This is a genomic window from Stenotrophomonas sp. (genome assembly GCF_031995405.1).
Lineage (GTDB): Bacteria > Pseudomonadota > Gammaproteobacteria > Xanthomonadales > Xanthomonadaceae > Stenotrophomonas.
Window position 1 is genome coordinate 1 of record NZ_DAMAGC010000026.1, and the last position, 43,664, is coordinate 43,664.

The 43,664-nt window shown below is 66.8% G+C and carries 46 protein-coding genes and 1 tRNA gene; 18 read left to right on the plus strand and 29 right to left on the minus strand.

The annotated features are described in order from the left end of the window. Window positions 1-387: 387 nt before the first annotated feature. From RTO53_RS06735 to dxs, 4 genes are all read left to right on the plus strand, one after another. A complete protein-coding gene (locus tag RTO53_RS06735; protein ID WP_312237065.1) occupies window positions 388-876 on the plus strand; it encodes an LEA type 2 family protein in 489 nt (162 codons plus the stop codon). Window positions 877-921: 45 nt separating this feature from the next. Beyond that, window positions 922-2,715 (plus strand): acyl-CoA dehydrogenase C-terminal domain-containing protein, encoded by a 1,794-nt coding sequence (locus RTO53_RS06740; RefSeq protein WP_312237066.1) that lies wholly within the window; start codon window positions 922-924, stop codon window positions 2,713-2,715. Window positions 2,716-3,060: 345 nt separating this feature from the next. Further along, window positions 3,061-3,720: an HNH endonuclease gene (locus RTO53_RS06745; RefSeq protein WP_312237067.1), complete on the plus strand. Its 660-nt coding sequence runs from the start codon at window positions 3,061-3,063 to the stop codon at window positions 3,718-3,720. 112 nt (window positions 3,721-3,832) lie between these two features. Next, window positions 3,833-5,743 carry a 1-deoxy-D-xylulose-5-phosphate synthase gene (gene dxs, locus RTO53_RS06750; RefSeq protein ID WP_312237068.1) on the plus strand — a complete coding sequence of 637 codons (1,911 nt, stop codon included), beginning with the start codon at window positions 3,833-3,835 and terminating at the stop codon, window positions 5,741-5,743. A 210-nt stretch (window positions 5,744-5,953) separates the two neighbouring features. Here dxs and RTO53_RS06755 read toward each other — a convergent pair whose 3' ends face one another. The 3 genes from RTO53_RS06755 to RTO53_RS06765 form a co-directional block, all read right to left on the minus strand. After that, window positions 5,954-6,157 (minus strand): hypothetical protein, encoded by a 204-nt coding sequence (locus tag RTO53_RS06755; RefSeq protein WP_256774678.1) that lies wholly within the window; start codon window positions 6,155-6,157, stop codon window positions 5,954-5,956. Between the two features lie 171 nt (window positions 6,158-6,328). Next, window positions 6,329-6,868, minus strand: coding sequence for a DUF3011 domain-containing protein (locus RTO53_RS06760; RefSeq protein WP_312237069.1), 540 nt, complete (start codon window positions 6,866-6,868; stop codon window positions 6,329-6,331). 157 nt (window positions 6,869-7,025) lie between these two features. Beyond that, window positions 7,026-8,165 (minus strand): NAD(P)/FAD-dependent oxidoreductase, encoded by a 1,140-nt coding sequence (locus RTO53_RS06765; RefSeq protein ID WP_312237070.1) that lies wholly within the window; start codon window positions 8,163-8,165, stop codon window positions 7,026-7,028. Between the two features lie 78 nt (window positions 8,166-8,243). Here RTO53_RS06765 and RTO53_RS06770 point away from each other — a divergent pair, with 78 nt between their 5' ends. Next, window positions 8,244-8,681 (plus strand): MarR family transcriptional regulator, encoded by a 438-nt coding sequence (locus RTO53_RS06770; protein ID WP_312237071.1) that lies wholly within the window; start codon window positions 8,244-8,246, stop codon window positions 8,679-8,681. Window positions 8,682-8,693: 12 nt separating this feature from the next. Here the strand turns inward: RTO53_RS06770 and RTO53_RS06775 are convergent, their stop codons facing one another. Next, window positions 8,694-8,900, minus strand: a complete 207-nt coding sequence (locus RTO53_RS06775) for a hypothetical protein (RefSeq protein WP_312237072.1) — start codon at window positions 8,898-8,900, stop codon at window positions 8,694-8,696. A 136-nt stretch (window positions 8,901-9,036) separates the two neighbouring features. Further along, window positions 9,037-10,086: a linear amide C-N hydrolase gene (locus RTO53_RS06780; protein ID WP_312237101.1), complete on the minus strand. Its 1,050-nt coding sequence runs from the start codon at window positions 10,084-10,086 to the stop codon at window positions 9,037-9,039. A 184-nt stretch (window positions 10,087-10,270) separates the two neighbouring features. On the opposite strand from RTO53_RS06780, the gene RTO53_RS06785 reads away from it, so the two are divergent. Next, window positions 10,271-10,513 (plus strand): peptidase, encoded by a 243-nt coding sequence (locus RTO53_RS06785; protein WP_312237073.1) that lies wholly within the window; start codon window positions 10,271-10,273, stop codon window positions 10,511-10,513. Between the two features lie 12 nt (window positions 10,514-10,525). On the opposite strand, the gene RTO53_RS06790 is transcribed toward RTO53_RS06785, so the two are convergent. Together RTO53_RS06790 and RTO53_RS06795 are read right to left on the minus strand one after the other, a co-directional pair. After that, complete coding sequence (locus RTO53_RS06790; RefSeq protein WP_312237074.1) at window positions 10,526-11,881, minus strand: HAMP domain-containing sensor histidine kinase; 1,356 nt, start codon at window positions 11,879-11,881, stop codon at window positions 10,526-10,528. Next, a complete protein-coding gene (locus RTO53_RS06795; RefSeq protein ID WP_312237075.1) occupies window positions 11,878-12,552 on the minus strand; it encodes a response regulator transcription factor in 675 nt (224 codons plus the stop codon). Before RTO53_RS06795 ends, RTO53_RS06790 begins: the two co-directional genes overlap by 4 nt. 118 nt (window positions 12,553-12,670) lie before the next feature. Between RTO53_RS06795 and RTO53_RS06800 the strand changes: the two genes are divergently transcribed. The 6 genes from RTO53_RS06800 to RTO53_RS06825 all read left to right on the plus strand — a co-directional run bounded on the left by RTO53_RS06800 (window position 12,671) and on the right by RTO53_RS06825 (window position 15,755). Continuing rightward, a complete protein-coding gene (locus RTO53_RS06800; RefSeq protein ID WP_312237076.1) occupies window positions 12,671-13,507 on the plus strand; it encodes a MipA/OmpV family protein in 837 nt (278 codons plus the stop codon). Between the two features lie 2 nt (window positions 13,508-13,509). Beyond that, window positions 13,510-13,752, plus strand: coding sequence for a hypothetical protein (locus RTO53_RS06805; protein ID WP_312237077.1), 243 nt, complete (start codon window positions 13,510-13,512; stop codon window positions 13,750-13,752). A gap of 43 nt (window positions 13,753-13,795) precedes the next feature. Then, complete coding sequence (locus RTO53_RS06810) at window positions 13,796-14,221, plus strand: hypothetical protein (RefSeq protein WP_312237078.1); 426 nt, start codon at window positions 13,796-13,798, stop codon at window positions 14,219-14,221. A gap of 75 nt (window positions 14,222-14,296) precedes the next feature. Continuing rightward, on the plus strand, window positions 14,297-15,067 hold the full coding sequence (locus tag RTO53_RS06815; protein ID WP_312237079.1) for a transporter: 771 nt from the start codon (window positions 14,297-14,299) through the stop codon (window positions 15,065-15,067). 107 nt (window positions 15,068-15,174) lie between these two features. Then, complete coding sequence (locus tag RTO53_RS06820) at window positions 15,175-15,354, plus strand: type II toxin-antitoxin system HicA family toxin (protein ID WP_312237081.1); 180 nt, start codon at window positions 15,175-15,177, stop codon at window positions 15,352-15,354. Further along, complete coding sequence (locus RTO53_RS06825) at window positions 15,354-15,755, plus strand: type II toxin-antitoxin system HicB family antitoxin (RefSeq protein ID WP_312237082.1); 402 nt, start codon at window positions 15,354-15,356, stop codon at window positions 15,753-15,755. The genes RTO53_RS06820 and RTO53_RS06825 overlap by 1 nt, the downstream gene beginning before the upstream one ends. An 86-nt stretch (window positions 15,756-15,841) precedes the next feature. Here RTO53_RS06825 and RTO53_RS06830 read toward each other — a convergent pair whose 3' ends face one another. Both RTO53_RS06830 and RTO53_RS06835 read right to left on the minus strand, forming a co-directional pair. Beyond that, window positions 15,842-16,015 carry a DUF1328 domain-containing protein gene (locus RTO53_RS06830; protein ID WP_256774665.1) on the minus strand — a complete coding sequence of 58 codons (174 nt, stop codon included), beginning with the start codon at window positions 16,013-16,015 and terminating at the stop codon, window positions 15,842-15,844. 111 nt (window positions 16,016-16,126) lie between these two features. Next, the gene (locus RTO53_RS06835; RefSeq protein WP_312237083.1) at window positions 16,127-16,570 is read right to left on the minus strand and encodes a GNAT family N-acetyltransferase; all 444 of its coding nucleotides are present in this window, start codon (window positions 16,568-16,570) and stop codon (window positions 16,127-16,129) included. Between the two features lie 129 nt (window positions 16,571-16,699). Here RTO53_RS06835 and RTO53_RS06840 point away from each other — a divergent pair, with 129 nt between their 5' ends. After that, complete coding sequence (locus tag RTO53_RS06840) at window positions 16,700-17,173, plus strand: hypothetical protein (protein ID WP_312237084.1); 474 nt, start codon at window positions 16,700-16,702, stop codon at window positions 17,171-17,173. Window positions 17,174-17,540: 367 nt separating this feature from the next. Here RTO53_RS06840 and panB read toward each other — a convergent pair whose 3' ends face one another. From panB to thrS, 11 genes are all read right to left on the minus strand, one after another. Next, window positions 17,541-18,392 carry a 3-methyl-2-oxobutanoate hydroxymethyltransferase gene (gene panB / locus RTO53_RS06845; RefSeq protein WP_312237085.1) on the minus strand — a complete coding sequence of 284 codons (852 nt, stop codon included), beginning with the start codon at window positions 18,390-18,392 and terminating at the stop codon, window positions 17,541-17,543. 107 nt (window positions 18,393-18,499) lie between these two features. Then, window positions 18,500-18,811, minus strand: coding sequence for a hypothetical protein (locus RTO53_RS06850; protein WP_312237086.1), 312 nt, complete (start codon window positions 18,809-18,811; stop codon window positions 18,500-18,502). A 101-nt stretch (window positions 18,812-18,912) separates the two neighbouring features. Next, a tRNA-Pro gene (locus RTO53_RS06855) sits at window positions 18,913-18,989 on the minus strand. A gap of 67 nt (window positions 18,990-19,056) precedes the next feature. Continuing rightward, window positions 19,057-19,413: a MerR family transcriptional regulator gene (locus RTO53_RS06860; RefSeq protein WP_068853353.1), complete on the minus strand. Its 357-nt coding sequence runs from the start codon at window positions 19,411-19,413 to the stop codon at window positions 19,057-19,059. Further along, window positions 19,394-19,693, minus strand: coding sequence for an integration host factor subunit alpha (locus RTO53_RS06865; RefSeq protein WP_005410432.1), 300 nt, complete (start codon window positions 19,691-19,693; stop codon window positions 19,394-19,396). Before RTO53_RS06865 ends, RTO53_RS06860 begins: the two co-directional genes overlap by 20 nt. 26 nt (window positions 19,694-19,719) lie before the next feature. Beyond that, entirely contained in the window at window positions 19,720-22,101 is a 2,382-nt protein-coding gene (pheT, locus tag RTO53_RS06870; RefSeq protein WP_312237087.1) for a phenylalanine--tRNA ligase subunit beta, read from the minus strand. 93 nt (window positions 22,102-22,194) lie between these two features. Beyond that, entirely contained in the window at window positions 22,195-23,190 is a 996-nt protein-coding gene (gene pheS, locus RTO53_RS06875; RefSeq protein WP_312237088.1) for a phenylalanine--tRNA ligase subunit alpha, read from the minus strand. Window positions 23,191-23,386: 196 nt separating this feature from the next. After that, window positions 23,387-23,746 carry a 50S ribosomal protein L20 gene (gene rplT, locus RTO53_RS06880; RefSeq protein WP_017355264.1) on the minus strand — a complete coding sequence of 120 codons (360 nt, stop codon included), beginning with the start codon at window positions 23,744-23,746 and terminating at the stop codon, window positions 23,387-23,389. Window positions 23,747-23,756: 10 nt separating this feature from the next. Then, the gene (rpmI, locus tag RTO53_RS06885; protein ID WP_017355265.1) at window positions 23,757-23,954 is read right to left on the minus strand and encodes a 50S ribosomal protein L35; all 198 of its coding nucleotides are present in this window, start codon (window positions 23,952-23,954) and stop codon (window positions 23,757-23,759) included. A 430-nt stretch (window positions 23,955-24,384) separates the two neighbouring features. Next, window positions 24,385-24,924 (minus strand): translation initiation factor IF-3, encoded by a 540-nt coding sequence (gene infC / locus RTO53_RS06890; RefSeq protein WP_312237102.1) that lies wholly within the window; start codon window positions 24,922-24,924, stop codon window positions 24,385-24,387. Between the two features lie 48 nt (window positions 24,925-24,972). Beyond that, window positions 24,973-26,877 carry a threonine--tRNA ligase gene (gene thrS, locus RTO53_RS06895; protein WP_312237089.1) on the minus strand — a complete coding sequence of 635 codons (1,905 nt, stop codon included), beginning with the start codon at window positions 26,875-26,877 and terminating at the stop codon, window positions 24,973-24,975. Window positions 26,878-27,243: 366 nt separating this feature from the next. Between thrS and RTO53_RS06900 the strand changes: the two genes are divergently transcribed. From RTO53_RS06900 to RTO53_RS06915, 4 genes are all read left to right on the plus strand, one after another. Beyond that, a complete protein-coding gene (locus RTO53_RS06900) occupies window positions 27,244-27,573 on the plus strand; it encodes a hypothetical protein (protein WP_312237090.1) in 330 nt (109 codons plus the stop codon). Then, complete coding sequence (locus RTO53_RS06905; protein ID WP_312237091.1) at window positions 27,573-27,836, plus strand: hypothetical protein; 264 nt, start codon at window positions 27,573-27,575, stop codon at window positions 27,834-27,836. Before RTO53_RS06900 ends, RTO53_RS06905 begins: the two co-directional genes overlap by 1 nt. 10 nt (window positions 27,837-27,846) lie before the next feature. Further along, window positions 27,847-29,427, plus strand: a complete 1,581-nt coding sequence (locus tag RTO53_RS06910; protein WP_312237092.1) for a PepSY-associated TM helix domain-containing protein — start codon at window positions 27,847-27,849, stop codon at window positions 29,425-29,427. A gap of 135 nt (window positions 29,428-29,562) precedes the next feature. Continuing rightward, entirely contained in the window at window positions 29,563-30,639 is a 1,077-nt protein-coding gene (locus RTO53_RS06915) for a serine hydrolase (RefSeq protein ID WP_312237093.1), read from the plus strand. Here the strand turns inward: RTO53_RS06915 and RTO53_RS06920 are convergent. Beyond that, window positions 30,608-32,179 (minus strand): winged helix-turn-helix domain-containing protein, encoded by a 1,572-nt coding sequence (locus tag RTO53_RS06920; protein ID WP_312237094.1) that lies wholly within the window; start codon window positions 32,177-32,179, stop codon window positions 30,608-30,610. The two genes, RTO53_RS06915 and RTO53_RS06920, sit on opposite strands and share 32 nt — an antisense overlap. Window positions 32,180-32,302: 123 nt before the next feature. Here RTO53_RS06920 and RTO53_RS06925 point away from each other — a divergent pair, with 123 nt between their 5' ends. Then, entirely contained in the window at window positions 32,303-32,686 is a 384-nt protein-coding gene (locus RTO53_RS06925; protein ID WP_312237103.1) for a VOC family protein, read from the plus strand. Here the strand turns inward: RTO53_RS06925 and RTO53_RS06930 are convergent. The 8 genes from RTO53_RS06930 to rimP all read right to left on the minus strand — a co-directional run bounded on the left by RTO53_RS06930 (window position 32,674) and on the right by rimP (window position 43,217). Then, the gene (locus tag RTO53_RS06930) at window positions 32,674-33,858 is read right to left on the minus strand and encodes a glycoside hydrolase family 18 protein (protein WP_312237095.1); all 1,185 of its coding nucleotides are present in this window, start codon (window positions 33,856-33,858) and stop codon (window positions 32,674-32,676) included. The two genes, RTO53_RS06925 and RTO53_RS06930, sit on opposite strands and share 13 nt — an antisense overlap. Window positions 33,859-34,162: 304 nt before the next feature. Beyond that, window positions 34,163-36,274 (minus strand): polyribonucleotide nucleotidyltransferase, encoded by a 2,112-nt coding sequence (pnp, locus tag RTO53_RS06935; RefSeq protein ID WP_312237096.1) that lies wholly within the window; start codon window positions 36,272-36,274, stop codon window positions 34,163-34,165. A gap of 150 nt (window positions 36,275-36,424) precedes the next feature. Further along, complete coding sequence (rpsO, locus tag RTO53_RS06940) at window positions 36,425-36,685, minus strand: 30S ribosomal protein S15 (protein WP_128097467.1); 261 nt, start codon at window positions 36,683-36,685, stop codon at window positions 36,425-36,427. 162 nt (window positions 36,686-36,847) lie between these two features. Next, the gene (gene truB / locus RTO53_RS06945; RefSeq protein ID WP_312237097.1) at window positions 36,848-37,759 is read right to left on the minus strand and encodes a tRNA pseudouridine(55) synthase TruB; all 912 of its coding nucleotides are present in this window, start codon (window positions 37,757-37,759) and stop codon (window positions 36,848-36,850) included. Window positions 37,760-37,878: 119 nt separating this feature from the next. Beyond that, window positions 37,879-38,298: a 30S ribosome-binding factor RbfA gene (rbfA, locus tag RTO53_RS06950; RefSeq protein ID WP_312237104.1), complete on the minus strand. Its 420-nt coding sequence runs from the start codon at window positions 38,296-38,298 to the stop codon at window positions 37,879-37,881. 77 nt (window positions 38,299-38,375) lie between these two features. Beyond that, complete coding sequence (gene infB / locus RTO53_RS06955; protein ID WP_312237098.1) at window positions 38,376-41,015, minus strand: translation initiation factor IF-2; 2,640 nt, start codon at window positions 41,013-41,015, stop codon at window positions 38,376-38,378. A 95-nt stretch (window positions 41,016-41,110) separates the two neighbouring features. Next, on the minus strand, window positions 41,111-42,622 hold the full coding sequence (gene nusA, locus RTO53_RS06960) for a transcription termination factor NusA (RefSeq protein ID WP_312237099.1): 1,512 nt from the start codon (window positions 42,620-42,622) through the stop codon (window positions 41,111-41,113). 4 nt (window positions 42,623-42,626) lie between these two features. After that, on the minus strand, window positions 42,627-43,217 hold the full coding sequence (gene rimP, locus RTO53_RS06965; RefSeq protein ID WP_312237100.1) for a ribosome maturation factor RimP: 591 nt from the start codon (window positions 43,215-43,217) through the stop codon (window positions 42,627-42,629). Window positions 43,218-43,664: the final 447 nt, after the last annotated feature.

Consider the following 43,664-nt stretch of genomic DNA (forward strand, 5'->3'; position numbering starts at 1 on the left):
TCCCCCGCTCCATCGCCGTTGCCCTCCCAAACGCACCCGTAACGTCTGCGGGGTGGGGCTGGGTGGGTTGGCGGGACCGTCAGGCGCCATGGATGGCGCCTGCGAGCCCCCACGGACGGGTTCACGGCGTGTCCCGCCAACCCACCCGGCCCCGCCCACCCCCACCGACCCGGAAGCCGCCCTGGCTTCACGCCCTGGCTTCACGCCCTGGCTTCACGCCCTGGCTTCACGCCCTGGCTTGACGCTCCGGCTTCACGCTCCGGCTTCGAAAAAAACCAAACCCACCCCACACCCACTACCCTTCACACCACCACCCCAAAGCCCGCACAACCACCATACGCCGTAGTATGCTTTGGCCCACGCAGCACCCGTCCAAGGATTGCGCCCATGCACCACCGCCTCCGTACCGCCCTCACCGTCTCCCTGCTCGCCGCCACCGCCCTGGCCCTGACCGCCTGCAACAGCGGCGTCGTCAAACGCGTCTCGCCCCCGGCCGCCAGCGTCCAGCAGCTCACCGTGCGCGCCGACGGCGGTTGGGATGTCGCCCTGCGGCTGCAGAACTTCAGCTCCATGCCCATGACCTTCGACAGCGTCAGCCTGACCCTCAGCGTCGGCGACGAAGCGGCCGGCATCCTCACTGCCCGCCCCGCCCTGTCCATCGGTGGCGTCTCCGCCGACGTCGTCAACGTGCAGCTGCAGCCCAGCTCCAACGCCCGCCTGGTCGTCGCCGATGCCCTCGCCGGCAATCGCACCCTCGCCTACGCGCTCAAGGGCACGGTCAGCGCCACCCCGCAGGAAAAGAAACAACGCAGCTTCGACGTCGACAACCACAGCACCCTCAACCAGGCCCCCGGCCTGCCCGGCGTGCTGCGCTGACCGGCGCACTTCCCGTATCCCTTTGCACCTGATCGAGACCTGACGATGAGCAGCTACACCGCACCGCTTTCCGATATCCGTTTCGCCCTGCATGACGTGCTCAAGGTCGAACCGCTGTTCGCCCGCCTCGGCTTTGCCGATGCCACCACCGACGTGGTCGACGCCGTGCTCGAAGAAGCCGGCCGCTTCAGCACCACCGTGCTGGCACCGCTGAACAGCGTCGGTGACGAAATCGGCTGCGTGCTCGACCAGGCCACCGGCGAAGTGACCACCCCGCCGGGCTTCAAGCAGGCCTACGCGCAGTTCGTCGAGGGCGGCTGGACCGGCCTCACCGCCGCGCCGGAACTCGGCGGCCAGGGCCTGCCGCACACCCTCGGCGTGCCGCTCAACGAAATGATCAACGCCGCCAACCTGGCGTGGGGCAACTTCCCGCTGCTCTCCCACGGCGCCATCGAAGCGCTCAAGCAGCACGGCGAAGCCTGGCAGCAGGAGGCTTTCCTCAAGCCGCTGATCGAGGGCCGCTGGACCGGCACCATGTGCCTGACCGAACCGCATTGCGGCACCGACCTGGGCCTGCTCAAAACCAAGGCCGAGCCCAACGCCGATGGCAGCTACGCCATCACCGGCACCAAGATCTTCATCACTGCCGGCGAGCACGACCTCACCGACAACATCGTCCACCTGGTGCTGGCCAAGCTGCCCGACGCCCCTGCGGGCGCCAAGGGCATCTCGCTGTTCGTCACCCCCAAGTTCAAGGTCGATCGCGACGGCAAGGTCGGCGAGCGCAATGCGCTGCGCTGCGGCTCGATCGAGCACAAGATGGGCATCAAGGGCTCGGTTACCTGCGTGATGAACTTTGATGGCGCCGAAGGCTACCTCGTCGGGCAGCCGCACAAGGGCCTGCAGGCAATGTTCACCATGATGAACACCGCCCGCCTCGGCGTCGGCCTGCAGGGCATCGGTCTGTCCGAGCGCGCCTACCAGAACGCGCTCAAGTACGCCCGCGAGCGCCTGCAGTCGCGCTCGCTGAGCGGCCCGAAAAACCCGGACAAGCCGGCCGACCCGATCCTGGTCCACCCGGACGTGCGCCGCATGCTGCTGACCATCAAGTCGCTGGTCGAAGGCAGCCGCCTGTTGGCCTTGCATGCGGCCACCCTGGTCGACGTCGCCCACCACGCCGAGGATGCGGGCGAGCGCGAGCGCGCCGATACCCTGGTGAGCTTCCTGACCCCCATCTCCAAGGCCTGCCAGACCGAATGGGGCATCGAGAATACCTACAACGCCCTGCAGTGCTTCGGCGGCCATGGCTACATCCGTGAACACGGCATGGAGCAGCTGGCCCGCGATGCGCGCATCACTACCCTCTACGAAGGCACCACCGGCATCCAGGCGCTGGACCTGATCGGGCGCAAGACCGCTTCCAGCCAGGGCGCCGGGCTGAAGCTGATGCTCGCCGAGATCGAGGCCTTCGCCAAGGCCAACGAGGGCAATGAAGCGCTGGCCGAATTCATCGCCCCGCTGCGCGCCAAGGCCGACGAATGGGGCGCGCTGACCCTGGCCACCCTGCAACGCGCGGCCGGCAACCCCGAGGAACTGGGCGCGGCCAGCTTCGACTACCTGTTCTATTCGGGCTACGTGGTACTGGCCTACTGGTGGGCGCGCAGCGTCGCCGCCGCCGACGCGTCCGCGCAGAGCGATGCGTTCAAGCAGGCCAAGCGCGAAACCGCCCGCTTCTATTTCGCCCGCGTACTGCCACGCACCCTCAGCCACGCCGCGGCCATCCAGTCCGGCGCCGCCCCGCTAATGGCCATGGAAGACGCGCATTTCGGCGAGGCCTGAGCACGCCTGGTGGCCCACCGACCAACGGTCGGTGGCTACCAGACGACCCGATTCACCGACCACGCCGGTGGATCCGCTCGCCGTTTTCCATCCGGCAGACGCCGACCGCCGGTCGGCACTACCGACACCCCATCTTGAGAAAAGCCCCCTTTTGTTAAAGGGGGGAGCGCCAAAGGCGCGGGGAATAGATGGAATGCGCGGAACGCGGTCGCCACCGGCGGCCGCGTGGGGCGCGCCAACGGCGCGGGGTTTAGGTGGAATGCCGAACCAAATCGTTGCATTTTATGTACGGGCGCAAGCGCCTATACACAAAATGCAACGTTTCGGGTATAAGCTGTTTTCCCGATGGAGACAGACACTACACGCCTAGGTCTGATCGATACCGGAGCCTCGTCCGCCCCGGTCGACGAAGTGTCGCCCATCGCCACGCTGCATCGGCCTGGCAGCGTCCGCCTGCTTTCGCTGGATGCCCACGGCAGAGTGCTCGACTGGATCAACTGGCAGGATGCGGCCTGCCTCTACGCCCGTGACGCCGTCGCCTGGACCCTGGGCGACCCGTGCCTGCACATCCATGGCGGCATCAGTCGCCTGACCGGTGCGCGCAGTGGCATGGACCTGCACCCGATCATCGCCGCGCGCGGCCACGCCCGCTCGCGCTCGCTCGACCCCACCCCCAACCTGTCCAACCAGGCGCTGTTCGCCCGCGATGCGCACCTGTGCCTGTACTGCGGCCAACAGTTCCACCGCCCTCAGCTGACCCGCGACCATGTCATGCCGATCTCCAAGGGCGGCCTGGATGTCTGGGAGAACGTGGTCAGCGCCTGCTTCCACTGCAACTCGCGCAAGAGCGACCGCACCCCGCAGCAGGCCGGCATGCCGCTGTTGGCGGTGCCCTACCGGCCGAGCTGGATTGAACACATGATCCTGTCCAACCGCAACATCCTGGCCGACCAGATGGCGTTCCTGCGGGCACAGCTGCCCAAACGCTCCAAACTGGCCGCATAGCCTGCGACCAACTGACGCAGGCACCGTCACCGTTTACTCACTGAAAAGGCGGTTTGCTTGCCCCACCCGTATTTGGGGGGGAAAATAGGCGCTCAGAAGAAGCGCGATAAACATGATCGATTCCGCACGCTATCCCCGCCTGTCGCGCATCCAGTCACCGGATGACCTGCGCAGGTTCGACGAGTCCGAACTCCCCGCCATCGCGGATGAACTGCGTGCCTACCTGATCGAATCGGTCGGCAAGAGTGGCGGCCATTTCGGCGCCGGGCTGGGCGTGATCGAGCTGACCGTCGCGCTGCACTATCTGTACCAGACCCCGGTCGACCAGCTGGTCTGGGACGTGGGCCACCAGACGTACCCGCACAAGATCCTCACCGGCCGCCGCGACGCCATCCATACCGTCAAGCAGAAGGACGGCGTGGCGCCATTCCCCAAGCGCGAGGAAAGCGAATTCGACACCTTCGGCGTCGGCCATTCCTCGACCTCGATCTCCGCCGCGCTCGGCATGGCCATCGCGCGCCAGCAGCAGGGCGATGATCGCAAGGTGGTGGCGGTGATCGGCGACGGCGCGATGACCGCCGGCATGGCCTACGAGGCGCTCAACCATGCCGGCGGCATGGACAGCGAACCGAACCTGCTGGTGATCCTCAACGACAACAACATGTCCATCTCCGAGGCCGTCGGCGGGCTGACCAAGATGCTCGGCCGCGCCACTGGCAGCCGCACGCTCAACGCGCTGCGCGAAGGCGGCAAGAAGATCCTCGGCGACAAGAAGAACAACCCCACCGCGCGCTTCGTCAAGCGCTGGGAAGAACACTGGAAGGGCATGTTCGTGCCGTCCACGTTCTTCGAGGAAATGGGCTTCCACTACACCGGCCCGATCGACGGCCACGATGTCCCGGCGCTGGTAGCCACGCTGAAAACGCTCAAGGGCCTCAAGGGCCTCAAGCTGCTGCACGTGATGACCACCAAGGGCAAGGGCTACGAGCGCGCCGAAGGCGACCAGATCGGTTACCACGCCGTCGGCCCGTTCGATCCGGACAAGGGGCTGGTCTCCAAGGGCGGCGCGAAGAAGCCCACTTACACCGATGTATTCAGCGACTGGCTGTGCGATGCCGCCGCCGCCGAACCCAGGCTGATGGGCATCACCCCGGCGATGCGCGAAGGCTCGGGCCTGGTGCGTTTCAGCAAGGAATACCCGGAGCGCTATTTCGACGTGGCCATCGCCGAGCAGCACGCGGTGACTCTGGCGGCCGGCATGGCCACCCAGGGCGCCAAGCCGGTGGTGGCGATCTACTCCACCTTCCTGCAGCGCGCCTATGACCAGCTGGTGCATGACGTGGCGGTGCAGGAGCTGGACGTGCTGTTCGCCATCGATCGCGCGGGCGTGGTCGGCCCCGATGGCGCCACCCACGCCGGCAACCTCGACTTGAGCTTCCTGCGCTGCGTCCCGCACATGGTGGTGATGGCCCCGGCCGATGAAGCCGAATGCCGGCAGATGCTGACCACCGGCCTGCGTCATCCCGGTCCGGCCGCGGTGCGCTATCCGCGCGGCAGCGGCACCGGCGTGGCCGCCGGCACCGACCTGTCCACGCTGGAGATCGGCAAGGCCGACCTGCGTGTGCAGGGCAGCCGCGTGGCCCTGCTCGCCTTCGGCAGCACCGTGCCGGCCGCCGAAGTGGTCGGTCGCGAGCTGGGCCTGAGCGTGGTCAACATGCGCTTCATCAAGCCGCTCGACCGCAGCCTGCTGCTCGAACTGGCGCGCTCCCACGATGGCTTTGTCACCATCGAGGACAACGTGGTGGCCGGCGGCGCCGGCTCCGGCGTGGCCGAGCTGTTCAATGCCGAGGACGTGCTCAAGTCGATCCTGCACCTGGGCCTGCCCGACAGCTTCCAGCACCACGCCAGCCGTGAAGACCTGCTGGCCGAAGCCGGTATCGATGCGGCCGGGATCCGGGCGGCGGTGCTCAAGCGCTGGCCGGCGCTGGCTGGGCAGACCCGTCCGCTCAGCGCTGCGGGCTGAGCGAGGGCAGCCGACCATGGGTCGGCTCTACCTGGTATCAAACAGCCGACCATGGGTCGGCTCTACCTGGTATCAAACAGCCGACCATGGGTCGGCTCTATCTGGAAGGCAGGCACGCGGCCTACGTTCGGCGCGGTGCCCAATGCCCGAAGGCCGCGTTACGTCGACGCGGCCTTCGGGTGTTACGGTCTGCCCTGCGCCGTGCCGGCCTCAGCCGTAGCGCACCGCCTCCACGTAGGCCCCGCTCGCCTCCACCCGCACCGAGCTGCGGTGGCCGGTCTCGGCATGGTGCAGGCGCGCCAGCGCATCGGCGAAATCGAAGGCCTTGGCGCTGTCGTTGAAGCGGAACGACTCCAGCTTGTCCGGGTGCAGCACCCGCCAGAGGCGGTGCTCCAGTTGCAGGCGGATCAACATGCGGTGCTCTCTCCATGAGGCGGCATATCGGGCGAGGCCAGACCCGCCGTTGCGGCGGGTGCTGCCCCTGTCATTGGTGAAGCCGGGGCTTCCCGCTCCGGACGATAACCAATCGAAAGTGTGATCTGTATCAGATTTTTCTGATTTAGAGCATCACTTGAAGCAGAGGTATCAATTGACCTCGAACTGGCCGCGGCAGCCACCGTCCACCCAGACGCCGGTCCGGTCCCAGCCCCAGGTACTCCCCTCGATGCAGGCGGTGCGTGAGGTCTGGCGCACCAGACGCGCCTCCCGACGGACGTTGGCGACGCAACGCTGACGGCGATGGTCATTCGAATCGCAGGTCAGAATCTGGCCACGCCCGCCGCCGTTGTTGCCCCAGCCGCCGCCACCACCGCCATTCCAGTGACCGCCCCGCCCGCCCTCGGCGATGAACTCCGCGCGACAGCCCTGGGTGACCCAGACGCCGCCACGGGCCTGGCCCCAGGTCTGGCCTTCCACGCAGGGCGTCCCGGAAATCTGCCGGACCAGGCGTGCACGCCCGTCCAGCGGACACTGCTGGGTGCGGCCCTTGTTCGACTCACAGCGCACCGGCCCGCTGTTGTACCCGTCATCGCGATAGCGGTCGTACTGCTGCGCCTGCGCGGTGGCGCCCAGCAGCAGCATCGAGGGCAGCAGCGCCCACAGCCAGGTGTGCTTTCCGTGCCCCATTGCCTTGCTCCTCATGCCTGCCTCATAACCGTGTGTGGTGGTGGCGCACAGGATGTGGCAAAGCGGCGATGTGCGACATAGGCCGAAAGTCGCTGATTTCATGCCCTATTTAGGTAACCGACGCTTACCTGACTGGAGAGGCGGGTGGCGCGTCACATCAGGGTCGGCCATCGACCAGGCGCGCATCCGGTGAGGCAACCGACGCCGAATCACCGCCCATTTCTTCCAGCATCTGCGCTACCGAGCCGGCCAGCAGCATCCGCTGTGCCGCTGCCGCACTCTCCGCCGCACGCGCGAACATCACCTGCTCATGGCCCCGCAGCGCCGCGCGCCAGTCCGGGCTGCACAGCGCATCGGCCAGATCGGCGGCGTCACGCAACGCCAGGTTGGCCCCCTCGCCGGCCGGGGGCATCACGTGCGCCGCATCGCCGATCAGGGTCACCGCGCCGCAATGGTCCCACCGATGACCGACCGGCAGCATGTGGATCGGCCACGGCCGCACCGCATCGTCTGCCGCAGCGATCAGACCACGCAGGTCCGGGGCCCAGTCGGCGAAGTGCTCGAGCAGACTGCTGCGGGTTTCCTGCGGTGCCGGTTCACCGTCGTCGAGCACCTGCGGCAACGACGCGTAGACCCGCACATGCGCATCGGCGTTGCGCTGGGCGAACAGCGTCCGCGCCCCGCCCTTGGCCACCAGCGTGCCCCGCCCGACCAGCGCCGCCAGCTGCGGATGGTCCACATCGACGTTGCGCAGCGACAGTTCGTACAGGCTGATGCCGGCGTGCCGTGGGCGCACGTCGGTGAGCAGCGGACGCAGCCGGGACCAGGCACCGTCGGCGCCCACGGCCAGATCGAAACGCTCAATCACCCCGTTGCCGAACTGCAGCACGACCTCCTGGCCGTCAACCGCCGCCTGCCGCAGTGCGTGGCCCCAGCGCACACAGTCGACCGGCAGCGCGCCCAGCAGCAGGTCGCGCAGGTGGCCACGGTCGACCTCCGGCCGGTCGCCGCCCAGTCCGTCGTCGTCCAGCAGCAGCCGGCCCTGCGCGTCGAACATGCGCAGGCCCTGGTCCTCATAGCGGGCCACCTGCTGGAAGCGCTCGAACAGCCCGGCGCTGCGCAGCGCCGCCTGCCCGGTGTCGGCGTGCAGATCGAGCATGCCGCCCTGCGCGCGGGCGCCGGGCCCGGCATCGGTTTCAAACAGCTGGAACGGGATGCCGGCCTGGTGCAGGCGGCAGGCCAGCAGCAGCCCGGCAGGACCGGCGCCGACGACAGCGATACGGGGTGGAAGGGACACGGTGAATCTCCGGGGCTCTGACATAGGCCCCTATGATTGTTACCATAGGCCCCTATGTCAAGCAGCCGGAGTGAACGCATGGACCGCCCCGACCCGAGGAATGTGCCGTCTTTCCTGATCAAACGGGTGGCGCGCGAACTGACCCGGATGGCCGAAACCGAGCTGCGTCCGCTCGGGCTGGGCATGGCCAGCCTGCCCGTGCTCGAAGCGCTGCGCCAGGGCAAGGCGGCCACCCAGGCCGAACTGGCGCGGCTGCTGCGCGTCGAACAGCCGTCGATGGCGCAGACCCTGGCACGGCTGGAGCGCGATCAGCTGATCCGCCGCTCCCCGGATCCGCACCGCCCCCGCGCCCAGCGCATCGAACTCACCCCGCTTGCGCTGCAGCGCCTGCCGCAGGCACGCGAAATCCTCAATGAAGGCAACACCCGGATGCTGGCCGGCTTCAACGTCGATGAGACCATGCTGCTGGCGACGTTCCTGCAGCGGCTCAGCGCCAACCTGGATCGCGATGGGTGACGCGCAGGCGCGTCATCCGCCGTAGCGGACCGCGTCGAGAAAGCTCTCCAGCGCCTCCACGCGCACCGCACTGACCAGGCCCGTTTCGGCGTGGTGCTCACGCGCCAGCGCGTCGGCAAAATCGAACGCCGTCGCGCCGCTCGCGAATGCGATCGGGTCCGGACGGGTCGGGTGAATCACCTGCCAGCGGCGGTCCTGGCACTGCACCTTGATCAACATGCTGATGGCTCCTGCAACGGCATCGGGCGTTCCATCCCTTGATCAGCACCATACGTCCGGCCGCAGCGCCGGGATATCGGATTTGTCTGAAATCCGGACGCTTCTGACCGGCTGCAGCGGCATCCCCTGATGGCAGTCAGCCGCCAGTGCCCAGGAACGCAAACGGTGCCGAGGGCTGGAACTGCCCCAGCGCATCACCGGAGAACACGTTGCGCTGGTCCGCGCCCAGGTCGAGCTTGAGCACCCGCGCACCCTTGGCGAAATCGGCCTTGTTGAGATCCACCCAGAACGTATTGGGCGTCAGCGCGGACTCGAAGAAGTACAGCCTGCGCTTGTGGTCGGCCACGGTGCGCCACCGCGTGGAGGAGATATTGGGCTCATCCGGCGTGGTGATCCCAAAGGGCACCGACACATTGCGGATCACGCTGAACACGCTGGCCAGCGCCACCACCGGGTCCTCGGCCTTGGGAATGGCGTTGATGTAGAACCGGGCACGCGCGAAACGATCGGCCGAGCGGTTGGTCCCTGGCAGCATCACCGTGCCGCCGATCTGCTGCCAGTACGCGTCGAGCGCCAGTTGCTTGTCGAACACCGGCGAGTTGGTCATCACCTGGTAGCCGCGATCATGGTGGATCACCTGCCGGCCATCCACGTACTCCACGATCGCGCTGTCGCCGCTGGCATCGGACAGGGACAGGTGCAGCGTCGCCAGCCGCGATTCGCCCGGCAGTTTGTCGGTGACCAGCGCATAGGGCTCGCGCTGCAGGGCGGCCACCGCTTCGGCAACCGTGGCGAAATTGTCCAGCATGTACTGCGCCCACAACGAGATCGCCAGACCGGGCTTGCGGCCGCGCTGCGCCGGATATTCCGACTCGGCCAGCCACAGCAGATTGGCCGACAGGCCGGCTTCGTTGAGGCCATCGGTGGTGGAAATGTCGTAGCCGGTGGCGACCACGCTGCCGTACCTGGCCGTCCAGCGGATCGACTGCGGGCCGGCCTGACCGGTGCGCGCGATGCCGCGCGGCAGCACCCACAGGTTGGTGGCGACATCACTCTTCCAGTCCATCGACCGCGCCGTGATCACGTCCTGGTTGTCGCCCAGATAGACCACCCGCGTACATGCATCCACCGGCGGCGCGGCGAAGGCCCACGCCAGGGCAAGCAGGGATATGCGCAAACGTGCGATAGACGTCATGGTCGTCTCCTGACAGGTCGATGGGCCGCCATGCCGATCCCCTCCCGATCCGGCGGATGGACCGGATCACACCGGAGCCCCGGTGATGGAGGGGTGAATCCGCCGTGCGGCACCCGCTCACCCGCCCTTGCCTGCATCGGGTTACGCTGCATGCACGCCCCCCGCGAGCGCCGCCATGAAACGACTGGTTATTGCCTGCCTGATCCTGGTCCTGTCCGCCTGCAGCAGCCCTGCCCCGGTTCGCACCGCGATGCCTGGCGCCGATCGCGACCCGCATGGCTGCATCGGTTCGGCCGGATACCGCTGGTGCACGCGCACCCAGCAGTGCGAACGGCCGTGGGAACTGGCCAAGGCCCAGCAACTGGACAGCAGTGTGGGGGCCTTCGATGCCTACTGCGAAGCCGCACCCGCCCACTGACGCGGCAACGGCTCAGCCCGTCGCGGCACCGTCGCGATCCACCGGCAACGCCACCACGAAACGCGCCCCCCCGCCATGCGCGCTTTCGGCCGCAATGCTGCCGCCGTGGCGCAGCATGATCTCGCGCGCCAGATACAGCCCCAGCCCGCTGCCGCTGCCACTGGGTCGCAGACGGTGGAACGGTTCGAAGATCGCCTGACGCTCCTGTTCGGGCACGCCGGAGCCTTCGTCGGTCACCGCCAGCACGCCGTCGGCCTGCAATGTCATCGCGATCATGCCGTGGTCGCCGCCGTGGGCGATTGCGTTCTGCAGCAGACTGGCCACGACACGGTGCAGGGCGTGCGGATCACCCTGCACCCAGACCGGCGCGTCGGGGGCGTCGACCGAGAACGCATAACCGGCATCCACCACCAGCGGCGCCACGTCGGCGGCCACCTCACGGGTGAGCGCGGCCAGGTCGATGCGCTGGGACTGGCTGCGGTGGTGATCCAGCCGCTGCAGGTCCAGCAACTGCTCGGCGATGTTGCCGAGCCGGCTCAGATCGCGCTGCAGGCGCGAGCGTGCCGGACCGATCGGCAGGTCGTCAATGCGCGTGGCCAGGATCGCGATCGGCATGCGCAGCTCATGCGCCGCACCGACCAGGAAACGGTCCTGCGCGTCGTAGCTTTCACCGATACGCCGTACCGCGGCATTGAAGGCATCCACCAGCGGGAAGATTTCCGCCGGCACCGCGTGCGTATCCAGGCCACCGCCACGTTCGTTGATCTGGATCGCGGCCGCCTGCGCGGCCACCCGGTTGACCCCGCGCAGCGAGCGATGGATCGCCCACGGTGCCACCACCAGGGTGATCACGATCAGCGGCACGGTGATCCAGCCGCCGAGGTAACCGATCACCACCAGCATCTGCCGCCACAACCCGCGATGCGGCATGCCGCCGATCATCACGTGCACGCGTCCCTCCGGCGTGTCGTTGACCCAGATCCGCATCGCCAGTTCGGCCGCGCGCGTGCGCGTACGGATGTCGGTGGGCTCCAGGTACTGCAACTGCGCCACCAGCGGGCGGAAGACCTCCGGCACGGTGCCGTGGGTGAGCTGGCGGCCATCCTCATCGGTGGCGGCGAACCAGAACGTGGCCGGACGGTCCTGCGCGGCGCGGTCCAATGCCGCCCAGTCCACACGCAGCGCATCGCCCTGGATGTGGATCGACTTGGCGATCGATTCGCTCATCTTCCAGTCGATGTAGCCGGCACCACTGTCGCCATACATCAGCACCATGCCCATCAGCCCGACGGCCACCATGGTGATCTGGATCAGGATGATCTTCCAGGCAAGGCTGAAGGACAGCGAGCCGGGCTTGAGGAATTTCATGCGATGTCCTTCAACAGGTAGCCGATGCCGCGCATGACGTGGATTTCCACCTGCGCATCCGCTTCGGCCAACGCCTTGCGCAGCTTGGAGACATGCGCGTCCAGCGCGTTGGACTGGATTGCGTCGTCGAAGCCGTACACCGCCTCCAGCAGCGCTGCGCGCGCGACGGTACGACCCTGGCGCACCGCCAGCGCTTCAAGCACCAGCAACTGCCGCCGCGGCAACGCCAGCAGCGCGCCACCGACAGTCGCCTCGCGCGCCACGAAATCAAACTGCAGCCGCCCCAGCGACAGCACTGGCAACGCAATCTGCGACGGGCGCCGCGAGATCGCGCGGATCCGCGCCAGCAGTTCTTCCACCGCGAAGGGTTTGGTCAGGTAGTCGTCGGCGCCCACGTCCAGCCCCACCACCCGGTCGGCCACCGAGTCGCGCGCGGTGAGCATGATCACCGGCAGGTTCGGCACCAGGCTGCGCGCCACGCGCACGAAGGTGGCGCCATCGCCATCGGGCAGCTGCCGGTCCAGCAGCAGGATCTGGTGCACGCCGGCTTTGAGCGCTTCGCCGGCCTGGGCCATGCTGGCCACTACGTCCACCACCATCCCATGCCGGCCCAGGCTGGCCTGGATGGCATTGGCCAGTTCCGGATCGTCTTCGAGCAGCAGGATGCGCATGGGCGTAAGGACAGGGGCGACGGCTGCCGATGGTACCGCGCGGCCCGACGCAACGTTCCGACAATGTAGCGCGGGCACCATGCCCCCTTGGCATTCCCAGTGTGGCAGGTACAGGCACGTGCGTTGCAAGGAAGATTCCCCCCGGGCAGGCTGCTGCCCCACCGTCGCCAATGAAGGCGCCCAGCGGGCCATCGGCCCCTATCTCCTGGCCGTGGCCCTGGCCACCGTTGCGTGGCTGGCCACCGGCAGCGCCCTGGCGCAGGCGCCTGGCGAAAAGCCGCGCAGCAGCCTCGGCGTTGCAGTGGTGGCGCTCAAATCGCCCTACACCGGCTACAAGACCGACACCGTCGGTGCCCCGGTCATCAGCTACGAAGGCCGGCGGTTCCATTTCCGTGGCGGCAGCTTCGGCTACACCCTGTTCGACAACGACAGCACGGAACTGTCGGTGCTGGCCGCGCCGTACATGATGCGCTTCAAGCACAAGGACAGCGACGATGTGCGCCTGCGCCAGCTGTCCAACCGCGGCTTCTCGGCGATGGCCGGCGTGGCCGTGCGGCACACCGCGCCGTGGGGCCTGGTACAGGCCAATGTGCAGGCCGAAGTGAGTGGCCATGGTGGCGGCATCGCCGCCGACGCCAAGTACGCCTACCCGCTGCCCACCGGTCGCGTCACGCTGGTGCCCGGGGTCGGCCTGAACTACGCCGGCAGTGCCCTCAACGACTATTACTTCGGCGTCAGCGAAGCCGAAGCGCGGCGCAGCGGCCTGGCCCGCTATCGCGCCGGCAGCGGCGTATCGCCCTACATGGACCTGACCGCGGTGATGCCGCTCGGTGCGCACTGGACCGCGACCGCATCGGTGCGCCGCTCCATCCTCTCCGATGCCGTCGAAGACAGCCCGATGACCAGCGGAAAGCACATGGACTCGGCCGCCCTCTCACTCAGCTACGGATTCTGAGCATGCGCCAGGGAATCGTTCGTCGTGTCGCCGACCTTGCCCTGCGCATCGAACCGGACCGCAGGGCCGTGCTCGAGTGGATCCTGCATGCCCCGCTGCCGGCATTGGGCGGGCAGACCACCTTCGAGCTGGCCTGCAATGGCGAAGGCGAGCGGGTGATCGCACTGTTGAATGACCTCCTGCTGCAGCCGCCGGCCGATACCGGCCCACGGCTGCCGCAGGCCCCGACGCAGGCGATGCACTGAACTGCCCACCGCCCGACCGCTGGCCTTGCCAACCGGAGCCCACATGAGCCGCCCTTTCCCCATGATGCGCACCCCCGACGCCAACGATGCGCCCCAACTGGCCCAGGCACTGGTCGACTTCGACCATGCCGTGCAGGCACTGATCGCTGCCGACCCGATCGCGCACGGACGTTTTTCGCGCGCCTATGTCACCGCGGTCTTCCGTGCCTGCCTGACCCCGGAGGGTCCCGGCCCCGGCGCGCCACGCGGCCGCCCCGACCCGGAGATCGCCCAGGCGCTCAAGCAGTGGATACAGGGCCGCCTGCTGCTGCACCCCGGCGAAGCCAGGGACCATCGGCTCACCGCCGCACGACGCGCCGCACACGGCTTCTGGCTGCAGTCGCTGGCCGACCCGATCGACGTCGACGGACGTCCGCGCGCCAACCGCCTGCTCGATGGCCTGCTGGCACTGACCCACCCCGAGGCCTGAGCCGCACCCGGCGATGTCCTCACGGATTCTTGCCGCACACTCTCCGAAGCTGCGCCGCTCACCGGAGATTGCACCATGCGTTTGCCTGTCGCCCTTGCCCTGCTGTTGATCGCCTCGCCTGCCCTTGCCCAGGACGACACTGCCGAACCACCGGCCTTCGACCGTCCCGGGATCGGCTTTGCGCCGTCCACGCTGCCAAGTGGCAGCGTCGCCGTGGAATGGGGCCTGCCCAGCCTGGAGCGCGACCGCGACGACGACGGCACCCGTTCCACCCAGTACAGCAGCGACCTCAACCTGCGCATCGGCCTGGCCGAGCACCTGGAGCTGCAGGTCTTCAGCACGCCCTGGAACCACCTGCAGCTGAAGCCGCGCGGTGCGCCGTCCAGCAGCGCCAACGGCGCCGGCGACAGCGGCCTGGCGCTGAAGGTCGCGCTGCCGCTGGCATCGGACAAACATGCCCTCGCGTTGCTGGCCAGCAGCAGCTTTGCCACCGGCACGCGCGACTTCAGCGAAGGGGGCACCCAGTACGCGCTTGGCGCCAGCTACGAATACACCTTCAACGACCGCTGGAGCGGCGCGCTGTACGCCAATGCCACCCGCGGTGCAGGCGAGGACAGCTTCACCTGGTCGCCAAGCCTGAGCGTGGCGCTGACCGACGACGTCAGCAGCTACATCGAAGCGGGCTTCACCCACACCAATGGCGAACCCTCCACCGCGGTCGCCGGCGCCGGCGTGACCTGGAGGGTGGCCCGCAACGTGCAGCTGGATGCGTCCTTCGACGTGGGCCTGGACGACGACAGCCCTGACGTGCAGGCCGGGCTGGGCGTGTCGTTCTTGTTCTACTAGCATTCGACGCACGAGCACACCACACCATTGTTGACATGTATCGCGCCGGCAATATCGTTGCGTAGTATTGTGTAGACACCGAGATCACGGCGTGCGTTCCTGTCGCCATGGACAGTCGTGAACTCGTGCGTCGCCTGCTTGCAGATGGTTTCGTCATCGTCGGCGTGCGTGGCAGCGACCACAAACTGCGCAAAGGCGAACGCTGCGTGATCCTGCCGCATCCCAAAAAGGATCTGCCACGCGGCACCGTCAACAGCATTCTCCGGCAAGCCGGATGGAGGACGTGATGCTCTACCCTGTCTTTGTCCATCAGGAAAACAACAGTGCCTATGGCGCCATCCTCCCGGACCTCCCCGGCGTCCACTCTGCTGCCGATGATCCCGAAGCGCTTCCGTGCCTGATCCAGGAGGCGGTGGAGTTGATGTACGACGGCGAGTCCGGCATGCCGCCGCGCCCCTCTCCGGTAAGCGCCCATCGAAGTGATCCGCAGTACACCGATGGGTTCTGGATGCTGGTCGACATCGATCTGGCCAAGATCAACACGCGCGCGGTGCGCTTGAACATCAGCCTGCCCGAACACCTTGTAGGCAAGATCGACCACGCTGCTGCTGCGCGACGGATGTCGCGGTCGGCGTTCCTGGCGATGGCCGCCGAGCACGAATTGAGCACGGCATCCCCGGCCACGTGAGCCGATGACACCAGGGAACTGAAAAGCAGAAGGCCTGCGCATTGCTGCGCAGGCCTCTTCGTATCACCGCTGCGTTGCCGCTGCGGTCAAGTGACCTTCTTGGCGATGGTCATGCCCAGCAGGAACAGCACCACGGCGATGATGATGCCAGCCCAGAACAGGAACTTGGCGATGCCGATGGATGCACCGGCGAGCCCGCCGAAGCCCAGTGCACCGGCAATGAGGCCGATGATGGCGAAGATGATGGCCCACTTGATCATGTTGATCCTTACCCGCAACCGGGATGACTGACAGGCATTCAACATAGTCGCGCGGCTGTCCCGCGCTCGTGAACGGTGCGCGCGAACCACGTGAAGTCAGGCGGCGGTGAATCACTGGGTGCCGGTGATCCGGGACCGCTCCATGGGCTGGTAAACCAGCCCGGCCGACTCGGCCACCTCGCCCATGCTCCGGAATCCGCTGCGCGCATAAAAGCCCACCGACGGCAGCGAGGCGCTCACCGTCAGCCGCGCGGTGTGGGCCTGTTCGACCATGGCCGCCAACAACGCCTCACCAATGCCCTGGCGTTGGCAACCGGGGTCGACAAACAGCATCGCCACATGGCGGCGCTGCTTCAGCTCGGCCACGCCTTTGATCCGCCCCGCATCCTCGTAGACGAGCTGCAGGTTGTCCTGCGCCCTGCGCTGTGCGAAACCGTCGGGCGCTGCAATCAGGCGGAAGGTCTCCACGCCGAACGCTGACAGCGATGGCGCCACCGCCGCCAGGAACGCGCGCATGCAGATCGCGCTGGCGGCGTTCCGGTCGCTGTCGCGCATTGCCCTGATCATCCCTGTCTCCTGATGCCGCTACCCACGTGGCCTCACTCTAAGCCACGCGCGCACGACGGTCGCGACAAATCCGATGGAATCTGCTGAGATTGCCCGCCGCGCCGCGCAGCCACCGCCATGTCGCTCTCCCCTGCCCTACCCGCATCCAACGTCGCGCAAGGTGTGGTCCGCGCCGGTATCGATCTCGTCGTGCTGTTCGCCACGTCGCTTGTCTTCGCGTGTGTGCTGACCGCCCAGCTCGAGACCGGGCAGCTCGGATGGAGGTGGCCGTCGATTCCTTACGATTACGAGCGCGGCGACGTGCTGATGCACGCGTTGCTGGCGAGCCTGGTGGTGATGCCCGCGGTGCTGCTGATCGGCCGACTGGCATGCGTGCGCCGCGCACCGCGCTGGCAGGACCTGGCCTTCGCCGTGGCGACACTGCTGGTCATCCGGCTCGGGCCGCCGGATGCGCAGGTGTTCGGCAACACCTGGAGTCAGTGGGAGATCACGGCGGGGCTGTTCCTGCTGCAATGGCCGATTGTGATCCCGCTGACCCTGGCGGCCGTCGTGCTGCGGCGTCTGATACGGCGGGTGCTGGGCCCGGCCTGAGCGCACCGGCATCGGCTGCCAAGGGCAAAACGGCCTGCCAGGGCCTCCATCGCCCCGTCGATGGGCGTCGGCGTTAGTTGGATTTGTGAATAAAAATCAGCCACTTGGAATACATTTGAGGATGCAGCGTCATCGTCCATCACCTCGCTAAGTGCATTTAATTTGTGATCATTGCCACAAATTCACGCCTCCGTCACAATCGAGGCGTCCACCCATTCTGCCCACGCCCATGCGCGCGCTTATCACCAAGCAACACCCGGCCTTGCTGAAGTTCTACTTCGTGGCCTGCTACGTGGTTCTGATTGAAGAAGTGCTGCGCGCCATCGGCTAGGACGGCCAACGACGCGCCCATCCCCTCCCAGGCCGGTTACGACTGGAACGCGTGTTCCGGCCCGGGGAATACACCCGCCTCGACCTCCGCGGCGAAGTCGCGCGCGGCCTTCTGCAGCAGCCCGTGCATGTCCGCGTACTGCTTGACGAAGCGCGGCAGCTGCCCGGTGCGCAGCCCGGCCATGTCCTGCCAGACCAGCACCTGCGCATCGCAGTCGCTGCCCGCGCCGATGCCCACCGTCGGCACCGACACCGCAGCGGTAATCTGTGCGGCGACGTCGGCCGGCACCATTTCGATCAGCACCGCAAACGCACCGGCCGCTTCCAGTGCGCGCGCGGCTTCCACCAGCACCGGGCCGCTGTCGCCACGGCCCTGGACGCGGAAGCCGCCCAACTGGTGCTCCGATTGCGGCGTGAAGCCGATATGCGCCATCACCGGGATACCCGAACTCACCAGCTTGCGCACCTGCGGCACCATCTCGATGCCGCCTTCCAGCTTGACCGCATGCGCGCCGCCTTCCTTCATGAAACGCACCGCCGTATGGAAGCACTGCTCCGGCGAGGCCTGGTAGGACCCGAACGGCAGATCGGCGATCACCAGCGGACGGCGCGTGCAACGGCTCACCGCACGCACCAGCGGCATCAGCTCATCCACGGTGACCGGCAACAGGCTGTCGTTGCCGAATACGTTGTTGGACGCCGAATCGCCGATCAGCAGCACCGGAATGCCCGCGTCCTCGAAGATCGCCGCGGTGTACATGTCGTACGCGGTGAGCATCGCCCACTTCTCGCCGCGCTCCTTCATCTGCTGCAGGTGCGGAATGCGCACGCGCTTGGCCTGGGCCAGCGGGCTCTGCGGATTGGCGTACGGCGGGGGTTGTTCGTTCATGGCAATGCCCTTGGATGTAGCGCCGACGGTGGGTCGGCTGCGTTACGAAAAATGTCATGGCATCCGCAACACCGCGCGATCGCGCGGCGGGTCCGGCAGTCCGGTGGTCAGCGTTGGCTGGACAGCGTCTGCGCAACGTCCTTGATCAGCCCGGTGATCTCATTGGCCAGGCGGCGGCCGTCGGCGATGGAGCCGAAGAAGCGGATCGTCCTTCCATCGATCTCCACGCCGGCAAGGCCGAGCGCGCCTTTGAGCGCATCGACATGGGCATGGAAAACCTCGAGCCACGCAGCCGAAGGCTCCACATCGAGCATGGCCACGATGGCCTCGTCCTCGGCCTGATCAACGCGGGTGTGCAGGTCGGGCACGTCGAAGCCAAGCAGCCGGGGAGCGCCTGGGTCGGGGGAGTGAGTGTTCATGGGCCCATGGTAGCGCCTATGTCACAGCGGAAGCAGTTCCGAACGCCAAAGAAAAAAGGCCTGCGCATCGCTGCACAAGCCTTTGATCGAATCACCAACATTGGTCGGGACGGCCGGATTTGAACCGACGACCCTCTGCCCCCCAGGCAGATGCGCTACCAGGCTGCGCTACGCCCCGATGATGCTGGCAATGTCCCCGCCTCTCAGCGGGCCGACGAGTATAACGGTTTTATCCGCGTATTTGTTCAGCGACGCAGCAATTGAAGCACTTCTTCCAGCTCCATCCGCGTCTGCTTGATGATCTGGTTGCTCAGGGCCGATTCGTCGCGGGCGCCGGCACCTTCCAGACGCAGCCGCGCGCCGCCGATGGTGTAGCCCTGCTCGTAGAGCAGGCCACGGATCTGGCGCACCATCAGCACGTCATGGCGCTGGTAGTAGCGTCGGTTGCCGCGGCGCTTGGCCGGCTCCAGGCTGGGGAACTCGGTCTCCCAGTAGCGCAGCACGTGCGGTTTGACGTCGCACAGCTCGCTGACTTCACCAATGGTGAAGTAGCGCTTGGCCGGTATCGGCGGAAGTTCGCGGTTACTGCCCGGATCCAGCATATGCCTCTACCCTTTCCTTGAGCTTCTGGCCCGGACGGAAGGTGACCACCGTACGGGCGGAAATCGGAATTTCCTCACCGGTCTTCGGGTTGCGGCCCGGGCGCTGGTTCTTGCGCCGCAGGTCGAAATTGCCGAAGCCGGACAGCTTCACCTGACGTCCCTGTTCCAATGCCTCTCGCAACACATCGAAGAACGCGTCGACAAATTCCTTGGCTTCGCGCTTGTTCAGACCCACTTCGTCGAACAGCTTCTCGGCCATCTCAGCCTTGGTCAATGCCATTGCCTGCTACCCCCCATGCTGCCCGCTCAACCGCGGATCCGGGCGTGGTGTTCACGCTCCATGGCAGAGACTGCCTCGGCCACCACGGACTCCACGTCGCGGTCCGTCAGAGTGCGCGACTTGTCCTGCAAAATCAAGCCCATAGCGAGACTCTTGAAGCCCGGCTCGACCCCCTGGCCGACATAGCGGTCGAACAGGGTGACCTGGCGCAGCAGCGGACCGACGGCGCGGCGCAGGGTGGCTTCCAGGTCGGCCCAGGCAGCGGCCTCGGGGACCAGGAAGGCCAGGTCGCGGCGAACCGACGGGAACCGGGACAGCTCGGCGGCACGCGGCAGCTGGCGGGCAGCCAGCGGGGCCAGGTCCAGCTCGAAGGCGAACACGTCCACGTCGATGTCCATGGCCTTGGCCAGGCGCGGGTGGATCTGGCCGATCCAGCCCAGGCTGACGCCGTCGCGCAGGACCTCGGCCGAACGCGCCGGGTGCCCGTACGGGCGCTGCGACGGCTGGAACGCCAGCACCGCGCCGGTGGCGGCGGCCAGCGACTCCAGGTCGCCCTTGAGGTCGTGGAAATCGACCTTGCGGGTGGCCAGGCCCCACTGCTGCGGGTCAGCATCGCCGCATACGGCGGCGGCCACACGCTGGGTTTCCAGCGGCGCCGGGGTGCCCTCGCCCGCCTGCGGGTGGAAGCTGCGGCCCAGTTCGAACAGGCGCACGCGGCCCAGCTGGCGCGCGGCATTGCGGCCCAGCGTGGCGACCAGCCCCGGCAGCAGCGACGGGCGCATCACCGCCAGTTCGGCCGACAGCGGATTGGCCAGCGCCACCACGTCCTGGTGCAACTGCCAGTGGCCCAGCAGGCCGGCGTCGACGAAGGCGTAGTTGATGGTTTCCTGCAGATCGCGGGCGACCAGCTGGCGGCGCACGCTGAGCTCGTCCAGGCGGGTTTCACTGGGCATGGCGATGCGCGAGGCACCGCCCGGCAGCGTGGTCGGAATCTGCTCGTAACCGTGGATGCGGGCCAGCTCTTCGATCAGGTCTTCTTCGATGGCGATGTCGAAGCGGCGGCTCGGCGCGGTCACCTGCCAGCCCTCGGCGAGGTCGGCCACCTCCATGCCCAGCGCGCGCAGGATGCGCGCGACGTCGGCATCGGCGATCTGGATGCCGAGCACGCGGGCGATGCGCGCGCGGCGCAGGACGATCGTGGCGGTGGCCGGCAGGTCGGCCTCGCGCACGGCCTCGGTAACCGGCGACGGGGTGCCGCCGGCCAGGTCCAGGACCAGCCGGGTGGCGTACTCGATCGCGGTCCGCGGCAGCGCCGGGTCGACGCCACGCTCGAAGCGGTGGCCGGCGTCGGTGTGCAGGCCGAGCTTGCGGCCACGGCCCATGATCGCGGCGGGCGCGAAGTGGGCCGCTTCCAGGAACACGGCGGTGGTGTCGTCGGTGACGCGGGTGTCGAAGCCGCCCATCAGGCCGGCCAGTGCGATCGGCCGATCGGCGTCGGTGACGAGCAGGAAGCTGTCGTCCAGCGCCGCGTCGCGGCCGTCCAGCAGTTTCAGCGCTTCACCGGCGCGCGAGCGACGCACGCCGATGCTGCCCTGCAGGGTGTTCAGGTCGAAGGCGTGCATCGGCTGGCCCAGTTCCAGCATCACGTACTGGGTGATGTCCACCAGCAGCGACACCGGGCGCACGCCACTGCGGCGCAGGCGCTCGGCCATCCACAACGGGGTGGCGGCGCGCGCGTTGATGCCCTCGATGACGCGGCCGACATAGCGCGGCGCTTCGGCACCGGCGTCCAGTGCGACGCTCAGTTCGCGCGTGCCCACCGGCGCCACTGGCGCCGCCTCGAACGGCACCACTTCACTGGCGCACGCGGCGGCCACGTCGAAGGCGATGCCGCGGATGCTGAAGCAGTCGGCGCGGTTGGGGGTCAGCTTGATCTCGATGCTGGCATCGGGCAGGCCCAGGTACTCCACCAGCGACTGGCCGACCGGCGCATCGTCGGGCAGTTCGAACAGGCCCGAGGCATCGCTGTCCAGGCCCAGTTCCTTGGCCGAGCACAGCATGCCGTTGGAGTCCACGCCACGCAGCTTGGCCGGCTTGATCGCCAGCGCGCCGATCTGCGCGCCCACCATCGCCAGCGGCGCGACCAGGCCCGGGCGCGCGTTGGGTGCGCCGCAGACGATCTGCAGGTGCTCGCCCTGTCCCGCGTCGACCTGGCAGATCTGCAGGCGGTCGGCTTCGGGGTGGCGCTCGGCCGAGACGATCCGCGCCACCACGACGTGGTCCAGGCCCGCGCCGAGCGCGGTGACTTCTTCCACTTCCAGGCCGATGGCGGTCAGCACCGCGCCGAGTTCATCGCGCGAGACCGAGGTGGGAACGTGGCTGCGCAGCCAGTTTTCAGAGAATTTCATGGTGTCACCCTGGTGGGCCCGGCGCATGCGCCTGGGCCGTGATGGTCTTGGATCCGATCCGGCCGGGCATGGCCCGGCGTTACGCTGACGCGCTTACGCGAACTGCTTCAGGAACCGCACGTCGTTCTCGAAGAACGCGCGCAGGTCGTGGACGCCATACCGCAGCATCGCAAAGCGCTCCACGCCCATGCCGAAGGCGAAGCCGGTGTAGCGCTCCGGATCGATGCCGACGCTGCGCAGCACGTTGGGGTGGACCATGCCGCAGCCGAGCACTTCCAGCCAGCGGGTGCTGCCGTCGGGCTGCTGCCAGGCGATGTCCACTTCCGCGCCGGGTTCGACGAAGGGGAAGTAGCTGGGGCGGAAACGCATCTCGAAATCGCGCTCGAAGAACGCACGCACGAACTCGGACAACGTGCCCTTGAGGTCGGCGAAGGTCGAATGCTCGTCCACCAGCAGGCCTTCGACCTGATGGAACATCGGCGAGTGGGTCTGGTCGCTGTCGCTGCGATAGACCTTGCCGGCGGCGATCATGCGCAGCGGCGGCGCGTGCTCGCCCATGTAGCGCACCTGCACCCCGGAGGTATGCGTGCGCAGCAGGCGGCCGTCGCCGAAATAGAAGGTGTCGTGCATCGCACGCGCCGGATGGTGCGGCGGGAAGTTCAGCGCTTCGAAGTTATGCCAGTCGTCTTCGATCTCCGGGCCCTCGGACAACTCGTACCCGAGCCGACCGAAGATCTCGGTGATGCGCTCCAGGGTCCGGGTGACCGGATGCAGGCCAGCGCGATCGGCGCGGCGTCCCGGCAGGGTGATGTCGATGGCTTCTGCGGCCAGGCGCACGTCCAGCGCCGCGTCGTCCAGCACCGCCTTGCGTTCGGCCAGCGCGGTGGTCAGCGCATCGCGCGAACGGTTGATGGCTTCGCCGGCGGCCTTGCGCGCATCGGCCGGCAACGCGCCAAGCTGCTTGAGCTGGGCGGTGATGCTGCCGTTCTTGCCCAGCAGAGCAACGCGCAGGGCTTCCAGCGCATCGGGGCTGCTGGCGGCGGCCACGTCGGCCAGCGCCTGGGTGGTCAGGGATTGGATGTCACTCATGGATAGCCGGGACCTCGCGTCGGTATGCCTTCGCGATACACGCCGGGCCGACACCCGTCGCCACCGCTGTCGGGTCGATGGCTCGCTGCCGGCCACCGCCACCACAAAAAAGAATGGGGAAGGACTTGCGCCCTTCCCCATGCATTTGCCTTACCCACCGCCGCTGCGCGAAAACGGCAACGGCAGGGGAATGGACTTATGCCGCCAGCGCGCCCTTGGCCTTTTCGGCCAGTGCAGCAAAACCGGCTGCGTCGTGCACGGCGATGTCAGCCAGAACCTTGCGGTCCAGGGTGATGCCGGACTTGAGCAGGCCATTCATGAAACGGCTGTAGCTCAGGCCGTTGATGCGGGCAGCCGCGTTGATGCGGGTGATCCACAGCGAACGGAAATTGCGCTTCTTCTGCTTACGACCGATGTAGGCGTACTGCTGTGCCTTGATCACGGCCTGCTTGGCAACGCGGAAGACCTTGCGGCGAGCGTTGTAGTAACCCTTCGCCAGGGTCAGAATTTTCTTGTGGCGGCGACGCGCCTGTACGCCACGCTTTACTCGTGCCATGGGTCAGTCCTCAGAGGTAGGGAAGCATACGGTTCAAACGGCCTGCGTCTTCTGCACGAACATGGTTCGTCTGACGCAGATTGCGCTTCCGCTTGGTCGACTTCTTCGTGAGGATGTGGCTACGGTTGGCATGGCCAGCCTTGAACTTGCCGGAGGCGGTCTTGCGGAAACGCTTGGCCGCCGCCCGGTTGGTTTTGATCTTGGGCATTGCAATGTCCTTGATGATGTTTTGTCACTGACCAGGGCGGTGGCTTGCGCCACACTTTCCGTCCGTGCCCTTGCCTGCTTGTAAGCCCGGGATCCCCGATGGGAACCAGGCCGGTCCTGTTGCCGTTGAAACAGCGTGTAACCGTTCAAAACAGCGCCCCGAAAAACGGGGCCGCCCATTATGCCCGTGTAAACGGGAGGTTGCAAACCTTTGATCGGGCGGATGTTTACCGAAGGCGCCCGAACCTGAACGGAGCGGCCGGTGGGCCAACGCCACGCCGGGCCGCGCACGCGGGAAACAGCAGAAGGCGCCGATCGACGCCTGCTGTGGGGTGCGCGAAGCGGGAAGCGGGACGCCGAGCAACGCCCGGCTCCACCTCGCCCCTCGAGTGTGCAGCCGAGCAACGCTCGGCTCTACGCCCGATGGCCAGTTACTTCTTCTTCGGCGCGATCATCATCACCATCTGCCGGCCTTCAAGGCGCGGACGGGACTCGATCACGATGTCCTCACCCAGATCGGCTTCGATCCGGTTGGCCATTTCGCGACCCAGTTCCTGATGGCTCATTTCGCGACCACGGAAGCGGATGTTGACCTTGATCTTGTCGCCCTCTTCCAGGAAACCGCGCATCTTGCGCAGCTTGATCTGGTAGTCGCCTTCATCGGTGACCGGACGGAACTTCACTTCCTTGATCTCGACCTGCTTGGTCTTCTTCTTGGCCTCGTTGGCCTTCTTCTGCGCTTCGAACTTGAACTTGCCGAAGTCCATGATCTTGCACACCGGCGGATCCGCCTGCGGCTGGATCTCGACCAGGTCCAGACCTTCGTCTTCGGCCTTCGACAGCGCTTCGTCACGCGTCAACACACCAATCATTTCTCCGTCGCTGCCGATCACGCGGACGCGCGGCACCCGGATTTCCTGATTCTTGCGGTTCTGTTTGTTGTCAGGGGTACTGATATTGCAATCTCCCAGAGGAATCAAACCGGCCCTCAGCGGAGGATCCGCAGGGCCGGGACTTTCTTACACGGACTGTTCTGCCTGCAACCGCTCGATGAAGGCCTGGACGGACATGCTGCCCAGATCTTCGCCAGAGCGCGTACGCACGGCCACGGCGCCATTTTCCTTCTCACGGTCGCCGACCACCAGCAGGTACGGAACCCGCTGCAGCGTATGCTCGCGAATCTTATATCCGATCTTCTCGTTGCGCAAATCGGCGTTTACCCGGAAGCCTTGATCTGCAAGGGTTTTCCTGACCTGGCTTACGTATTCAGCCTGGGCATCGGTGATATTGGCCACCACCACCTGGGTCGGGGCCAGCCAGGACGGGAAGGACCCGGCGTGGTGCTCGATCAGGATGCCGATGAACCGCTCCATCGAGCCCACGATGGCCCGGTGCAGCATGACCGGGTGCTTCTTCTGGCTGTTCTCGTCCACGTACTCGGCGCCGAGGCGGCCGGGCATCATGAAATCGACCTGCATGGTGCCCAGCTGCCAGGTGCGGCCGATGGCGTCCTTGAGGTGGTACTCGATCTTCGGGCCGTAGAAGGCGCCCTCGCCCGGCAGCTCCTGCCATTCCACGCCACAGCTGCCCAGCGCCGAGCGCAGCGCGCCCTCGGCCTTGTCCCAGGTGGCGTCATCGCCGAGGCGCTTTTCCGGGCGCAGCGCGATCTTGATCTGGATGTCCTCGAAGCCGAAGGTCGTGTAGACCGCCAGCGCCTGCTGGTGGAAGGCGGTCACTTCCGCCTCGATCTGCGACTCGGTGCAGAACACGTGGCCGTCGTCTTGGGTGAAACCGCGCACGCGCAGGATGCCGTGCAGCGCGCCGGACGGCTCGTTGCGGTGGCACGAACCGAACTCACCGTAGCGGATCGGCAGGTCGCGGTAGCTGTGCAGGCCCTGGTTGAAGACCTGGATGTGGCCCGGGCAGTTCATCGGCTTGACCGCGTAGGTGCGCTTCTCCGACTCGGTGAAGAACATGTTCTCCTGATAGTTGTCCCAGTGGCCGGACTTCTGCCACAGCGACACGTCCAGGATCTGCGGGCAGCGCACTTCGCCGTAGCCGCTGTCACGGTAGACGCGGCGCATGTGCTGCTCGACCACCTGCCACAGCGCCCAGCCCTTGGGGTGCCAGAACACCAGGCCCGGGGCTTCTTCCTGCAGGTGGAACAGCTCCTGCTGCTTGCCGATGCGGCGGTGGTCGCGCATTTCGGCTTCTTCGATGCGCTTGATGTAGGACTCCAGCTGCTTCTTGTCGGCCCACGCGGTGCCGTAGATGCGCTGCAGCTGCTCGTTCTTGGCATCGCCGCGCCAGTAGGCACCGGAAATGCGGGTCAGCTTGAACGCCTTCAGGAAGCGCGTGTTGGGCACGTGCGGGCCGCGGCACATGTCCACGTATTCCTGGTGGTAGTACATGCCCATGGCCTGGATGTCCGGCGACATGTCCTCGATCAGGCGCAGCTTGTAGTCTTCGCCACGCGCCTTGAAGATCTCGATCACCTCCGCGCGCGGAGTGACCTTCTTGATGACGTCGTAGTCCTGGGCGATCAGCTCGCCCATGCGCTTCTCGATGGCGGCCATGTCCTCGGGCGTGAACGGGCGCTCGGAGTAGATGTCGTAGTAGAAGCCTTCGGCGATGACCGGGCCGATCACCATCTTGACGTCCGGGTACAGCTGCTTGACCGCATGGCCGACCAAGTGGGCGGCGGAGTGGCGGATGATCTCCACGCCTTCCTCGTCCTTGGCGGTGATGATGCGCAGGGTCGCATCGCGATCGATCACGTCGCTGGCGTCGACCAGCACGCCATCGACGGAACCGGCGATGGTGGCCTTGGCCAGGCCGGCGCCGATCGACTGGGCGACGTCCATGACACTGACGGGGTTTTCGAACTCACGGCGGCTGCCGTCGGGGAGCGTGATCGCGATCATGACTGGGCTTTTTCTGGTGGGCCTGCAACGCAGGCCGGGGAGACGAATTCGGGAAGGTAGGCAACGGGGCCTGGCCGGTCGGCCATAAAAAAAGCGCCACGAAGGCGCCTGCAAGGGGCCGTCGGGAGCATTCAGCGGTGGGCGATGGTAGTGCTCATGTCGCACGCTGGACCGGCGCTGGGCGCGGGCCACCTTGTTGCCTTGATGTGGATGTCGGTGATCTTAAACCAAACCTCACGCTTTTGCGCCAGGCACGGCCGCCGGGCCGCCTGAACACCCGCCTGTGGCGCACCAAAACCGCAATGATTACCATCTGCGCACTGCCGCGTTACCCCGGCAATGCACTCTCCCCCAAGGATCTGCCATGTGTTCCGCCGTCCGTTCGATGGGCTCCCCGTGCTGAGCGGCAACGCCCTGACCCTGCTTTACTGCGGCGTGGCCACGGCCGCATCGGCCTTCTCGGCACTGGCCTTCTATGCGGCCTCGCCGCACTGCCGCTGGCCGCGACTACGTCGCGCCGGGCGCCTGGGCCGGCAGATCGGGTTGATTGCGTCAGCCACCTCGCTATGGCTGTGGATGGGGCAGCTGGGCTTGGCGACCGGGCTGTGCGTGACCCTGGCCGGGTGGATGCTCACCGCGCTGGTGCTGCCCTATCTGGCCGCGTGGACACGCCCGGAACGTGAGGCGCGGCGCTGATGTGGGCACGTGCGCTGGCCGGGCTGGTGGCCGGCTTCTTCGTGGCTGCCGCCGCGGCCGGACTGGTGGCGTGGCTGCCGTCGGGGCCGTGGCAGGCGGCGATCGTGCCCAGCCTGATCGCCTTCATTCCGTTCTGGATGCTGGCGGCGCTGTGGGCGTTTGCGTTCCGTACCGGTCTGCGCGCCTGGGGCTGGCTGGGTGCCACCGCGCTGGCCGGCTTCGCGCTGCTGTGGCTGCTGCGCGTCAATCACTGGGTGGTGTGAGGGTGTCCCGATGAAATTCAGCTCGCTCACCCTGCGCACGTTCACCACGGTGCATACCTGGGTCGGCCTGGTCGCCGGCTTCGCCCTGTTCGTGGCGTTCTATGCCGGTGCGATCACCGTGTTCCACCATGACCTGCCGCTGTGGCAATCGCCGCATGCCATGGAGCAGCCGGCGCAGACGCTGGACGACGCCCAGCGCCTGCTGGACGGCGTGCTGGCCCGGCACCCGGAGGCGCGCAGGCACATCGGGATGACCTTCCCCGGTGCCGAGACGCCGCAGTCGGTGGCGTACTGGCAGGACGCCAAGGGCACCTGGCTGTTCGCCTGGGCCGACCAGTACGACGGCAGCCCGACCCCACCGCAGGCCGGGTTGGCCGAGCTCATCAACGAACTGCACTACACGCTGGGCCTGCCGGTGGCCGGCATCTATGTGATGGGGGTGGTCAGCCTGCTGTACGGGCTGGCGCTGCTGTCCGGACTGGTGATCCACCTGCCCAGGCTGGTCGGCGATCTGTTCGCGCTGCGCCCGGGCCGCAACCTCAAGCAGATGTGGCAGGACGCGCACAACGTGATCGGGGTGCTGAGCCTGCCCTTCCACCTGCTGTTCGCCGTGACCGGTGCGCTGCTGTGCCTGGTGTTCCTGCAGATGGCCGCGCTCAACCCGCTGGTCTACGACGGCAAGCTGATGGCCGCCTTGCCGGCGGCGATGGATACCGCGCCGATCCGCGCCCCGGCCGGCGAGACGGTGCGCCCCGGCAGCCTGGGCATGCTGCACGCACGCGCGATCGCGGTGGCCCGTGACCAGGGCCAGAAGCGCTTCGAGCCGGCCTATCTGAAGCTGGCCAACGCCGGCGATGCCAACGCGGTGATCGAGATCACCGGCGACGGCGGAGTGTCGCTGGGGCCGCTGGGCGCGGTGGCGCTGGATGCCAACACCGGTGAGGTGCTGCATACGCAGCTGCCGGGCAGGCGCGATGCCAACCACGCCACCCTGGCGGCCGCCTATGCGCTGCATTTCGGCGAGTACGGCAACGCGCTGGTGCCGTGGCTGTACTTCGCGTTGGGGCTCGGCGGTGCGTTCCTGTTCTATTCCGGCAACCTGTTGTGGATCGAGTCGCGCCGCAAACGCCGCCAGCAGGTGCAGGGGCGTGCGCAGATCAACATGGCGCGGGCCACGGTCGGGGTGTGCATCGGTCTGTGCGTGGCGGTATCGGCCGCGTTCGTCAGCGTGCAGCTGCTGGAGTATCTGGCCCCTGCCCACGCCGACGTCGGCATGCGCTGGACCTGCTTCCTGGTCTGGGGCGGCTGCGCGTTGTGGGCCGCCGTGCGCGCGCCGTGGCAGGCCGCACGCGAGCTGCTGTGGGCCGCTGCGATCACCACCGCGCTGATTCCGCTTGTGCATGGCGCGATGAGCGGGCTGTGGTTGTGGACCAGCGCGCAGCGCGGCTACGGGCCGTTGTTCTGGGTGGATGGGGTGGCACTGGCGATGGCGCTCGGGTTCGCGGCCATGGCCCGGGCGAGCAGCCGACGGGCGATCCACGGCGAACCCAACAGCGTGTGGTCGCGCAGGACGGAGCAGGCGGCGCCCTGATCGGGCGCACGCGGGGAGTCGCGCGGCTGGCGGGGGCCCTTGGCGCATCACGCCTTCAGAATTCTTCAGCCACCTTTCCAGCACTTCAGACGCTGCCCGGGCCTAGTGGGTTCCTCATCCCGAGGAACCCAGCCCATGCACCGCACCCCACCCCGTTTGGCCACCCTGATCCTGTCGCTGGCCACCGCCCTGCCCGTCGCGGCGCTGGCGGCGTCGCCAGCGTTGGACGCGTCCCGGATCGCCGCCCTCGAGTCGGCCATCGCCAGTGACGACATCAAGCAGGTCACCAGCGTGCTGCTGATGGTGGACGGCACGATCGTCTACGAGGGCTATTTCAATGGCGGCAGCGTCGAGATGCTCAATGACGTGCGCTCGGCCAGCAAGAGCGTCACCGCCCTGCTGGTCGGCGCGGCGATTGGCGACGGCAGCCTGCCCGGCGTAAAGGCCAGGGTCTACGACTACTTCCCCGAGTTCACCGCGCGGCATCCGGTCGATCCGCGCCTGCGCGCCACCACCGTCGAAGACCTGCTGACCATGAGCAGCCTGTGGGAGTGCGACGATCAGAACGCGTTCTCCGCCGGCAACGAGGAGCGCATGTACGTCACCGAGAAGTGGCTGGACTTCGCCCTGTCGCTGCCGGTCAAGGGCTTCGCACCGTGGATGACCCGGCCGCAGGACAGCCCGCACGGCCGCGCGCATGCCTACTGCACGGCCAATTCGTTCGTGCTTGGTGCGGTGCTTGAGCGCGCCACGAAGCTGCCACTGGCCGACTACGCGGCCAAGGCACTGGAACGTCCGCTCGGCATTTCAGCCAGCCAGTGGAACCGTTCGCCCGAGGGCATCGGCATGGGCGGCGGCGGCACCCGTTACCGCAGCCGCGATCTGGCGCGGCTGGGCGAACTGGTCCGCGCTGGTGGCCGCTGGCAGGGCCGCCAGCTGGTCCCGGCCAACTACGTGCAGGCGATGGTCAGCGCGCAGGCGCGCACCGACGATGGCAGCGATTACGGCTACCAGTGGTGGGGCCTCAACCTGCCGGTCGACGGTCGCGAACAGACCGTGTGGACGATGTCCGGCAATGGCGGCAACTACGTGTTCGTGCTGCCGGAGAAGAAGCTGGTGGCGGTGATCACCAGCCGCGCCTACAACCGCAGCTACGCCCATCCGCAGTCGCGGCGCATCCTCACCGGGTTCCTGCTGCCCGCGCTGCACTGACACCGGCCAGCTCCTCGGGACGCCACGGGGCCGCCAACACCTGCGCACGCTGTGCGGCCACGTCGGCATCGATCCTGGCCAGCAGCCGCGGCCAGTCCGCGGCATCGTGCAGCGGCGCGAACAGCGGCGTGGCACGCAGCCAGGCGACATCGCGGAAGCCGGCGTCCACGGCGCGATGCAGGTCGCCCAGGGCGGCGACCGCGTCGCCCTGGGCCTGGTGCAAAAGCGCACGTTCCAGCGCGGTGTCGGACCAGCCGTCGTCGGCCTGCCCGTCCAGTGCCCGCAGGCGCGCGGCGATCCAGTCCGGCGTGGCCGGTTCGACGCCGTGCAGCCCGGCCAGCGTCTGTCCCATCGACTGCTGTGGACGCAGTTGGCGGCTGCGCTCGAAGGCCTGCCCGGCGCCCGCGCGATCACCCTGCATCAACCGCATTTCACCCTGCAGCCGCAGCAGTGCCGGATGCGGGGTGCCGCGTGCCAGGGCCTGCTCCAGCGCCGCGTCCGCCCTGCCCTGCTCGCCCAGGGCCAGCAGCGTGCGGGGCCAGGCGATGTTGGCGAAGACGTTGTCCGGATACAGCTGGAAATTGCGCTCGTGGCGGCGTGCGGCCGCCTCTGTGAAGCCAAGCAGTTCCAGTTCGCGCGCCACCTGCACATCGAGGAAGCGGATCCGCTCGGGCGCGCGCAGCGCGAGGTTGTTCTGCAGCGCCAGCGCGAGGTGTCCCTGTTCCTGATGCAGATAGGCCAGCGAGGCGCGGGTGCGCTCATCGTCCGGGTCGCGTTGCAGCGCCTGCCGGTAATCGGCGATGGCCTGCGGCATTGCCCCGAGGCAGTCGTGCGCATACCCGCGTGCGGCGTAGGCGGCGGCATCGTCGGGTGTGGCGCGCAGTACCTGCCCGGCCAGCTGCAACGCTTCCTGCGCACGCTCGCGGGCGCCATTGAACAGGCAGGCATCGGCGGCAAGCGCGCGGGCCAGGCCGCGACGGGCGACCCGCGAATCCGGGTCGATCTGCAACGCCTGCCGATACAGCGCAATGGCCCGCGTATTGTTGCTGGCCTGGCCGATACCGGCGTAATAGTCCGCACGCTCCAGCACCGGCCCGGCGGGCGAGGTCGGTACACGCGTTGGCCATGCCACGGTGATCACGCCCGCTGCGACGACGGCGGTCATCGCTGCGATGGGCCCGATCCAGCGGCGCGTCCGCGATGTTCCCATGGCGCTGGCCTGCGGCGGTACCGGCTGCAATGGCGCGCACAGCTGGTAACCGCGCCCGCGCACCGAGCGCACGTAGCGTGGCTGCCGGCCGTCATCGCCCAGCGCCTGCCGCAACAGCTTCACCCGTTGACTGATCGCATCCTCGCCGACCACCGCCGGCGCCCAGACCTGCGCGGCCAGCGTGTCGAAGTCCACCACCGCATCACCGTGGGCGAGCAGGCAGTCCAGCAGGCGCCAACTGAGCCCGGTGACTGGCAGGACCACGCCATCGCGTCGCACCTGCTGCAGGGTGCGGTCGATATCCAGGTCCAGCAGGCGCACAGTCTCCATGCCGGCAAGCATAGGCCACCGCGAACCGTGCCGGATGTGGCCGATGGCGCCGCATCACCGCCCAATCGCAACGGGGCAGCTACAGTGCGCCCAAGCCCCCACGCCCGCACCGCCATGACCGACCTGCATATCGACCGCCTCGACCACCTTGTCCTGACCGTGGCCGACATCGCCACCACCTGCGACTTCTACCAGCGCGTACTGGGCATGGAGGTCATCGATTTCGGCACAGGCCGCAAGGCCCTGCGGTTCGGGATGCAGAAGATCAACCTGCATGCGCACGGCAAGGAGTTCGAACCCAAGGCCGATCGCCCCACGCCAGGCGCGGCGGACCTGTGCCTGATCACCTACGCAACGACGGAGGAGATCCTCGCGCACCTGGAGGCGCAGGGCGTGGTGGTGGAAGAAGGGCCGGTGCAGCGCACCGGCGCGACCGGCCCGATCCTGTCGGTGTATTTCCGCGACCCCGATGCCAACCTGATCGAGGTCGCGCGTTACCTCGACTGAGGCAGGAACGGCGCGGACATGGCCTGCAACAGGCTGCCCTGCGCGTCATCGCCGGTCAGTTCCCAGGTGAACACGCCGCGCAGCTGCGCCTGCTTCGCATACGCCGCGCGCGCACCGATCGAGGTCGGGTCTTCGTAGCTGATGAAGATGCGTTCGGCCGGGTTGTACAGCCATGGCGTCTGCGCCACCGGATGCCAATGCCGCTGCCAGCCGGGCTGGTCGAGGAAGTCGCTGCGGATGCGCCGCCAGTCGCCGGCATCGAACGGCGCGCTGTAGGGCTGGTACAGCCCCTCACCCGCGTCGGTGGTGACACGGAAACCGCGCCCGTAGAACGGCACGCCCAGCACCAGCTTGTCGGCCGGTACGCCGTGCTGCTGGTAGTACTGCACCGCGCCTTCAACGGTGTTCCAGCGTCGCAGCACCGGGTCCAGCGGATCGGTCGGCACCTGTCGCAGGGGCGCGTTGAAGGTGGACACCTTGGAGAAACCGGTGCCCATGTCGTAGCTCATCAGGTTGATGAAATCGAGCGCGCGCCCGAGTTCCTTCAACTCGTAGCTGAGCGCCGGATCGTAAGGGCCGTCGGTCTGCACGCGACCGGCCGGCAGCGCCGCCGTGAGCAGCAGGTGTTGCGCGCGCGGCTTGCCCACCGCATCGAGCTGACGGCGGAATTCCTGCACCAGCAAGGTCATGTTGCGGCGGTCTTGCGGGCGGCGGGCGATGTCGGTGGGACCGCCAGACACCGGAAATTCCCAGTCGATATCCACGCCATCGAAACTGCCGCGATGCCGCTCGAAGAACAACGCCACGCAGGAGGCCACGAAGCGCGCGCGGCTGTCGGCAGTGAGTGCGGCATCGGAGAAGCCGCCCGCGTTCCAGCCGCCGATGGAGATCAACGTGTGCAGCCCGGGATGCGCACGCTTGAGCGTGGCCAGTGCCTTGAAATGTGCATCGGCCTGCGCGCCGACCACGCACTGCCCCTGCTCGATGGTGGCGAACGCGTAGAACAGGTGGGTCAGCGTGTCGGCGGGGATGCTCGCGACCGGATAGCGCTCGGCCGAACCGCCGGGGTAGTAAGCGCCGATCACCTTGGGTGCCGATTCCGCAGCAGATGCCGCGTGCGGTAGAAGGCTGGCGATCAGCACGGCGAGTACGGCCACGGAATGACGGAACATGCGAACTCCCGGTTGAAGGCGAGGCCACGTTAGCAGACCGGCAGGGGGCGGGAATGGGTTTGCATGGCAAGTCCTGCAAAGCTGTCCTGCAGACAGCATGGCGCCTGCTGCAGGAGTCCTGCCGGACAGCACGCAAGGTAAGACGCGGTCAGCCGCGGGGCATGCAGCCCCGTCCGGGTGATCCGGCGAGTCCACCGATGGCGTGCGGCCGCAGGCAAAGAAAAAGCGGGCCGAAGCCCGCTTTTCCTTTTCGAAAGCGTGAGAACCAACGGTCCTCAGCTACCGGGCGATCGGCGTGCGCCGATTACTCGGCGGCGACGGCGCCTTCGCCTTCTTCGACGGCCTTCATCGACAGGCGGATACGGCCCTGCTTGTCCACTTCCAGCACCTTGACCTTGACCACATCGCCTTCCTTCAGCACGTCGCCGACCTTCTCGACGCGGTCGCTGGAGATCTGCGACACGTGCACCAGGCCATCCTTGCCCGGCAGGATGGTGACGAACGCACCGAAGTCCATGATCTTGGCGACCTTGCCTTCGTAGATGCGGCCCGGCTCGACGTCCGAGGTGATCTGCTCGATGCGGGCCTTGGCGGCCTGCGCAGCGATGGCATTGACCGAGGCGATGACGATGGTGCCGTCATCCTGGATGTCGATCTGGGTGCCGGTTTCCTTGGTGATGGCCTGGATGGTGGAACCACCCTTGCCGATCACTTCGCGGATCTTGTCCGGGTGGATCTTGATGGTCAGCAGGCGCGGCGCGTAGTCCGACAGCTCCTGACGCGGCGCGGTCAGGCCATGGGCCATCTCGCCCAGGATGTGCAGACGGCCAGCCTTGGCCTGCTGCAGTGCCTGCTTCATGATCTCTTCGGTGATGCCTTCGATCTTGATGTCCATCTGCAGGGCGGAGATGCCCTCAGCGGTACCGGCGACCTTGAAGTCCATGTCGCCCAGGTGATCTTCGTCACCCAGGATGTCGGACAGGACGACGAAGCGCTCGCCTTCCTTGACCAGACCCATGGCGATACCGGCCACCGGCGACTTGACCGGCACGCCGGCGTCCATCAGGGCCAGCGAGGAACCGCAGACCGAGGCCATCGACGAGGAGCCGTTGGATTCGGTGATTTCCGACACCACGCGGATGGTGTACGGGAAGGATTCCAGCGACGGCATCACTGCCAGCACGCCGCGCTTGGCGAGGCGGCCGTGGCCGATTTCGCGACGCTTCGGGCCCATCATGCGGCCGGTCTCACCCACCGAGTAGGGGGGGAAGTTGTAATGGAAGAGGAAGTTGTCCTTGTACTCACCGGACACGGCGTCGATGACCTGGCCATCACGGGCGGTGCCCAGGGTGATGGTCACGATGGCCTGCGTTTCACCGCGGGTGAACAGCGCCGAACCGTGGGTACGCGGCAGGATGCCGGTCTTCACGGCGATCGGGCGGACGGTGTCCAGCGCACGGCCGTCGATGCGGACCTTGGTGTCCAGCACCGAGTTGCGCATGGTGCTGTATTCCAGCTCGCCGAATTCCTTCGACAGCTCGGCCGGGTTCCAGCCTTCGGCGGCCACGCGGCCGGCCAGCGACTCGACCACGTCCTTCTTGATCGCCGAGATGGCGTCACGGCGCTGCAGCTTGTCGCGCACCTGGAAGGCTTCGCCCAGACGCGGGCCGATGGCTTCCTGCAGGGCGCTGATCAGCACGTCGTTCTTGGCCGGGGCTTCCCAGGTCGACGGCTTGGTGCCGGCTTCCACGACCAGTTCGTTGATCGCGTGGATGACCTTCTGCATTTCGCGGTGACCGAAGGTCACAGCGCCCAGCATCACGTCTTCGGACAGCAGCGCGGCTTCGGATTCCACCATCAGCACGGCGTTGGCGGTACCGGCCACAACCAGTTCCAGCTCCGAATCCTTCAGTTCGGTCACGGTCGGGTTGAGGATGTACTCACCGTTCTTGTAACCCACCTTGGCGGCGGCGATCGGACCCTTGAACGGGGTACCGGCCAGCGACAGCGCGGCCGAGGCACCGATCAGCGCGGCGATGTCGCCGTCGATGTCCGGGTTCAGCGACATCACCGTGGCGATGATCTGCACTTCGTTCTTGTAGTCTTCCGGGAACAGCGGACGGATCGGGCGATCGATCAGGCGCGAAATCAGCGTCTCTTTTTCGGTCGCGCGGCCTTCGCGCTTGAAGAAACCACCCGGGATACGGCCACCGGCGTAGAACTTCTCCTGGTAGTCACAGGTCAGGGGGAAGAAGTCCTGGCCCTCACGCGCGCTCTTGGCAGCCACGGCGGAGACCAGCAGCACGGTGTCGTCGAACTTGACGATGACGGCACCGCCGGCCTGACGGGCGATTTCGCCGGTTTCAAGCGTGACGGTATGTTTGCCGTACTGGAAGGTTTTGGTGATTTTTGCCACGGGGGATTTCCTTGGGATGATGCTTTCTTCGAATGGACCGTGGGCGACCCTTGCCGCCGACGGGTGACCGGTTGTCCGGTCCAGGCGTTTGATGCGGTACTGCCAAAACAAAACCGCGGCGCATTCCTGCGCCGCGGTGGGGATTCGTGCTTAGCGACGCAGGCCGAGCTTTTCGATCAGGGCCTTGTAACGCGGAGCGTCTTTCTTCTTCAGGTAGTCGAGCAGGCTGCGGCGGCGGTTGACCATCTGCAGCAGACCGCGGCGGCTGTGGTGATCCTTCTTGTGGGTCTTGAAGTGGCCGGTCAGCAGTTCGATGCGGGCGGTCAGCAGGGCGACCTGGACTTCCGGGGAGCCGGTGTCGGTGGCGCTGCGCTTGTTGTCTTCAATGACTTTCTGGGTGTCGATCGACATTTTATTTTCTCTTGGATGCGTGGCCCGCAGAAACGTCCCATTGACGTACCGCGTGACTCGCCGTGAACGAAAGGATGACCCCGCAGAACGCGGGAAGCCTGAAAAGGCCGCGAAATTGTAACGGGCGCAGCCGTCCGGGACAAGGACCGGCTGCCCGGCCGGTCAGAGGTTGAAGCGCCGTTGCGGGGCCAGCAGCCCGGTCTCATCGACCTGGCCCAGGCCCTGGATCTGCGCGTCCGGGCCATAAACAGCCACCAGCCCCGGGGCCCAGTCAGGATTGCGCAGGCGCTGGCCCACGCAGAAACGGGGCGTCTGTTCAGCATCCAGGGTCACCCGGGGATACTGCGCCAAACCGGCGGACAGCGGCAGCAGCAGCGCTTCCATGGCGGCCTCCCCGCCCTGCTCGGCCAACGCGGCCAGGGTTTCCAGCGTCACCATCGGCGCGTCGCGGAACGGGTCCACCCACAGCCGGCGCAGGCCGGCGATATGCGCCCCACAGCCCAGCGTCTCGCCGAGGTCGCGGGCCAGGCTGCGGATGTAGGTGCCTGAACCGCAGGTCACGCGCAGCGACAGCCGGGTCGGCTGCTGCGCCAGCACCTCGATGGCGTGCACCTCGACCTCGCGCTCGGGCGCCTCGATGGCCTCGCCCCGGCGCGCCTTCAGGTACAAGGGCTCCCCGCCCTGCTTGAGCGCCGAATAGATCGGGGCACGCTGCAGGATGCGCCCCTGCAGCGGCGCCAATGCGGCAGCCAGGGTCTCGGCGCTGATCGCCGACACCGGCCGTTCGCGCAGCACCGCACCATCGGCATCGTCGGTGTCGGTGGTCTGGCCCAGCACGATGTCGGCGTCGTAGGCCTTGGCCGAGCCCAGCAACAGGCCGGCGATCTTGGTCGCTTCGCCGAAGCACAGCGGCAACAGCCCGGTCGCCAGCGGGTCCAGGCTGCCGGTGTGGCCGCCCTTCTCGGCACGGTACAGGCGGCGCGCCACCTGCAGCGCGGCGTTGGAGCTCATGCCGGTGGGCTTGTCGAGCAGCAGGATGCCGTCCAGGCGACGGAAGAGGATTCGAGGTGCCATGCGGTGGTTTCGATCGGCGCCATGCGGCGCAGCCGGCGATGCCGGCGTTTGGCGGTACGGTCGCTTGCCGACCCGGGCACCGCCCCATAAGACAACAGCCCTTGCGGGCTGTAGGTCCATCACTCGGGTTTCTTTTCGCTTTCGTCCGCGTCGTCGTCGCCGTCCACGGAGGTGCGGCTCTTTTCAGCCGCCAGCGTATCGGGCAGGTCGCGCAGGATGTTGTCGATGCGCTCGCCACGGTCGACCGAATCGTCGTAGTGGAAGTGCAGCTCCGGCACGTGACGCAGCTTCATCGCCCGCGCCAGTTCCATGCGCAGGCCCCAGGCCAGTTCCTTCAGGCCCTTCATGGCCTCTTCCGAACGTTCGGGCATCAACGCGGTGACGAAGATCTTGGCATGCGCCATGTCACGGGTGATTTCCACGTCGGAGACGCTCACCGAAGGCAAGCCGTGTTCACGCACCGCGTTGTGCACGAGCGTTCCCAGTTCACGGCGGATCTGGGCGGAAACACGGTCGGTTCGATGGAAGGTCTTTGGCACGGTAGGCAGGCTCGTCTTGAAAGTGATGCGGAAAAGCGGAAAGAGCCGGACCGCGCGTGGCGGTCCGGCCTGGAACATTACAGCGTGCGCGGCACTTCGATACGCTCGAAGCACTCGATCTGGTCGCCCGGCTTGACGTCGTTGTAAGCCTTCACGCCGATACCGCATTCGGTACCGTTGCGGACTTCCTCGACGTTCTCCTTGAAGCGACGCAGCGATTCCAGCTCGCCTTCGAAGACCACGACGCTGTCGCGCAGGACGCGGATCGGCTTGCTGCGCTTCACGGTGCCTTCGATGATCATGCAGCCTGCGACCGCACCGAACTTCGAGCTGCGGAACACGTCGCGGACCTGGGCGATACCGATGATCTCTTCGCGGATTTCCACGCCGAGCAGACCGGACGCCACCTGCTTCACCTGATCGATCACGTCATAGATGATCGAGAAGTAACGCAGGTCCACGCCATTGGATTCAATGATGCGACGCGCGGAAGCGTCGGCACGCACGTTGAAGCCGATGACGGTGGCCTTGGAGGCAACCGCGGAGTTGGCGTCCGACTCGGTGATGCCGCCCACGCCGGAGTGGATCACGTTGATGCGGATGTCGTCGTTGGACAGCGCGACCAGTGCCTGGCTCAGTGCCTGCACCGAACCCTGCACGTCGGCCTTGATCACCAGGTTCAGCACCTGCTGGCCATCGCCCTTGCCCAGGGTCGCCATGATGTCTTCCATGCGGCTGCCGGCAGACTGCACCAGGCGCGATTCACGGCGCTTGATTTCGCGCTGCTGCGCCACGTCCTTGGCCAGACGCTCGTCTTCGACGACCACGAAGTCATCGCCGGCATCCGGCACGCCGGACAGACCCAGCACCTGCACCGGAATCGACGGACCGGCCTGGTCGGGCTGTGCGCCGGTTTCGTCGAACAGGGCGCGCACGCGGCCGTACTGGATACCGCAGACCAGGTAATCGCCCTTCTTCAGCGAACCCTGCTGCACCAGCACGGTGGCGATCGGGCCACGGCCCTTGTCCAGCGAGGACTCGATGACCACGCCGCTGGCGCGGCCGTCGGCCACGGCCTTCAGTTCCAGCAGTTCGGCCTGGACCGAGATCGCCTCGAGCAGGTCGTCGATACCCAGGCCAGCCTTGGCCGAGATCTCGACCATCTGGGTGTCGCCACCGAAGTCTTCGGACACGACCTGCTCGGTGAGCAGTTCGTTCTTGACCCGCATCGGGTCGGCGCCGGCCTTGTCGATCTTGTTGATCGCCACGATCAGCGGCACACCCGCCGAACGGGCGTGCTGGATGGCTTCCTTGGTCTGCGGCATGACGCCGTCGTCGGCCGCCACCACCAGCACCACGATGTCGGTCAGCTTGGCACCGCGGGCACGCATGGACGTAAACGCCGCGTGGCCCGGAGTATCCAGGAAGCTGATGACGCCCTTGGGCGTTTCAACGTGGTACGCACCGATGTGCTGGGTGATGCCACCGGCTTCGCCCGTGGCGACCTTGGTGCGGCGGATGTAATCCAGCAGCGAGGTCTTGCCGTGGTCGACGTGGCCCATGATCGTGACCACCGGCGGACGTGCGACCGGCTCGCCATGGTTGCCCGCGGACTGCGCCAGCAGCGCGTCTTCGGCATCGTTGGTGTTGGCACGGATCACGTTGTGGCCGAGTTCTTCGGTCACCAGCGCGGCGGTGTCGTGGTCGATGGTCTGGGTGATGGTCGCCATGACGCCCATCTTGAACAGCGCCTTGACCACATCGCCGCCCTTCAGGGCCAGCTTCTGGGCCAGATCGGCCACGGTGACGGTATCGCCGATGGTCACATCACGCACGATCGGGGCGACCGGACGCTCGAAACCATGGGCACCACCGCCGCTGCGCGACTGGTTGCTGTCACGGCGACCGCCGTGCTGCACGCGCCCGGTCGGACGACCGCGCGAGTTGCTGTTGTTGCCACGACGGGCGCGATCGGCGGCCGACAGATGCAGCTGACCGGCGAAGCGGTTGCCACCATCGTCGTCGCGCTTGGCGCCCGGGCGGTTGTTGTTGTTCGAATTGCGGTCGTCCGCGCGCGGCGCCGGACGTGCAGCCGACGGTGCCGACGGACGCGGATTGCGTGCCGGGGCATCGGCAGCGGCGGGCTTGGCCGCAACCGGGGCCGGGGCCGGCGGTGCGTTCCTGGCCGCTTCGGCAGCGGCTTCGGCCGCCTTGCGCTCGGCTTCGGCACGCTCCTTGGCGTCGATTTCTTCCTGACGCTTGCGGGCGATTTCTTCGTCGCGCGCACGGTCCTTCTCGGCCAGTGCGCGCTGCTCGTCCAGATTGCGCTGGCGGGATTCCTCCAGCTTGCGCAGGATGTCGGCGCGCTCCTCATCCGCGGTCATCGGCTTGCCGCTGGCGTCCTTCATGTAGGTGCGCTTCTGGCGCACTTCGACGTTGACGGTGGTCTTGCTGCGGCCGGCGCTGACGGTCACTTCCTGCAACTTGCGACGGTTGAGGGTGATCTTCTTGGCGGCCTCGTCAGTGCTCTCGACGGGCTGCTCGGTCTTGCCGTGCGAACGACGAAGGAAGCCCAGGAGCTTCACCTTCTCGGTGCTGGTCACGACCTGGTCGGGACCGCTGAACTTCATGCCGGCTTCGGCAAGCTGTACAAGCAGTTTATCGACCGGGGTGTTGACCAGTTCGGCAAGCTTGCGGATGGTGGTTTGCTGCGACATTCGGATCCTATGATCTGGTTGGCGCTCCCTCGAAACGTGCGAAGGCAGCGCGGAGTCTAAGCCCTGATCGGGTCAGGGCACTGTTCATCGCTGGCTCATTCGCCGCGCTCCAGGCGGGCGATCTCCTCGGCTCGGGCGGCAAGGATCAGGGCGGCGGCGCGCTCCTGGTCCATGTCCTCGATACCGAACTCGAGGATCTCGTCGGCGGCCAGGTCCGACAGGTCCTCACTGGTACGCACGCCATGGCCGGCCAGGGCGTAGGCAGTTGCCTCGTCCATGCCTTCCAGGGCGAGCAGGTCTTCCGACGGCGAGCCGTCCTCCAGACCTTCTTCCACCGCCAGCGCTTCGTTGAGCAGCGCATCGCGGGCACGGGCACGCAGCTCTTCGACGATGTCTTCGTCGAAGCCTTCCACGGCCAGCAGTTCGCCAACCGGGACGTAGGCGATTTCTTCCACGGTGTTGAAGCCTTCGGTCACCAGGATGGCGGCGATTTCTTCATCCACTTCCAGCTTGTCCATGAACAGCTGACGGGCAACGCCCTGCTCTGCCTCGGACTTGGCGGTCACCTGGTCCTGGGTCATCACATTGAGCTGCCAACCGGTCAGGCGGCTGGCCAGGCGCACATTCTGGCCGCCCTTGCCGATCGCCTGGGCCAGACGCTCTTCAGCGACCGCCAGGTCCATCGAATGCTTTTCTTCGTCGACGATGATCGACTGCACTTCGGCCGGCGCCATCGCGTTGATGACGAAGTTGGCCGGGTTCTCGTTCCACAGCACGATATCCACGCGCTCACCGTTGAGCTCGTTGGACACGGCCTGGACGCGCGAACCGCGCATGCCGATGCAGGCACCGATCGGATCGGTACGGGCGTCGTGGGCGAGCACGGCGATCTTGGCGCGGTCGCCCGGATCGCGTGCGCAGGCCTTGATCTCGACCAGGCCCTGGCCGACTTCCGGCACTTCGAGCTTGAACAGTTCGATCATGAATTCCGGCGCGGCGCGGCTGATGAACAGCTGCGGGCCACGCGGCTCCGAACGCACTTCGGCCAGGTAACCGCGGACGCGGTCGCCGGCACGCAGGACGTCGCGCGGAATGCCCTTGTCCTTGGGGATGAAGGCTTCGGCATTGCCACCGAGGTCGACGTAGATGTTGCCACGCTCGGCGCGCTTGACCACACCGGTGACCAGTTCGCCGACACGATCCTTCCACGCATCGACCACCTGCTGGCGCTCGGCTTCGCGCACGCGCTGGACGATCACCTGCTTGGCGGCCTGTGCGGCGATACGGCCGAAGTCCGGGTTTTCGATCTGTTCTTCGATGTAATCGCCGACTTCCACGCCTTCGGCTTCGTCGATGGCATCCATCAGACGAATCTGGCGATCGGGCGATTCCATCACCACGTCATCGGCCACCACTTCCCAGCGGCGGAAGGTTTCGTAGTTGCCGTCCTTGTGGTCGATCGACACACGGGCCAGCACTTCTTCATCGGGGTAGCGCTTCTTCGCCGCCGACGCCAATGCTGCCTCGATGGCATCGAAGATCACTTCACGCGGAACGCCCTTTTCATTGGCGACCGCATCCACTACCAGCAAAAGTTCCTTGCTCATTGGCTCACTCCGCGCGCGGCTTTTTGGCCGCCGGCTCGTTGGATGGTTTCTTGTTCGCCTTGCCACCCTGCTTGGGTGCCGGGCCAGTCGGTTTGGTCGGAGCGAGGCCGAGGGCGGCCCAGTCCGGCATGATGCGTGCCTTGTCGATATTCTCGACATCGGCGGTGAACGGGGAATTGTCGACCTTGAAGGTGACGGTGCCCTGTTCGATGTCCACAGCAAGGATTTCGCCCTGCAGTCGGCGACGGCCGTCCTGCGGGAGCTTGAGGGTAACCTTGGCCGATTCGCCGATGGCACGCTGGAACTGCTCGCCGGTGAACAGCGGGCGGTCGACGCCGGGCGAGGACACTTCCAGGGTGTAATTGGCGGTGATGGGGTCTTCGACGTCCAGCTGTGCGGAGACTTCGCGGCTGACGCGTTCGCAGTCGTCGATGTTGACGATGCGCTCGGGCTGTTCGGCCAGCGGCACGTCGATATAGAGGCGCAGCGTCGCACCACCCGGGGCAGTGAGATATTCCACGCCCAGCAGCTCGAGACCCAGCGACTGAACGGTGGGGGCGAGCAGATTCGCGATTTCAGTTGCCTTGTCGCTCACAGTCTGCCTTGTTCGTTGAAAGAGATACGGGCCTGGTCCGGCGAACGGACCACCTTCCGGAAACAACAAAGGGCCCGCTGGGCCCCTTGTCCGGTACAACTCCGGTCATGCTGGATTCCGGTAGCGGGAACACACGCGGTGTGCGTTCCTGCGAGCCCAGCGTTCCGGGGGGTCACGGCGGCCTGGGTACAGGTTGCCGTTCCTGGAAGCCGGTTGCGGGACCCTTCTCATCCGTTGACGGGATGGGAGTGGTCAATCCGCTAAGCCACTGATCATAGCCGTTGCACCGCGCTGGTGCAATGCTTTGGGATGTTTCCGGGTTGCCTATTGTAAAAGCTGAACAGCGGGCGCTTGCGGACGCGGGCCTGGTGCCGGGGGCTGCGTTAGGGCTGCGGCAGCTTGCGTCTGCGGCGACGTGGCGCGGCATACGGGCCTCGCAGCTCGGCG

Coding starts and splice junctions, on each gene's coding strand:
- RTO53_RS06820 (WP_312237081.1), top strand. CDS start 15,175: ATGGACAGTCGTGAACTCGTGCGTCGCCTGCTTGCAGATGGTTTCGTC.
- RTO53_RS06840 (WP_312237084.1), top strand. CDS start 16,700: ATGTCGCTCTCCCCTGCCCTACCCGCATCCAACGTCGCGCAAGGTGTG.
- RTO53_RS06760 (WP_312237069.1), bottom strand. CDS start 6,868: ATGGGGCACGGAAAGCACACCTGGCTGTGGGCGCTGCTGCCCTCGATG.
- RTO53_RS06810 (WP_312237078.1), top strand. CDS start 13,796: ATGAGCCGCCCTTTCCCCATGATGCGCACCCCCGACGCCAACGATGCG.
- RTO53_RS06835 (WP_312237083.1), bottom strand. CDS start 16,570: ATGCGCGACAGCGACCGGAACGCCGCCAGCGCGATCTGCATGCGCGCG.
- RTO53_RS06740 (WP_312237066.1), top strand. CDS start 922: ATGAGCAGCTACACCGCACCGCTTTCCGATATCCGTTTCGCCCTGCAT.
- RTO53_RS06905 (WP_312237091.1), top strand. CDS start 27,573: ATGTGGGCACGTGCGCTGGCCGGGCTGGTGGCCGGCTTCTTCGTGGCT.
- RTO53_RS06920 (WP_312237094.1), bottom strand. CDS start 32,179: ATGGAGACTGTGCGCCTGCTGGACCTGGATATCGACCGCACCCTGCAG.
- RTO53_RS06815 (WP_312237079.1), top strand. CDS start 14,297: ATGCGTTTGCCTGTCGCCCTTGCCCTGCTGTTGATCGCCTCGCCTGCC.
- pheT (WP_312237087.1), bottom strand. CDS start 22,101: ATGAAATTCTCTGAAAACTGGCTGCGCAGCCACGTTCCCACCTCGGTC.
- pheS (WP_312237088.1), bottom strand. CDS start 23,190: ATGAGTGACATCCAATCCCTGACCACCCAGGCGCTGGCCGACGTGGCC.
- truB (WP_312237097.1), bottom strand. CDS start 37,759: ATGGCACCTCGAATCCTCTTCCGTCGCCTGGACGGCATCCTGCTGCTC.
- RTO53_RS06785 (WP_312237073.1), top strand. CDS start 10,271: ATGAAACGACTGGTTATTGCCTGCCTGATCCTGGTCCTGTCCGCCTGC.
- thrS (WP_312237089.1), bottom strand. CDS start 26,877: ATGATCGCGATCACGCTCCCCGACGGCAGCCGCCGTGAGTTCGAAAAC.
- panB (WP_312237085.1), bottom strand. CDS start 18,392: ATGAACGAACAACCCCCGCCGTACGCCAATCCGCAGAGCCCGCTGGCC.
- RTO53_RS06830 (WP_256774665.1), bottom strand. CDS start 16,015: ATGATCAAGTGGGCCATCATCTTCGCCATCATCGGCCTCATTGCCGGT.
- RTO53_RS06775 (WP_312237072.1), bottom strand. CDS start 8,900: ATGTTGATCAAGGTGCAGTGCCAGGACCGCCGCTGGCAGGTGATTCAC.
- nusA (WP_312237099.1), bottom strand. CDS start 42,622: ATGAGCAAGGAACTTTTGCTGGTAGTGGATGCGGTCGCCAATGAAAAG.
- RTO53_RS06930 (WP_312237095.1), bottom strand. CDS start 33,858: ATGTTCCGTCATTCCGTGGCCGTACTCGCCGTGCTGATCGCCAGCCTT.
- RTO53_RS06910 (WP_312237092.1), top strand. CDS start 27,847: ATGAAATTCAGCTCGCTCACCCTGCGCACGTTCACCACGGTGCATACC.
- RTO53_RS06825 (WP_312237082.1), top strand. CDS start 15,354: ATGCTCTACCCTGTCTTTGTCCATCAGGAAAACAACAGTGCCTATGGC.
- RTO53_RS06865 (WP_005410432.1), bottom strand. CDS start 19,693: ATGGCATTGACCAAGGCTGAGATGGCCGAGAAGCTGTTCGACGAAGTG.
- RTO53_RS06850 (WP_312237086.1), bottom strand. CDS start 18,811: ATGAACACTCACTCCCCCGACCCAGGCGCTCCCCGGCTGCTTGGCTTC.
- rpmI (WP_017355265.1), bottom strand. CDS start 23,954: ATGCCCAAGATCAAAACCAACCGGGCGGCGGCCAAGCGTTTCCGCAAG.
- RTO53_RS06790 (WP_312237074.1), bottom strand. CDS start 11,881: ATGAAATTCCTCAAGCCCGGCTCGCTGTCCTTCAGCCTTGCCTGGAAG.
- RTO53_RS06860 (WP_068853353.1), bottom strand. CDS start 19,413: ATGCTGGATCCGGGCAGTAACCGCGAACTTCCGCCGATACCGGCCAAG.
- RTO53_RS06915 (WP_312237093.1), top strand. CDS start 29,563: ATGCACCGCACCCCACCCCGTTTGGCCACCCTGATCCTGTCGCTGGCC.
- RTO53_RS06745 (WP_312237067.1), top strand. CDS start 3,061: ATGGAGACAGACACTACACGCCTAGGTCTGATCGATACCGGAGCCTCG.
- infB (WP_312237098.1), bottom strand. CDS start 41,015: ATGTCGCAGCAAACCACCATCCGCAAGCTTGCCGAACTGGTCAACACC.
- dxs (WP_312237068.1), top strand. CDS start 3,833: ATGATCGATTCCGCACGCTATCCCCGCCTGTCGCGCATCCAGTCACCG.
- RTO53_RS06770 (WP_312237071.1), top strand. CDS start 8,244: ATGGACCGCCCCGACCCGAGGAATGTGCCGTCTTTCCTGATCAAACGG.
- RTO53_RS06795 (WP_312237075.1), bottom strand. CDS start 12,552: ATGCGCATCCTGCTGCTCGAAGACGATCCGGAACTGGCCAATGCCATC.
- rpsO (WP_128097467.1), bottom strand. CDS start 36,685: ATGTCGATCGACACCCAGAAAGTCATTGAAGACAACAAGCGCAGCGCC.
- RTO53_RS06755 (WP_256774678.1), bottom strand. CDS start 6,157: ATGTTGATCCGCCTGCAACTGGAGCACCGCCTCTGGCGGGTGCTGCAC.
- rplT (WP_017355264.1), bottom strand. CDS start 23,746: ATGGCACGAGTAAAGCGTGGCGTACAGGCGCGTCGCCGCCACAAGAAA.
- RTO53_RS06805 (WP_312237077.1), top strand. CDS start 13,510: ATGCGCCAGGGAATCGTTCGTCGTGTCGCCGACCTTGCCCTGCGCATC.
- RTO53_RS06735 (WP_312237065.1), top strand. CDS start 388: ATGCACCACCGCCTCCGTACCGCCCTCACCGTCTCCCTGCTCGCCGCC.